This is a genomic window from Wenzhouxiangella psychrophila (assembly GCF_042310375.1).
GTDB lineage: Bacteria > Pseudomonadota > Gammaproteobacteria > Xanthomonadales > Wenzhouxiangellaceae > Wenzhouxiangella.
The window spans coordinates 115,343-159,624 of record NZ_JBHJMQ010000007.1 but is presented as its reverse complement, the minus strand read 5'-3'; the positions used below and the strand labels follow the sequence as shown (position 1 = coordinate 159,624).

Sequence of the window (44,282 nt, the reverse complement as noted above, 5' to 3'; positions counted from 1 at the left end):
CGTCGCCACAGCCAGGCTAACAATCTGCCACCGGCAGTCTATGAGGCCATGCTGACTGGCGAGTCAACCGAGAGTGTCTACTGAACCGGGGGCAGTCCAGTGTTCGGTGTTCGGTGTTCGGTGTTCGGTGTTCGGTGTTCGGTGTTCGGTAAAGACTACCAGTTAACCCTTTGTTTTACTTAACACTTAGTTCAGACAGGCTCCGAAGGCGGCGGCAGCGGTTCCGCGCCGCGGCCATCGCGCAGCCGTAGCGCGTTCCGGTAACACTGCGCCGCCGCTTCGAGTTTGCCGGCACGATCGAGGACGCGGCCGAGCGCGGCGTAGGCACGGCTGTTGGGGCGCTCGCGGACCACTCTCTCGAGACAATCACGGGCCAGATCATACTGGCGATCCTCGAGGTAGAGCAGCCCGAGTGTCTGTTGCAGGCCGATATGGTCGGGATGTGATTCGAGCCACTTCTCGCACTGCTTGATGCGGTGGGTCAGCTCACCTTCGTCGGAAGACGCATACAATGCCAGCAATTCGTCGTCCGGCTCTGCTGCAAGATGGCGCTCGAGCAAGCCCGAAGCCCGGGCAGTCCGGCCCAGGTCAGCCGCCCTCCCGGCGTAAGCCGCTACCAGATCCTTGCGCCCACGCAGTTTCCGCGGCATTTCTTTCCAGCTGGATTCGAGATCGTCGATATCGCCGCTGGCGTCCAGTTCACGCCGGGCCGCGAGCGCGGTCAGCTCCGTGGCACGGTCGCGATCGACCACGCCGGCACGACGCAGGGCGGGGGTCAGCAACCGCAGGTCTCGCCACCGACCCAGATCCTGGTAATTCTCCAGCAGCAGACGCAATACGCCGCCATGCCGGGGTTTCTTGAGGTGCAGCTGTTCGAGCAGGGCGGTGGCTTCCTCACCGCGCCCTTCGGCCGCCAGCAGTCGGGCTCGTGCCAGGCCGGTCACGAAATGACGGCGTCCGAAGCGGCTGTCGGCATGCTCGAGCCAACGGTCGCGCCCGGGGTTGTCACCGCGCCCCTGGGCCGCGCGAGCCGCGGCCAGGTAGCCGGCCGTGGAGTCACGATATCGCAGGGACTTCTGCAGGGCGCGCTCGGCCGCCGGCCAGTCGCCCTCGGTCAGTGCCAGGAAGCCCTTCTCGAGTTGCCGTCGCGAGCGACGCTCACGCGCTTTCCGAATGACGCGGGACGGAAGGCGAAACAGCCCGGTGACCAAAGACAGCGCAATCCACACCAGCAGAACCGCACCAACCAGTACGAGTGCCGACATCTCGATGCGCCAGTTACCGATATCGAGCTGTACATGGCCTGGATTCTCTGCCAGGAGCGGCGCAAGAAAAGCCGTCGCGACCAGCGCAGCTGCCGCCAGAACAATAATCAGTAAACGCTTCACGACGCGGCCATTCGGCGTTCGGCTTCGGTCAGGGCCTCGCCCAGGTCAGGCAACGAGGGATCCTCGACCGAGGCGGCCTCGGAGATGGTTTCGAGCGCGCGCGACACCGCTTCGGTGCCGGTATCGAAATGTGCGCGAATGAGCTCGCCGGCGATTTCGAGTTGCCCGGCCAGTTCATCCACATTGCGACGCGCGGCGGCAGCCTGCGCAGCCGCCAGGTGAAGGCGCAGGCGCTCTCTCACGCTCTCAACGGCTGCCGGTGTCAACGGCGCCGCCTCCCGCGGCGTCACGCGGACCAGGCTGCCAAGGGAATCGCCCAGACTCGACCACCACCCGCCTTCAGTGTCCTCTGCTGCTTCCTCGGGACGATCCTTGTCGGCAGGTTCGCCCGATCCGGCCAGCAGCCACTGAGCAGAGTCGATCTCGAGCGCGGAAAGCCGGCCGGCCAGTGCCGACCAGTCGGTGGAATCGACCGAACGCAGTGCTTCGAGCTCTCTCGCCACAAGCTGGCGAAGCCGCTCGACGCGAGTGTCATCAATGGTTTCAAGGCGAGACTGCGCCTGTCGGTAGGCCGCAACTGCAGCGACCGGGTCGGCCGCGAGGTCGGCGCGCGACTGCCCGAGGCGCAACAGGCCGGAAACCTCGATCAACCCGAGACGGAAACGGGCATCGGCTAGCACATCATCGACGCGACCGGCACGGTCGGAACCCGTCTGTTCGACCTGCGCTTTCAGGTCCGACACCGCTTCATCGAGTCGCTGCGACAGGGAATTCAGCTCTTCCCGGAGATCGGCATTGGAATCGGCCAGCGATCGAATCCGGCGGCGGAGCGCGTCGGGATCGAAATCGCCGGCATCGGCTTGATTGGCCAGTTGCTCGAGACGAGCATCGAGGGAATCGAAACGTTCACCCAGTTGATCGATTCGCCCGGCCTGCGATTCGATCGCGCCGGCCTGCTCGTCGACCCTGGAGACTAGTTCAGCGGGCTCGTCGCCTGTATGCGCCACCCACCACTGCCAGCCCGACAAACCGCCGGCAACCAGTGCCAGCAGCAATGCCAGCCAGGCAACGACAGCGCTTCCGCGCCCTGCACGAGCTCGCTTCGAAGATTCCGCGTCATCCTGTGCTTCGACGGTCGCGCGATGCTCCTTCGACTCGTCTGGCGTCGAGGAACCAGGCTCGGAATCGGGTGATACTGGGTGGCCTTCGTTCTGCTCATTCATCGGATATTCGGGAAACGCAGCCCGCTTGCGAATACCAGTCGAGATTAACGCAAATCGCCGGGATGATGTTGAAACCGGCCCGATCGCTCCAGCCTGGCCATCATCGCGTCATCGGAGGCGCCACCAGCGGCAACGCAGTGCCGAAAACCGAGTTTTTCAGCGTGCTCGGCCACGCGCTGGGAGGGCACGACCAGCAATGCCTGGAAGACCCGCTTCCTGGCCGCATCGGGCAACCGATCGACCAGACCGGCAACGGCTTCAAGGCTGGCACCCAGGGTGACCAACGACTTGGTGGCGCAGATTCTTTCGGAAGCATCCGGCGGCAACTCGCAGGGCACACGACGATAGACATGAATTCGCTCGACAGCGGCACCACGCCGCTCGAGAACCTCACCCATCAGGCTGCGGCCACCGGCCGCTGCCAGTATCAGAATTTCGAGTCCCTCCACGTCGCGCAATTCCGGCATGCCCAGTACCGCCTCGCTGGTTCCATGACGCTCCGGGAATATCACGTTGTCCAGACCCAACTCGCGGGCGATCGAAGCCGTTCCCTGCCCCGGCACGATGATCAGCGAACGATTGAGAGCCGCCGCGCCCACAAGGCTGACCGCCTGCCGAACGGCTTCGTGGCTGGTGAGAATGACGCGATCGGCCGGCAGTGCCGTGGCCAGGTCGTCGGCGACGGTGGCTGGCCTCTCCGGTGGCTGGAGCCGAAAGGGAGCGCACTCGTAAGGTTCCAGGCCCAATTCGGCTACCCGCTCGGCCAGTTGTTGCGCGGCCGGTCTGGTTCGAGTGATCAGTACCAGTGTTTTTTCAGACATGACATGGACCTGTTGTCAGGAACTGAAAAAACGAAAGCCTGCCGACGGGGCAGGCTTTCGGGAGAAGATTCCGGGCGTCTAGCGCAACTTGCCAAAGTGCTGGGGGCTTGCGTGTTGGCGTTGGCAGTAGGGGGACGCACCTCAGCAAATCGAACCGTGGGTGACGCCCGGAAAACAAATCGTCACAACCCTTTTTGTCCTACTTGGAAATTACTCTGACATACTTGGTTACGGATGTCCATACCCCAGTGCCGCCGACTCGAGGGCAAATCTCAAAGTTGTGACAGAATTCTCATTCCACCCTGCTCGAGCAGGGAACGTGCCGCCTTGCGGCCCAGACTCTCCGCACTGCTGATGTCACCCGACACCGAAGCGTCGAGCACCTCGCTGCCGTCGGGATTTGCCAGCCGGGCGTCGAGTCTGATGCGGCCTTGCTCGAGTCGAGCGAAAGCCGCCAGGGGCATGCGGCAGTCCCCCCCGAGCTCGGCTACCACGGCACGTTCGGCGCGCATCGTCGTCACCGTTTCCGGGCAATTGAGTGGCTGCAGAAGCTCGTGTGTGGCCCCCTCCCCGGCCCGGCACTGGACGACGATGACGCCCTGCCCGGCCGAGGGCAGGAAAGACGGCGGCTCGAGCGGCAGCGTGTATTCCCGATCGATCTGGAGGCGCTGGAGACCGGCGGCAGCGAGAATCAGCGCGTCGACCTCCCCTGAATCCAGCTTCGCCAGACGGGTCTGGACATTGCCACGCACGGTCACGACTTCCAGGTGAGGACATCGCGCCAAGAGCTGGCTCTGCCGACGCAGGCTGGCGGTTCCGACCCTGGAGCCGGCTGGCAGGTCTTCCGGGCGCGAACCATCCCGGGTGATCCACCAGTCGCGCCAATCGCCGCGCGGCAGGAACGCCGCCAGATCGAAGTCACGCGAAGGCTCGGCCGGCACGTCCTTGAGGGAATGCACGGCGATATCGGCTTCCCCATCGAGGATGGCCCGCTCGAGTTCCTTGAGAAAAAGCCCCTTGCCGCCGATTTCCGCGAGAGAGCGATCAAGCACCTCGTCGCCGCGCGTACTCAAGGGCACGAGGCTCACCTCCAGATCAGGGAATTTCTCGCGCAGCCGCTCGGCAACATGTTCGGTTTGCCAAAGCGCCAGTTTCGACTTGCGCGTCGCGATCCTGAGCATCTTCATTGATATTCTCCGGGTTTACTGCCCTCCAGCACCTGGCGCACCAGCGCCAGATTGCGCCGGCTGACCGGCGGCTGGCAATCACTACCTTCCAGCTCCACGCGCTCCTGCCCTTGTTCATCGCGGAACAGGCCGCGCAAGTAGCGACGCGCCACGAGGGCCTTTCGATGAATGCGAACGAACAATCGATCGAAACGCTGCTCGAGCGTGACCAGCGAATCCTCGACCAGTGCCTCGCCCTTGTCGAAATGCACGACCGTGTACTTGTCCTCCGCAACCAGGGCGCGAATGTCGACGACGGGGATCAGCAGCAGGCGATCACCCAGGCGCGTGCGCAGCGTGGCCCCGGAATCGATGGGCCGGCTTCGGGCGCGCCCCAGCGCCCGGCCCAGCCGGTCGGCCCGCACCGGCTTGACCAGGTAGTCGACGGCGGCAAGTTCGAAAGCGTCGACGGCATACTGCTCGAAAGCCGTGACGAAGATCACGGCCGGACGCGGTTCCAGACTGCGCAACTCACGGGCCACCTCGAGGCCGTCCAGCCCGGGCATTTCAACATCCAGCAAAACGACATCAGGTAGCAATTCCCGGCAGCGCGCGACCACCTGGTCGGCCTGCATGACGACAGCGCAGACCTCGACGCCGGGCAGCTCGCCGATGAGGCGAGCCAGGCGATCCGCGGCCGGCCGCTCGTCGTCGACGATGAGCGCGCGCATGTCGCTCACGAAAGTCTCTGCTCCAGCCAGCGATCGATGGCGTCGATTTCCTCGGGACAAACGGCATGCGGCATGCGCCAGGTCTGCCAGGTCACTTCGAAGCCGGCCGAGCGCAACCGTTGTGCGCTTGCCTCGCCCAGATCCACGGGCACGATGGGATCGTGGTCGCCATGCCCCATGAACAAGGGCATCCGGCGTGCCTCTTCGCCGGCCCAGGTCTCGAGGCTGTCGGCCTCGAGCAGGTAGGTGGAAAGCCCGATCAGCCCGCCCAGGGGCTCGGCCCTGGCCAGCCCGCAGCGCAGCGCGACCGCGCCGCCCTGTGAAAACCCGGCGAGAACGATGTTGCGCGGCTTGATTCCGGCGGCAACCTGCTCGTCGAGCAACGCGTCGACCATCCTGACCGAACGACGAATACCGTCGGCGTCCTGGTTCCGGTCGATTTCGGCGCCGAGAATGTCATACCAGGCACGCATGGCCATGCCCGCATTGATGGTGACCGGCCGCACCGGCGCATGCGGAAAAATGAAGCGCACCGGGCGCCGGGAGGCGCTTGTGAGCTGCGGTACAATCGGTTCGAAGTCGTGCCCGTCGGCACCCAACCCATGCAGCCAGACGACCGCATGTTCCGGGTTCTTGCCGGTATCGAGCGCCACGCGTTCAAGTTTCAGATCACTGGAGTCATTCATGCGTGCAAGTTTAACCGTCCTCGTGACCATCCTGTTGGCCGTTGTGGTTCTCGCGAGCACGGGTTGCGGACTCAAGGGCGATCTGTACCTGCCCGAGGACGAAACCGCCACGGCGCCTCCACAGGCTGCCGAAGACGGGGAAGACGTCGAAAAGTCCGACTCGCCGGGAGCTTGAAAAAATGCCTGAACCGGTTTCCGGCAGCCTGGCCTTCCACAAGCTCCAGGCCCTGGGCAATGACTTCATGCTGATCGACGCCCGGAAGCGGTCGATGAGGCTACCGGACGGGCTCGTGCAGCAATGGGCCGATCGCCATCACGGCGTCGGCTTCGACCAGCTTTTGATCCTGCACCGAAGCGAGCAGACCGACCACCACTGTCGGGTCGAAATCCGCAACGGCGACGGCAGCGAGGCCGAACAATGCGGCAACGGCATGCGGGCCGTCGCGCTGTGGTTGGCCCGCCACGACCGGCTGGAGGGCAAAATCCGCCTGCAAACCGCGGCAGGCTCCGTGGAGGCGCACTACCATGGCGACGACGAAATCAGCGCCACGCTCGGGGTACCCGATTTCACGCCCGCAACCGTTGGCCTGTCAGGTATCGAACGCTTTCCATGGCAGTTTGCCCTCGACAGCGAAGACCTGAGCATCTACGGCGCCTCCATCGGCAACCCGCACCTGCTGGTGATCGAGGACAAGCCACCCGATAGCGAGCGCCTGGAACTCGTCGGCCGGGCACTTGGTCAGCATCGCGCCCTGGCCCACGGCGCCAACGTGGGAATCGCGGTGATCGAATCGTCCCAGCGCGTCCGCTTGCGCGTTTTCGAACGTGGCGCCGGAGCCACTCGAGCATGCGGCAGCGGCGCCAGTGCCGCCGCCGCGATACTCTTGAACCTCGACCTTGTCGAAAACCCGGTCGAAGTGGTGCAGCCGGGCGGAACCCTTGTGGTAAATTGGCCGGGTACGGGCCAGAGGATCGTCACCGTGGGGCCCGCCCACCACGTGTTTGAAGGAGTCATTCCATGTCCGACGCAAGCAAGCTGAACGAGAACGATGTCATCGAGTGGCTGGCGTCCAATGCCGACTTTTTCGAACGCCACCCGGAAATGCTGGAGACTCTCGACCTGCCGCATGAAACCGGCGCAAGCTCGCTGATCGAGGTCCAGGTCACACGGCTCAGGCGGGAAAACCATCAGTTGCGCGCCCAACTCGAGACCCTGGCCGGCATTGCCGGTGAGAACGAGCGCCTGATGCAGCGCCTGCACCAGCTCACCCTGGAGGTGATGACCTCCCGCTCGACCGGGGAGTTCATCGAACGACTGATCGAACGCCTTGCCAGCGATTTCGACGCGCTCAGTGTCCGTCTGCATCTGATCGAAGACAACGGTGGCCTGGCGGATGTGGCCACCGTTACCCGGCACGAGTCAGGCGCACCCGACTGGTTCGAAAAGCTCCTGGACGAGGGAGACATCCAGTTCGGTCGATTCACGCGCGCCAAACTGGAAACACTTTTCCCCAGCCAGCACGAGGACATCGGTTCGGCGGCCCTGGTTCCGATCAAGGGGGTCGGTCTGCTCGCCATCGGCTCCAAATCACCCGAACGCTTCCACCCCAACATGGGTACGCTGTTTCTCGAGCTGCTGGGCACGACCATCCGTCACCGCCTCGACCGGGACCGCGGTAGCGAACGCAAGCGCGCCTGAGCGCCTTATATGAAGGTCCAGGCGGCCATTTCCGCCTTCCTGGCCCACGCTGCTGACGAGGCGGGGCTCAGCCCCGCGACCATCGACGCCTACCGCCGCGATCTCGAATGCCTCCACGCCTGGTGCCGCGAGCACGACATCGGCGAGATCGAAGCCCTCGGGCCGGCTGACGTGCGAAGTTTTGCGGCCAGCGAGCACCGGCGGGGCCTGAGTCCGCGAAGTATCCAGAGACGCCTTTCGGGCCTGAGGCGCTTCTTTCGCTATCTCCGACGCGAACGCATTATCGGGGGCGACCCCGGCCAGGGCGTGCGGGCACCAAAAGTCCGTCGCAAGCTGCCGGAAGTGCTCGATATCGACCAGGTCCTGGCATTGCTCGATATTCCCGAAGAAGACGAACTCGCCTTGCGTGACCGAGCCGTGCTGGAGCTTTTCTACGCTTCGGGCTTGCGCGTGAGCGAACTCGCCGGCCTGACCTGGGATCAGCTCGACCTCGAGGACGGCCTGGTGCGCGTGCTCGGCAAGGGGCGGCGCGAACGCATCGTGCCGGTCGGGCGCCACGCGGTAAGCGCGCTGAAGCAATGGCGTCGCATTCACGCCAGCACCGCCGGCGTCGACCAGTCGCGCGTCTTTACCAGCCTGAAAGGACGGCCGCTGGGCGTGCGCGCCATCCAGAAACGAGTGGCCTACTGGTCGCAGCGGCAGGGACTCGACCAGAACGTGCACCCCCATCAACTCAGGCACAGCTTCGCTTCGCATATTCTCGAATCCTCCGGCGACCTGCGCGCCGTCCAGGAACTGCTCGGCCACGCCAACCTCACCACCACCCAGATCTACACCCATCTCGATTTCCAGCACCTGGCGAAGGTGTACGACGAGACGCATCCGAGAGCCAAAAAACAGCGGAACAACTCGGGGAACCAATCCGACGATTAAATTCGAAATTCGAATATCGAAATACGAAACAAGCACGAAATCCGAAAAACCAAAACGGGTGCCGTTTCGAATTTGGTGCTTCATATTTGTTTCGGATTTGGTGCTTCGGATTTCGGATTTGAGAGGCCTCGCGTGGCTTCATTGCCTTCCACCGGCTTAATCCCCATGTTGTTTCCTCACCCATTGGCAGCGAGTCGAAGCATGGAACAGTATCGCGGCACCACCATTATCTCGGTCCGGCTGGGCGACCGGGTGGTGATTGCCGGTGACGGGCAGGTCACGCTCGGCAACACCGTCATGAAGTCCAATGCGCGCAAGGTCAGGCGGCTCTACAAGGGCCAGGTCCTGGCCGGATTTGCCGGCGCGACGGCCGATGCCTTCACCCTGTTCGAGCGCTTCGAGAGCAAGCTGGAAATGCATTCCGGCCATCTCACCCGCGCTGCCGTGGAACTGGCCAAGGACTGGCGCACCGACCGCCTGCTGCGCCGCCTCGAGGCCCTGCTGGCTGTCGCCGACCACGAGGCCTCGCTGATCATCTCCGGTAACGGCGACGTGATCGAGCCGGAGGAAGGCCTGATCGCGATTGGCTCAGGGGGGCCCTTCGCCCAGTCGGCCGCGCGTGCGCTGCTGCGCCATACCGATCTCGACGCCGAGACGGTTTGTCGGGAGGCCTTGACCATTGCCGGTGAGGTCTGCATCTACACCAACCATAATTTCACTGTCGAAACGCTCGATACGAACAAGGCCGAATAAACCATGACCCAGATGACGCCTCGTGAAATCGTCCAGGAACTGGACCGGCACATCATCGGCCAGGGCGACGCCAAGCGCGCCGTCGCAATCGCCCTGAGAAACCGCTGGCGCCGTATGCAGGTCGATGAAAAACTGCAGCCGGAGATTACGCCAAAGAACATCCTTATGATCGGCCCGACGGGCGTCGGCAAGACCGAGATCGCCCGCCGCCTGGCGACCCTGGCGAAGGCGCCGTTCATCAAGGTCGAAGCGACCAAGTTCACCGAGGTGGGCTATGTCGGCAAGGACGTGGAATCGATCGTCCGCGACCTCACGGAGGTCGCCTACAAGCTGGCACGCGACGAGGCCATGTCCAAGGTGCGCTCGCGCGCCGAGGACGCAGCGGTCGAGCGCGTACTCGACATCATGCTCCCGCGACAGAAGGATTCGGGTTTTTCCAACGCCCCTGAAGAAACCACCGAAACCTCTTCCGAAACGCGGCGCAAGATGATGCGCAAGCTGCTTGACGGCGACTTCAACGAGCGCGAGATCGAGATCGATCTCGACATGAACCTGGGCGTGGAGATCATGGCCCCGCCCGGCATGGAGGAAATGACCAACCAACTCCAGCAGATGTTTTCCAACATGTCGGGGCAGCGCAAGCAAAAGCGCCGCATGAAAGTCAAGGATGCCATTCCCGTATTGGTCGAGGAAGAAGCCGCCCGCATGATCAACGAGGAAGAGGTCAAGCAGCAGGCCCTCAACACCGCCGAGCAGCACGGCATCGTCTTCATCGACGAAATCGACAAAGTGGCGCGTCGGGCCGAGGGCGGCGGCTCCGGTGAAGTCTCGCGCGAGGGCGTGCAGCGCGACCTGCTGCCGCTGGTCGAGGGCGCTACCGTCAACACGCGCTACGGCCCGGTCAGTACCGACCACATGTTGTTCATCGCCTCGGGCGCATTCCATGTTTCGAAGCCGTCCGACCTCGTGCCCGAACTACAGGGCCGCCTGCCCATCCGCGTCGAGCTGCGGGCCCTGTCGGTCGACGATTTCAAGCGCATCCTGACCGAACCGGATGCCTGCCTGACCGAGCAGTACGTGGCGCTGCTGGCCACCGAAGGCGTCGAACTGGAATTCACCGACGACGCCATCACACGCCTGGCGGAAATCAGTTTTTCGGTCAACGAGTCGACCGAGAACATCGGCGCGCGGCGCCTGCACACGGTTCTGGAGCGCCTGCTCGAAGACATTTCCTACTCGGCACCCGACCGCAGCAGCGAAAAGGTCGTTATCGACGGCGACTATGTCGACCGATCCCTCAAGGACCTGGCAGGAAACGAGGACCTAAGCCGTTATATCCTGTAGGCAACCACTGAGAACTACTGCGCGTGCGTTCTCAGCGGCTGCCTACCCTATAAGCCGGCGTTGGCTACGGGTCGTTTTGAACATTCAAATTTCGGTCATTGGGATTTGTTTGTAATTTGGTGCTTCGAATTTGGAAATTTGAGCACCTGATTCAGCGTTTGGAAATCGAGAGCACCGGCGCTTCGCATCGCCCAACCCAAAACTTACTGGACTCTTCGCGGTCGGATCACACACTGGCCGGGACAATACGAAATATATGACCGAGACTTCCACCACAGCCATTTCGCTCAGGGACGTGACCGTCCGCCTGGGCGGGCGAACGATTCTCGAGGATCTCGACCTCGAGATCCCCGCCGGCCGTGTAACTGCCGTCATGGGCCCGAGCGGCGCGGGCAAGACGACCGTGCTGCGGCTGGCCACCGGCCAGCTCAAGCCCGATCGCGGCGAGGTATGGATCGGCGACGAACGCGTCGACCGCCTTGGCGGCAAGGCGCTAGGGCGACTGCGCCGAGACATCGGCGTGCTGCTGCAAAACGGTGCGCTGTTTACCGATCTGACCAGTTTCGATAATGTAGCGCTGCCCCTGCGAGAACATAGCAAGCTGTCCGAACCCCTGATCCGGCGCCTGGTGCTGATGAAACTCGAGATGGTGGGGCTCCGCGGTGCCGCGGACCTCTATCCCGCGGAACTTTCCGGCGGCATGAAGCGGCGGGTGGCCACCGCCCGCGCCATGGCGCTGGACCCGAAGATTGTTTTCTACGACGAACCCTTCGCCGGGCTCGACCCGATTTCGCTGGGCGTTTCGCTACGTCTCATCCGCGACATCAACGGTGCGCTCGGCACCACCAGCGTGGTTATTACCCACGACGTGCGCGAGGTCGCAAAGCTGGCCGACCATGCCTGCATCATTGCCGACCACCGCATCGTTGCAACCGGCACGCCGGACGAACTGGCCGCCAGCAAGGACCCGCTGGTGCGGCAATTCATGCAGGGCGAACCGGACGGTCCGGTACCGTTTCATTATCCCGCCCGGGGGCTGGAGGATGAAATACTGGCGCAGGGAGGCATGCCGTGAGCGAGGCCGCATCCCGAACGGCACTGACCGCCCCGGTGCGCGAGGCGGGACGGGCGGTTCTGTTCCTGCTGACCGTATTCTCGCGGATGCGCTTCGGCCGCCGGCAGTTCGGAGAAATCCTGCGCCAGGTTTACTTCGCCGGTGTGCGCTCACTGGTCATCATCGTCATCTCCGGTTTTTTTGTCGGCTTGGTGCTGACACTGCAGACCTACGACACGCTCACGCGTTTCGGCGCCGCCGACGCGGTCTCGACTGTGCTGGCACTGTCGCTGTTTCGCGAGCTGGGACCGGTTCTCGCCGCTCTGCTCTTCGCCGGCCGCGCCGGCACCTCGATCACGGCCGAAATCGGCCTGATGCGAGCCACCGAACAGCTCGACGCGCTCGACCTGATGGCCATCGACCCGATGGAACGCATCGTCCAGCCGCGACTGATCGCCGGACTGATCGCGCTGCCGGCACTCGTGCTTATCTTCAACGTCACCGCTATCGTCGGCGGCGTGTTCTTCGCCGTCTTTCTGATGGGCAGCGACCCCATCACCTTCTGGTCCAACATGCAGTCGTCGGTGGAGCTGGTACGCGACTTCGGGGGTGGGCTGCTCAAGGCGGTGTTCTTCGGGTTCGTCGCAGCCTGGCTGGCCGTTTGGTTCGGCTGGTCGGCTAAACCCACCAGCGAAGGTGTGGCCCTGGCCACCACGCAGACGGTTATCGCCACCGCCATCGCGGTATTGATCCTGGACTTCATCCTGTCGGCATTCATGCTTTAAGGAACACGAAAGCGTCATGAAATCTTCTCATCAGATCGAACTGACCGCAGGCATATTCCTGCTTCTCGCCATCGCCGCGCTGGTCTTCCTGGCGTTGCATGCTACCGACCGGGGCGTGGTCTCGGGCGAGAGTTATGAGCTGACCGCCAATTTCTCGAACGTGGGCGGGCTGAAGCCGCGCGCCACGGTGAGCATGGGCGGCGTGACCATCGGCATGGTCGAATCAATCGATCTCGATCCGGAAACCTTCGAAGCCGAGGTCACGCTATCGATCAGCAGCGAATACGACAACCTGCCCGACGACACTTCGGCCTCGATTCTCACCAGCGGCATTCTGGGCGATCAGTACGTGGGTCTCGAAGCCGGCGGATCGCCGGAGGCGCTCGCCGACGGTGATCGCATCCTGATTACGAGCTCGGCCATGGTGCTCGAGCAACTCATCAGTCGCTACATGTTCAACAGCGAGGGGGAAGGAGAAGAATGATGCGTGTTGTATTACTGACATTCCTGCTGCTGGCCGCCGGCCAGTCCATTGCCACCGACGATCCGGTCTCCGTTATCGAGGAGAGCACCGACGAAGTGGCGCAACTGATCGACGACAGGCGTGACACCTACAGCGAGGACCCCGAGGCGCTCAGGGACGATATCAAGTCCATCTTGCTGCCCACGATCGACGAAGTCTACTCGGCGCGGCTGGTGCTCGGCCGTCACGGCCGCGGCAAGGAGCGCGAACAGATCGAGGCCTTCGCCAACGCGCTGGCCAACCAGTTGCTGAACCGCTACGCCACCGCACTGCTCGAATACGATCTGAAAGATCGGGTCGAAATCCTGCCGCTGGCCGGCGACAACACGGAACGCCAGAGCCGGGTACGCACCCGGGTCAGGCTCGATAACGGCGAACGAGCACCGGTCGACTACGTCATGCGTAAAACCGAGGAAGGCTGGCAGGTCTTCGACGTCATTGTCGAAGGCATTTCCTACGTGTCGACCTTTCGGTCCCAGATCGACCGCGAAATTCGCCAGTCCAGCTTCGAGGAAATGCTCGATCGCCTGGAAAGCGGCGAGTACAAGGTCAGCGTCGATGACTGACGGCACGGATACGCTCAAGCTCGAGGGCGTACTTTCCATTCGGGAAGTCGCCGAGCTCGAGCACCGCCACCGCAGCCGATTCGACGGGCAGACCCCGCCGGCCACCGTCAGTCTCGCGGATGTCGAAAGCGGCGACTCCAGCGCGCTGGCCCTGCTGCTGGAATGGCAGTCCCGCGCACAGCGGGCGGGCCGGCGGATACAGTTCGACAATCCGCCCGAAAGCCTGCGCGTCATTGCACGATTGACCGGCGTGGCGCCGCTGCTTGGCTGGTCGGAGCAAGACCCCAACGCGAATTCCGGGGAGGACAGATCATGAAGAGAGGTCTTAGCGCCCTTCTGGCCGCGATATTGCTCGCCGGATGCGCCACCACCACGTCACCTCAACCGGAGGAAAGCCATCAGTCCGATCCCTGGGAGCCATACAACCGCAACATGTTCCGTTTCAACAGGGCGATCGACCGGGCAGTCATTCGGCCATTGGCCGTGGGCTATGGCAAGATCACGCCGGCGCCGGTTCGACGAGGCGTCAGTAACTTCTTTACCAACATCCGCTCCCCCGTCGACCAGGTGAACCTGGTGCTACAGGGCCGGCCGGGGGATGCCGGCACCGAGTTCGCGCGCTTCGTGTTCAATTTGACGCTCGGCATCGGCGGACTGTTCGACGTCGCCTCCAACGGTGACATCGAGGATTTCGACGAGGACTTCGGCCAGACCTTCGCGGTCTGGGGCTGGGAAAACAGCCGCTTCTTCGTCCTGCCCCTGTTGGGCCCCTCGACCGTTCGCGACGGCCTAGGCCGAATACCGGACGGCTACGCCGACGTTGCCTGGCGCTGGACCCTGGACGAGACCACCCGTGGGCTCATCGGCCTGCAAATCATCCAGGGGCGCCACGCGATGCTGCCGCTCGATGAAGACATGCAGTCGGCCTACGACCCCTACAGCTTTATGCGCGACGGCTGGCTCCAGCGGCGCAATCACGCCATTACCAACGGTGAAGACGAACTGCCCGACTACGAGTCGTTCATCGACGACGACTGGGAGCAACAGTAGGGAGGCTTTCTACGTTAGCCGTACAGGGAGAGTAGGTAGCCGAGGCGGTCGCGGACCCAGCGGCTGACCGGTGTCAGCTCGACACCCAGGCGATGCTGCAACGCGTCGGTGTCGACCAGCGGCCCCTCCTCGAGGCTTGCATAGCCCTCGTACAACCCCGCCAGCAGATGCCCGACGTGGCCGCTGCCGGCGAGATGGCTCATGGAATCGGCGAAACCATCGATAGTCTGCGGCGAAAAATGCACCTCGCGTCCGTAGACCTCGGCCAGCAGCCGACACAAGTCCGGCCCCGTCAGCGCCTCCGGACTGGCGACATCGATCGCTTCACCAGCGACATCGGCACGCAGGCAGGCCACGACAATGCGGCCCTGGTCTTCGGTCGAAGTCCAGTTCAGCCGCTGCGCGGCATCGAGTGGTGGGTAGGTCAGTCGTCCGTACTCACGAATCTCGCGGGTGATGTGGGGCCAGACGAGATTGGCCAGGTACAGCGTTGGCCGCAGGACAACCGCGGGGACGCCCGACGAGAGAACCCGTTCCGACAGGCGGCGCAGGCTGTCGACGAAAACGCCCGGTGGCATGTCGTCCCCGCAGTAGCCTCCCGTCGTGAATACGACGCGCCCGACATTCGCCCTTCGGGCCGCTGCCAGGACGTTGTCGACCACGAGATCGGCGTCCGGCTCGTCGGGCATGACGGGCAGGTGAAAAAAGATCGCATCCATGCCTTCTGCCGCACGCTGAACCTCCTCGGCATCGAGCAAGTCCGCGCGAACCATCTCCACCCGGCCCGGGAGCTTTTCCTCGGCCTCGTCGAGATCCCTCGTCGCAGCACGAACCGACAAGCCGGCCTCGAGCGCGGCTTCCAGAACGGGGTGCCCCTGGGTGCCGGTAGCACCGAATACCAACAATCGCGTCAATTTCATGCCTTGCCACTCCTCGGGTTGCTGACCTGCAGCATACCAAGCGCTGAGAGCCGACTGATACAATGCCGTCAGATTCACTGAAGAACCAGCATGTCGATTCTCACATACGCCCGCATCGGGTTGATCTATCTCGCCATAGTTGCATTCCTGGTCGCCTGCGAGTCCGATCAGGATCAGGGCCCCGGCCCGGTCCGCGAAGCCGTTGACCGCACAGCCCCGCTAGACAATCCGATCGAATCGGCTTTCGGCACGCCTTTCGGAGTGCCTCCCTTCCACGAGATCAGGTCGGAACATTTCCGGCCGGCTCTGGAAACGGCCGTCGAACGGACCGACGCGCGCCTGACCGAAATCGCAGGCAGCGATGCCGAACCCGACTTCGACAACACCATCCGGGCATTGGAAGAAGCCGGCCGCGGCGTAGCCCGCATCGCCCGGCTCTGGTACGGAATGACAGCCGTCGGCAGCAGTGCAGCCATCGAGGCCGACGACGAAAACCTCACCCGGCTTCTGAGTGAACACGAGCAGCGTGTTCTTCACGATCGCGCCCTGTTTGAGCGAATCGAGCAGGTTCGCAACAGCGAAGAAGCGGAACGGCTCGACCCGGAACAACGCCGACTAATCGAGGAAACCTGGAATCGATTCAAAAGGGCCGGCGCGCACCTGGATGAAGCGGAAAGAGAGAAACTGACCGAACTCAATCGCCGAATCGCGGATCTGGACCGTCGTTACGCCCGGACCCGGCAATCCGCCACTCATCGCCACGAACTGATCATCGAGGACGAAAGCCGGTTGGACGAACTGCCGGAGTCACTCGTCGTCCTGGCAGGACAGTCTGCTCGGGACCGGGGGCACACCCAGAGCTGGGCGTTTACGCTGCATGCACACAGTTTCTACCCCTTCATGCGCCACTTCAGCGGCCGTGAGGAGCGCGAACAGCTCTACCGCGCCTGGATGACTCGTTATCGCGACGCCACCCGCCGCGACGAGGACCTGGGTCGTTTGATCGAGCGGCTGGCCGACATCCGCGCCGAGCGGGCCAAGCTGCTCGGTTTCGACAACCACATCGACTACCTGCTCGATGACGCCACCCTGTCGAATCGCGAGGCCCTGGAGGAACTGCTCGACCGGCTGAGCACCGCGGCACTGCAGAAGGCCGGGCAGGAACGCGAGGCACTTGCCGAACTGGCGGCCGAAGACGGCGTCGGCGGCGAGCTCAAGCCCTGGGACTGGTGGTACTACCGCGAACGCCTGATCGAATCAGCCGTCGACCTGGAACATTCTTCCGTGCGGCAATCGTTCGAAATCTCTCAGGTTCGCGACGGCCTGTTCACCCTGGCCAATCGACTCTGGGGTCTTACTTTCCACCGTCGAAGCGAACTACCGACCTGGCATCACGATGTTTCCGCCTTCGAGGTGCGCGATCAGAGCGGATCGAGCCTAGGCATCGTCTATCTCGATCCGATCCATCGCAGCGGCAAACAGGGCGGCGGCTGGACCTCGCATTACCGCGTTCAACGCCGAGAGAACGGCGAGCGCATCAGCCCGGTCACGGCCATCGTGGCGAACGTGACGCCGCCGGCAGCCAACATGCCCGCGCTGCTGTCTACCGAACAGGTTCGGACCCTGTTTCACGAGTTCGGGCACGCGCTGCACAGCCTGCTCTCTGATGTGGAGCACGCTGCCCTGGCCGGCACCAATGTACCGCCGGATTTCGTCGAGTTTCCCGCCCTGCTGCTGGAACGATGGGCGCTGGAACCGGAAATGCTCAGGGGCTACGCACGACACCACGAAACCGGCGATCTCATCGATGACCGGGCCATCGAAGCCCTGCAGCAACGGGCGAAGCTGACCTCGGGGCTGGAGACGCTGGAACTGCTTGCAGCCATCGAACTCGACCTGGCGTTGCACGGCGCCGATGCTGGTGAAGTGCCTGATCTGGAGACTGCAGAGAGGCAGGTGCGGGAGAAACTGGACTTGCCCGAATTCATTTCCCCCCGCCACCATGGCGGCGGGCTGGCCAGCCTGTTTGCCAGCCAACGGCGCGGGGGCAACTTTCGCACATTGTGGTCGGAACTTCTGGCCGCCGACGCCTTCGCCGCCTTCCAGCAATCCGGCCTGACCAATCGTGAGCTGGCCGACAAGCTGCGCGAGGAGATCCTTGCGCGTGGTAATTCGCGCGATCCCATGGAGTCATGGGATGCCTTTCGCGGCCGCCCGCCGCAGGTTCGATTCCTGCTGGCCGCGCGCGGTCTCGTGGAGAGCGATCAAGCGGACTGAGTGAGCGGCAAGCCGAAGGTCGTCGGCACGACGACTCAATCAAGCTCGACGATCACCGCCCCCCCGGATTCCCAGCGCGGGTCGGAGGCGGCCTGGAGTTCGCCGGTATCCCGGTCCCACATGACCGCGTGCATGTTGCCCCAGGTCCGGTTGCGTACCGTGACCTCGTGCCCTTTCTCCTCGAGCATCTCGATCTCGGCTTCGCTCAGCGCGTCGGGTTCGATCGAAATCTCGTCGGGCAGGTACTGGTGATGGAAGCGTGGCAGCGAGACCCAGCTTTCCGGACCGTTACCCTCGATGAAGTCGAGGATACCCAGCATCACCATGGTGATGATGCGCGATCCGCCCGGTGTGCCCAGCACGGCCGTGCGATCGTCACCGATGACCATGGTCGGGCTCATGGATGAGAGCATGCGCTTGTGCGGCTCGATGGCGTTGGCGGAAAATCCGATCAGGCCATAGGCGTTGGGTTCACCGGGCTTGGCCGAGAAATCGTCCATCTCGTTGTTGACCAGAACGCCCGTTCCCGGCGGGGCGTAGGCGGCACCAAAGGGCAGATTCACCGTCAGCGTGGCCGAAACCATGTTGCCCTCGCCGTCGATCAGTGAAAAATGGGTGGTATCCGTGCTTTCGCTGCCCAGACGGTCGGGATCGGCAGCGAGCATCGACGAGGGTGTGGCACGGTCCATGCGCAGCGTGGTACGCAATCCGGCTGCGTAGTCCTCGCTCAACAGCATCTCGGCGGGGATGTCGACGAAGTCGGGATCGCCCAGGTAGAGCGCGCGATCGCGGTAGGCCCGGCGCATTGCCTCGGCCAGCAAGTGCACCCGGTCGGCCCGGTCCATGCCTGCCAGGTCAAAGGGTTCGACGATCTCGAGCATCTGCCCGATGGCGATGCCGCCCGACGAAGGCGGTGCGGCGGTAACCAGCTCGTAGCCGCGATAGCTCGTGCGCACTGGTTCGCGTTCAACCACTTCGTAGCCGGCAAAATCCTCCAGGGTCCAGATCCCGCCGGCGGCCCGCACGCCCTCGACCAGTCTGTTCGCGACTTCGCCGCGATAGAAGCCGTCCGGCCCCTTTTCCGCCAGGGCACGCAGCGTATCGGCGAGATCGGGGTTACGGATCGTGTCGCCGATCGCGGGCACGTCACCGTCGGGCATGAAAATGGCCGCAGTCTCCGGCCAGCGCATCATGACATGTGCCCGGAAATTCAGCAGGGCCTGGTACTTGGCATCCACCGGAAAACCCTCATCCGCCAGGCGAATGGCGGGCGCCAGCAGCTCGGATAGCGGCAACGTCCCGTATTCATCGGCGATATGCGCCCAGGCGGCGGGCGCACCGGGAATGCCACCGGCCAGCGCGCCGTTGATGGCGCGATCGCGATCGACTTCTCCTTCTTCGTCCAGGTACATGTCTTCGGAGGCCGCGGCCGGCGCCGTCTCGCGCCCGTCGACCATCACCGAGTGATCGTCGGCCGCACGGTGCAGCAACCAGAACCCACCGCCGCCGGCGCCGGAGGATTCGGGCTCCACCACCGCGAGCGCGGCCGATACGGCAACGGCTGCATCGAAGGCATTACCGCCCTTGTCCAGAATTTCCGTACCCGCCCCGGTGGCCAGCTCATGCGAGCTGGAGATCGCTGCCTTTCCGGGCCCGTTGCCGCCCATCGCGGCAACGGATACCACCGTGAGCGAGAAGAAAACGAGTGCAATCGACTTAAGGTTCATTATTCGTTCCGGTTTGATTGGCGAACCACGGAAGACACGGAAAGCACGGAATGAAAAATAGAACTAACAGCTTGTTCAGATATTGTCGGCAAGTCTGCCGAACTGCCTCGACTGTTCGACTTTCTCAACCTTTCAAGTTCCGTGTATTCCGTGTCTTCCGTGGTTCCAAATTTCATGCTCGATGCCACTCAAGAGTACCGATCGCGCAAAGCCTCGGAGACCCGCGGATGGACGAAACGGCCGACATCCCCCTGCAGGCGGGCAATTTCCTTGACAAGGGAAGAAGAGATGAAGCTGTACTGTTCTGCGGGCGTCAGGAAGACCGTTTCGACATCCTCGATCAGATGCCGGTTCATGGACGCGAGCTGGAACTCGTATTCGAAATCGGACACCGCCCGCAGGCCGCGCAGGATCACACCGGCGTTACGTTCCTCGACAAAATGCGCCAGCAGATTGTTGAAGCCGACAACCTCGACATTGTCCAGCCCTTCCTCGTCGAGCACCTGACGCGCCAGACTGATCCGATCGTCCAGGCCGAACGAGGGCTTCTTGTGCGGACTTTCGGCAATGGCCACGATGATGCGGCGATACATTCGCGAGGCTCGCGCCACCAGATCGGTATGACCGTGGGTCATCGGATCGAAGGTGCCGGGATAAACGGCGAGACCGTAGTCGGGCTGGCTCATCAAATCTTCTCGAGCTGGGCGGACGCGCATTATAACGCCGCGTCGCCCCGCCACCGGAGCAGGGTCATCCGCACCTCGCCCAGGGTCTTGCAGCGCAGGAGTTCAAAGCGTTCGCCGACATCGAGCTCCGGATCCCGGGCATCCTGCTCCAAGTAGACGCTGGCATTGCTCGCCAGGCGCCCGTGGCTGGCCAGTGTCTCAAGCACCCTGCCCTGCAAGCCGTCGGCGAACGGCGGATCGATGAAAACCAGTTCATACTGGCGTTGATCGTCAACCAGCCAGCGCAACGCGTCGGCCTGTACGACCTCCACGCGCTCACCGCCGGGCCACTCCGCCGCAACTGCTCGCAGCGCGTCAACCAGGCGGCGGTCGTGCTCGACAAATACCGCCGAGTCCGCCCCCCTGGACAATGCCTCGAGCCCCAAAGCCCCGGTACCTGCGAACAGGTCGAGACAATGCGAGCCCGGAACGGCCGCCTGCAGCCAGTTGAACAGCGTCTCCCGCACCCGGTCGCCGGTCGGGCGCAAGCCGGGGCGGTCGGGCACCACCAGCTTCCGACCACGCCACTGGCCTCCGATAATTCGAATCTTCCCGCTCATGACGGTGATAGCATACCCAGTCCGCCCGGCGCCTGGCGGGCAATTCGAACCCTCAACGCTGAACTTTCATGTTTTCAATCTTCAAACGCAAGAAATCGGGCAAGGGTGTCGAAACCACCCAGGTCCGCCCGGTCGAGCAATCGGGCGTCGACCCGCTCGAGCAACGGCTGGAGCGCACCCGCTCGAGCCTGGGCAGCCTGTTCGGGCTGATCGGATCGGCCGAGCGAATCGACGAGGACCTGATCGAGGAAATCGAGACCACCCTGCTGACCGCGGACGTCGGCGTGGCCGCGACCACGCGCATCGTCGAACGCCTGCGCGACGGCGTCCGGCAGGGCGTCATCAACGAGCCGGCCCAGGTACTGCCGGCCGTCCAGGCCGAGCTCTACGACCTGATCGAACCATGCGAGAACTTCCTGGCGGTCGATGAGGACAAGAAACCTTTCGTGATCCTGATGGTGGGCGTCAACGGTGTCGGCAAGACCACCACGATCGGCAAGCTGGCCCGGCGCTACCTCGACGAGGGCAAACGGGTGATGCTGGCCGCCGGCGACACCTTCCGCGCCGCTGCGGTGGAGCAGTTGCAGGCCTGGGGTGAGCGCAACGACGTACCGGTCGTCGCGCAGGCTTCGGGCGCCGATACGGCTGCGGTGATTTACGACGCGCTGCACTCGGCGAAGTCGCGCGGGGTGGACGTCCTGATCGCTGACACCGCCGGACGTCTGCACACGCAGGCCAATTTGATGGCCGAGCTGTCGAAAATCATACGCGTGATGAAGAAAATCGATCCGGAAGCGCCGCACGAAACCATGCTGGTCGTCGACGCCGGTACAGGACAGAACGCGCTCGCCCAGGCGCGCCAGTTCAACGAAGCGGCCGAATTGACGGGCATTACCGTCACCAAGCTCGATGGCACCGCCCGCGGCGGCGTGCTTTTCGCCATCGCCGAAGAAATGAAGATTCCCATCCGCTTCATCGGCGTGGGCGAGACCGCCGCCGACCTGCGCCCCTTCGATGCCGGTACCTTTGTCCACGCCATTCTGCCGGTTGAATCCTGAAGAATGCCGATAATAGGTTCATCACCGGCAGTCAACCACAGTGTGCTTCCTTTCCGGCGCTTCGTGAATGGTAAATCGTTAATCGTAAATGGCGCCACTGGAATCCATTCACGATTCACGATTCACGATTTACGAAAGGTCTGATCAAGACCGCGATGACAGACGAGCCCCCGGAATCCGATTTCGCCACCAGACTACTGAACTGGTGGCACTCCCATGGCCGTCACGAACTCCCTTGGCAGCGAAACCGAACGCCCTACCGCGTCTGGATCGCCGAAATCATGCTGCAGCAAACGCAGGTGGCTACGGTCATCCCCTACTTCGAACGTTTCATGGCGACTTTCCCGGATCTCGAGTCGCTCGCTCAAGCCGATATCGACGACGTTCTGGCGCACTGGTCGGGCCTGGGCTACTACGCCCGGGCCCGTAATCTTCATCTAGCTGCCAGGCGCTGCCTGGCTGAGCATGACGGCAAGCTTCCAAACGACCCCGTAGCGCTTGAGGCCCTGCCCGGAATCGGAAAATCCACCGCAAACGCCATCTGCGCCCAGGCTTTCGACCGGCGCGCACCTATTCTGGACGGTAACGTCAAGCGCGTGCTGGCAAGACATGCCGGCATCGAGGGCTGGCCGGGGCGGACCGCCGTGCTGCGGCGGCTGTGGACCGAGGCCGACGCCCGAACGCCGACCGGCCGGGCCCGCGACTACACGCAGGCGATCATGGACCTCGGTGCAACCGTATGCACGCCGCGCGGCCCCGACTGCCAACGCTGTCCGATCGCCCACGATTGCCGTGCACGTCTCGAAGACCGAACGGAGCAACTGCCCACGCCGAAGCCCCGGAAAACGAAACCGTGCCGCAGCACCACCATCCTGATCGTCGAGAACCCCAGGGGCCAGATTCTGCTCCAGCGTCGGCCGCCGGCCGGCATTTGGGGCGGCCTGTGGTCCCCGCCAGAACCCGGGGACATGGATACCCTGCCCAGCGGCGACGAACTCGATCCACCGAATGCCATCCGTCACCAGTTCACGCACTTCATCCTCGATATCAGATTCGAGCGCATTCGAGTGGACGAAGATGCTTTCGTCGCCGATGGCGAGAACTGGTGCTGGATGCCGCCCTCCCGGGCGCTGGAGCACGGACTGCCCCAGCCGATCAGGCGCGCCATCGAAGAGCTGGACCGAGCCTCAACGGGAAACGAAGACGCCGTATCATGAGCCTTGTTTCGAAAAGGACCATTCCCGATGAGCGAACGGACCGTGCACTGCCAATTTCTCGACCGCGAAGCCGAGGGCCTGCCGCGGCCGCCGCTGCCCGGAGCACTGGGCCAGCGCATCTATGAAAACATCTCCAGAGAGGCCTGGCAGAAGTGGCTCAACCACCAGACCATGCTGATCAACGAAAAACGCCTCAGCCCGATCGATCCCGAACACCGTCAGTATCTCGAGGAACAGGCCGAGGCGTTTCTCTTCGGCGGCGAAGTCGATGAAGCCGAAGGTTACGTGCCGCCCGAAGGCTGAGCCTCGGTCTCAACGCGGATCTCGCCCTGCCTATCGGGCACGGACTCGCCCCCGGCCTCCAGTTCGGCCTTGACCGCTTCGTAGTCGAGCCGGCGGATCGAGCGGATCTGGCAGGTCCGGCCGCCGACGACGACGTCGTCGTACTCGCTGAGCACGTTGCGACGGCTGGTGTGGAGGCGCAGCGTCACGGCGCTGTCGAGATCGAGATCACAGGCGCCGATCAATTCAACCAGGTAATGACGGGAGCGATTCACCTCGAACACCACCGAATGGTATCCAACCGACCACCAATTGCGAATACTGGTGTAGCGCACCCAGCTTTCGGCCGCCCCGGCATGACGCTCATAAACGGCGATTTCCTCGAACCGGTCTCGCTGATCGCCGGAGGAAGCGCAAGCGCCAAGGGCCGCGGTTATCAGGATAATCATGAACTTGCGCATGGATATTGCCCCAATTTGGTCTGCATCAGTATTGACGCCACAGTAGGGAAAAAGTGCCAGCGGATTACAATTACGGTTGACTTCGGCGGTCGAAAACGGTTTAATGTGCGGCTTCCCGGCCATGGGTCGGGCGCAGCCAGAAACGGCAAGGCCAGGTAGCTCAGTCGGTAGAGCAGGGGATTGAAAATCCCCGTGTCGGCGGTTCGATTCCGTCCCTGGCCACCATCCTTCCAGATTCACCGCATCAGCTTTCGCCAAGCGCTTTCCAGCGAACCGCCTCTCCGGCTTCGCCGGGCGGTTAGATGGCTGATCCTGCGGATCAGCGAGCTCCGCTGACGCTCCGGTTCCGTCCCTGGCCACCATCCTTCCAAATTCGCCGCATCAGCTTTCGCCAAGCGCTTTCCAGCGAACCGCCTCTCCGGCTTCGCCGGGCGGTTAGATGGCTGATCCTGCGGATCAGCGAGCTCCGCTGACGCTCCGGTTCCGTCCCTGGCCACCATCCTTCCAGATTCACCGCATCAGCTTTCGCCAAGCGCTTTCCAGCGAACCGCCTCTCCGGCTTCGCCGGGCGGTTAGATGGCTGATCCTGCGGATCAGCGAGCTCCGCTGACGCTCCGGTTCCGTCCCTGGCCACCATCCTTCCAGATTCACCGCATCAGCTTTCGCCAAGCGCTTTCCAGCGAACCGCCTTTCGCGCTCTGCCCTATCACTTCCGACTGGCACTTTTCTGCGCCCAGTCTGGCGGAATCACATCGCTTGCTGTACCCTTCCGCCCCCATGAGTGAACTAATCGCGGAGCTGATTTACGCCATTTCCATCCCGCTTTGGCTGCTAGTCTGGAAAGCCGCCGATGGCTATTCCATGCTCAAGACAACCCGCCTTCTTTGGCTGCCGTTCGTGCTTTGCCTGACGTTTCTCGTGGGCAACCTGCTGATGGTGCTGCTGTTTGGCGCGCAGATGGGCGAAGCCCACTACGAAGAGACTCGCTTCGTATTCATCGGCGAACGCGCCATGATTGCGGTCCAGGCGACCGCCTCGGTGCTGATCGTGGCCACGCTGGTGTACGGCCTGACCATCCGCAAAGTGCCGATGGATTTCATTCGTTTCATGGTGTACTCGTTCGTTGCCCTGCTCGGGCTTATGGCGCCGGTGCTGTGGATCCCGGAAGGCTCGGCCAGCGGCCTTTTCCTGCTGCGCCACTTCCAGACCGTGGCGCTGACCTACGGACTCTTCCTGTGCGTGGGCGGGATCGTGGTTCTGCTACGCGATTTAATGGAGCACGGTGAGGCGCACGTCAGCTTTGATGCACCTACCGGCTTCGGCCCGCGCACTGGCGTAACCGCCGCCGCTAGTCCGGATTCATCTCCCGATTCCAGCGAACAGAAGCACGAAGTTCCGGACTGATCAACTTCCGTTCCGGCACCGCAGCATTCCCTGCTCGATCAGCGGCCCGGGGTCGTCCTTGACGCGCTGCATGAATTCGCTGCCATCCGATATCACCAGCGCTTCTCCGGGAGAGAGTTGTACCCAGCAGTTCCGCCCGTCGGCCTTGGCCCGGTAGACAGCGACATCGGCCAGCTGAACGACCTGCTCCCAATCCACTGCGTCTATGGGCTTTCCGAAAGGGTAGCAGGCTATACCGACCGAGCAGGTCAGTGACAGCTCGCGGCCTTCATCGTCGACGGCAAAGCGGGTGGAACGAACACTGTGAATCAGTCGCTCGGCAATCTGGTGTGCTTGCTCCGCCCCGGCCTCACAGGCCACGACGAGAAACTCCTCACCACCCCACCGAATCATGTAATCACTCTCACGTAATTGGCTATCGAGCGCACCGCTGAACTCCAGCAGAATGCGGTCGCCGGCATCGTGACCGTACTGGTCGTTGATCTGCTTGAAATGGTCAAGGTCGACCATCAGGAAAGCCACATCGGCATTGGCAGGAGCCTGGTCGTGATGAGCGCGGCGGCTACGCGCTATGTCATCGCCTATGCGGTCGAACAGATAACGACGATTGGGCAGACCCGTCAGCTGGTCGCTACGCGCCATGCGCTGGAGGCGGCGATTCGCCTCACTCAATTCTGCAGTGCGACTCTTGACCAGATGCTGCAGGCGCCGGCGTGTGGCTTCTATCTGTCGCAGGCGAAGATGAATGACGACCCAGACCAATAAACCGAGGGTCAGGCCGCACAGCAGGATGAACCAACTCGTGGCCCAGAAAGGCGCGGCGACTGAAAAAGAAAAGTGGGCCGGGCGTTCGCTCCAGACCCCATCAGGGTTCCGGGCAAGGACTTCAAAGCGGTAGTCGCCGTGACCCAGGTTGGCCAGCGTAACCTGGTTGTCGTCGGTCGGCTCCGACCACTGACCTCCGCCACCAATCAGGCGATAGCGAAAACGAACGGCCCGTTCATCCTGGAAGCTCAGGCCGGCATAACGAATGGAAAGGCTGCCCGACCGGTAAGGAATACGCTTCCCGTGCTCTACGGATTCGCGTCCGAGGCTGACCGATTCGATGAAAACCGGAGGAGCCAGCAGGTTATGGTACTCACGCTCGGAATCGTAGCGCATCAGGCCGTCAGCCGAAGCGAACCAAAGCATGCCGTCACCACTCTGAAAGGCACCGGTTGCACCACCCTCGAGATGCAGCAAGCCGTCGCGCTCCGAGTAATTGACGAACTCGCCGTCCTCCAGACGTGACAGGCCGCGGTTGGTGTAGGCCCACAGACGTTCCTGATCGTCCTCGAGCACTTGCCAGACGGAATCATCGGCCAGGCCATCGCCGGTCGTGAATTGCTCGATGCGGCCATCGGGCCAGACCCGGAAGATACCGTCGCCATTGCTCCCGACCCACATCGAGCCATCCGCTGACGGACATAAATCCCAGAGCATCTCATCGGTCAGACCATCGACAGCCTGATAGGAACTCAGCGAACCATCAGGTTCGAGAATCAGCAGCCCGTCCCGAAGGGTCGCAAACCACAGTCGCCCGGCCGCGTCCTGGCGTATACGAAGAGCAAAAGCGTGCGCCAGGGTCTCATTCGCCGGGGTCTCCAGTTCACCGTTTTCAAGCCAGCGGACACCGCGAGTGCTACCGATCCACAGGCGGTCATCACGATCGATCAGCAGAGAATGAACTTCCTCATCCGGCAACCCACCGTCGATATTGATGATGTCAGTCACTCCCTGCGCCCGATGCCAGCGCGCCACTCCCTGCGCCGTCGCGATCCAGGCCGCGTCGGGCCCGGAAAAGGCGATGTGATAGATCTGGTTGTCGGGCAGGCCATCGGAACGAAGGATGTTTTTCGACTGATCGAAACGCCAGCGTCCCTCATGCTTCTCGACAATCTGGAGGCCTTCACGCGTGCCCAGCCAAAGTCGCCCACGATCATCCTGATTGATGGTTCTTACGAAAGAGGCCAGTACTCCGTTTTCAGTCGTGAATCCCTCGAATGGACCGGGCAGCACCTTGATAAGCCCCTGGTCGGTACCAATCCAGACAAGGCCCTCCCGGTCCCGCTCCAGCGATAACGTTCGGTTGTTGGACAGCCCTTCGCGTGTAGTCAGGCGTTCCGGACCGTCGACACCATCGCGAATCACGCCTTCCGGCGTGGCTGCCCAGAGCGTGCCGTCGGCATCAAACATGATGTCGTTGATTCTTGTGCCGGCAGGAATCGGTAGAACATACTCCGAGAACACACCGCCTGCGGCATCGCGGTGCCAGAGGCTCCCCTCGCTACCGATCCAGAGTTCGCCGTCGTGGAATTCGAGCGCCTGGACGGCCGGCGTGTCACCCGGCATGGGATGCGCTTCGATACCGGCCGTTCCCTGGCTGAACAACCCCGACTGCGCAGCGATCCACAAGCGCCCTGCCCCATCGAGCGCCAAAGCATGTACATTCGCACCCTCACCGGACTTCGGCCAATACTCGACCGGCTCAAGGACATTCTCTTTCAGTATGAACAGCCCTTCGTCGGCCGCCACCCAGATATCACGACCCTTGATCTGCAGATCGTTGACCATCAGGTGGCTGATGCCGAGCGGGTTGAAACAGCGGAAGCGATCTGTCTGACGCTGGCAAAGGCCGTGAGCGGTACCGATCCAAACGATGCCGGCGGCATCGGAGTCGACTACAGTAATGTAGTTGGTGGAAAGCCCGGACTCGGTGCCGAATACGTCGAATCGGTGGCCGTTATAGCGTGCCAGGCCACCGTATGTCCCGATCCAGAGGTATCCGCGCTGATCCTGGTGAACGCTGCTGATCTGAATCTGAGGGATCCCGTCACGGGTATCGTAGTGACGAACATTGAGCTGCCCCGACCATGCAAATACGGGCAGCAGAAAAAGAATGGCGAAGAGCAAATACGCATAACGGCATAGCGACCAATGGCCCAACTGCGAAGCCCGCCCCTTGCCGGCAGTCGCCACGATCCCCCGATCATGCCTTTGATCGCACCTTGGCATTGTCGTTTTACTCCCACCCCTTGGGACAATATCGCTATCATCCGGTAAGGCAAGGAGCCTTACAAGTCCGCTGGCAAGCATTTTTGAGAGAGCAGTCACGAAGCGAGAGAACAAGCCTGATGCAATCGACCACATCTACCGAGGCTGGTGTACCGACGACGGTCGGTGCGGCGCTGGGCACTGCGGCAACTCTTCTCGGTCAGCGCCTGGAGGCCGAGTTGCTGCTGGCGCACGCGGTCGGTCGCGAACGAGCATGGCTGTATGCTCATGCCGACGAACCCATCGCAGCCGACCAGTGGCGTATCTGCCGGGACCTGTTTCGGCAGCGCCTGGAAGGCTGGCCGGTGGCCTATCTGCTGGAAAGGCGCGAGTTCTACGGTCGCCCGTTCCAGATCGGCGAGGGGGTACTGATCCCCCGCCCGGAGACCGAATTGCTGATCGATATCGCCTTGAACCTGCCCTTGCCGGAATCGGCTCGGGCCGTTGACGTCGGCACCGGCTCGGGCTGCGTTGCCCTTACGCTGGCGGCCGAACGTCCCGACTGGCAAATCACGGCGACCGACATCTCGGCCGAGGCGCTGGCGATTGCCGCTAGAAATCGAGATCAGCTGGGTCTCGACCCCGTCGAACTGATCTGCGGCGATCTCTTCGAGCCGGTCGAGGAGCGTCTCTTCGAACTCATCGTCTCCAACCCGCCCTACGTTGCCGAGGAAGATCCTCACCTGGAGCTCGGCGACGTTCGATTCGAGCCGCGTCGGGCGCTGGCCGCCGGTCCGGACGGCCTGTATATCATCCGCCGGCTCGTGCCCGAGTCATGGGGTCGTCTTCAAGGAGGCGGCTGGTTGCTGATCGAACACGGTTATGACCAGGCCGAAGCGGTGCGCTTACTGCTCGAGCGGACGGGATTTGCAGCGGTTCAGTCGCACCGGGATCTCGCCGGTATCGAGCGCGCGACTGCCGGCATGAAACCTGGGTAAAACCCCTTATGGGGCCGCGACACCGCAGCGGTTATGCTGGCCCCATGAATTCACAAGCGGGCATTTTCGAATGAACTCCAGACTCGTCTTGCGAGTGGCCGTGGCGACTGCCTTTCTCGCCGCCATCGTGGCCTTTTTCGCGCTCGATCTCCAGCAGCACCTGAATCTCGACACACTGCGTCAACAGCGCGATTCCCTGCTCGCCTGGACGCAGGACCATCTCCTGCTGGCCCTGGGAATCTACATGGCGATATACATCGTCATGGCCGCCCTGTCCGTCCCCGGCGCGGCCGTCCTCACGCTTGCCGGCGGCGCCCTGTTTGGCGTGGTCACGGGCACTATCGCGGTATCGTTCGCCAGCACCATCGGCGCCACACTGGTATTCCTGGCGGCGCGCTTCTTGTTCAAGGACGCCATCCAGAAACGATTCAGCAAGCGGCTTGCCAAGATCAACGAAGGGATCGAGAAAGACGGCGCGTTCTATCTGCTGGCCCTCAGGCTGGTACCCGTGTTTCCCTTTTGGGTCATCAACCTGGTCATGGCACTCACGCCGATCCGGACATGGACCTACTACTGGGTCAGCCAGCTCGGCATGCTTCCAGCCACAGTCGTCTACGTCAACGCCGGTACCCAGCTCGCACAGGTCGACTCGGTTGGCGATGTGCTCTCGCCAGGCCTGATCGGCGCATTCGTGTTGCTGGGACTGCTGCCGCTGATCCTGCGGCTGGTTCTGCGGTTCCTCCAGGCGCGCAAGGTCTACGCCGGCTATCGCAAGCCGAAGCACTACGACTACAACCTGATCGTTATCGGTGCCGGTTCGGCCGGCCTCGTCTCGGCCTACATCGGCGCGGCAGTGAAGGCCAAAGTGGCGCTGATCGAGAAGAACCGCATGGGCGGGGATTGCCTCAACACCGGCTGCGTTCCCTCCAAGGCCCTGATCCGAACCGCGCGCGGCATGGCCGAGGCGCGCGACAGCCAACGCTATGGCATTCGTCGCATGCAGGCCGAACTCGACTTCGGCGAGGTGATGGCGCGCGTCAGCGAGGTAATCCGCAAAATCGAGCCACACGACTCCCCGGAGCGCTACCGGGCCATGGGTGTGGACGTGATCGAAGCCGAGGCGAAGCTGGTCTCACCCTGGGAAGTCGAGGCCGGCGGCAAGCGCATCAGCGCGAAATCGATCGTGCTGGCAACCGGCGCCGAGCCGCTGGTGCCGCCGATTGATGGTCTCGACCAATTCGACTACCTCACCAGCGACACCCTCTGGGACCTCGATCAGCTGCCCGAACGCCTGGTGGTACTCGGCGGCGGCCCGATCGGCTCGGAGCTGACCCAGGCATTCGCCCGCCTGGGCTCGAAAGTCACGGTCGTGGAAATGGCCGATCGCCTGCTGCCGCGCGAAGATGCCGAGGCCGGTGAACTGCTGGCCGAACACCTTGATCACGACGGCGTGACCGTCGCCACCAGCCACAAGGCGCTGCGCGTCGAGGCCGATGAAAATGGCCGCAAACGTCTGGTCTGCGAACACGATGGCGAGGAGGTCGCCTTCGGATTCTCCCACCTGCTGATCGCCCTCGGACGAAAGACGCGCACGGCCGGCTACGGACTCGAGGATATCGGCGTTCGACTGAACGACGGCGGACGCATCGATGTCGACGGCTTCCAGCGCACCAACTTCCCCAACATCTATGTCTGCGGCGATGCCGCCGGGCCCTACCAGTTCACGCACGTGGCCGCGCACCAGGCCTGGTCGGCGGCGGTCAACGCTTTGATCAGTCCGCTCTGGTCGTTCAGCACCGATTACCGCGTGATTCCCTGGGTCACCTTCACCGACCCGGAAGTCGCCCGCGTGGGATTGAGCGAAGACGAGGCCCGCGAGCAGGATATCGATTTCGAGGTCACCACCTATGGCCTCGACGACCTCGACCGGGCCATCGCCGACAGCGCCGACTACGGCCACGTCAAGGTACTGACCGAACCGGGCAAGGATCGCATCCTGGGTGCGACCATCGTCGGTGCCCATGCGGGCGAGATGTTGCCGGAGTTCGTGCTCGCCATGAAACACGGCCTGGGCCTGAACAAGCTGCTCGGCACCATCCACGTCTACCCGACCTTCTCGGAGGCCAACAAGTTCGCTGCCGGGGAATGGAAGAAGGCGCATCAGCCCGAAACCGCTTTGCGCTGGGCCGAGCGCTTTTTCGCATGGCGCCGTGGACACTGACGCAGGGCGGTCATTCGCGATTGGAAAGGAGTACACTGAGCTGACAGGAAGGGCCGGCGGCCGTCGCAGTGACGGTGCTGGCCTTTCGTGCATTCAGAAGCCTCAGGACAGGAATCATGACGAGCAGACCTCCCATCACCATCTCTTCGATGGATCTACACCGACTCGAGCAACTGCTCGACGACCTGCCGGCCAACGCCTTCCCCGGCATGGCGGAACTCGAGGCCGAACTGGCCCGGGGCAAGTTGGCCGAACCGACCGAAATGCCGGCCGACGCCGTGACCATGAACTCGACGGTGGGCTTCTCGGTCGACGATCATGAATACACCAAGACTCTGGTCTACCCGGCCAAGCTGACCGATTCAGAGCAGCAGATTTCGGTGATGGCGCCGGTTGGCAGCGCCTTGCTCGGCATGCAGGAGGGCAAGGGCATCGACTGGCCGCGTCCCGGCGGCGGCACCATGCATGTGCGAGTCGACAAGATTGTCTACCAGCCCGAGCGCGAGGGCGAACTGCACCGCTGAAGCCAATGTCCGGTTCGCTGCTAAGCATCGTCGTGCCGGTCGGACCGGGGGACCGCCTCGCCCCCGGCCTGTACCGCGCGCTCGACGGGCGCCCGGCCGATTGTGCGCTGATTGTCAGCGCCGTCGCCGAACCGGCGCATGCGTTGCCTCGCGATGCCGTGACGCTGCTTGGCCCGGCCGGCCGTGGCCGGCAGCTCAACGCGGGTGCCGAAGCGGCTGACGCCAGCTGGCTGTGGTTCCTGCACGCCGACAGCCTGCCCGAGCCCGACGCCATCGAGCGAACGCTCGCCTTCATTCGCAGCGAGCCCGACGCGATCGGCTACGGCTGGTTGCAGTTCCAGCCCGACGGCCCGGCGCTCACGCGGCTCAACGCCGTCGGCGCCAACCTGCGCTCGCGCCTGTTCGGCTTGCCCTACGGTGACCAGGGGTTGTGCATCAGATCAGAATCGTGGCGGTGCCTGGGCGGATTCCGGGAAGACATCGAACGCGGCGAGGACCTGGACTTCATCGTGAGGGCGCGCGCCGCAGGCATGTCGGTCCGACCCATGGGGCTGCGTGTAGCCACCAGCGCGCGGCGTTACGCCGAACGCGGCTGGCTGCGTACCAGCTGGCAGCACCAGGTCGCCGCCTGCCGGCTGATTCGGAACGCGCGCGCCAGGATCGGGGCCGGATCTTCATGACCGCGATCGCGATCTTCGTCAAGACGCCGGGCCTGTCGCCGGTCAAGACCCGCCTGGCCAGGACACTGGGCACGGAGCAGGCCGAGGCGCTTTATCTGGAGTGTGCCGCCACGGTCGCGGAAGTCGTAGGCCAGGCGAGCCCGAACGTCTACTGGGCGATCGCCGAGCCCGAGCGGCAGGCTGCCGCCCACTGGCCGGGTTTGGCCCATATCGCACAGGGCCCGGGCGGCCTTGGCGAGCGAATGCAGCGGGTGCTGGCGGCGCTGGTTGAGCGACACGGCAGCGGCCTGCTTCTGGGCGCCGACGCCCCGCAGATCGACGCTGCTCTGCTCCGACGCGCGTGTAGTTGGCTGTCCTGCGATCCACCGCTAAACGCATGCGGCCCCGCGCGCGACGGCGGTTTCTGGACTTTCGGCGCCAACCACGTTCCGCCCCTGGAACGATGGACACGCGTTCCTTACAGCCGGCCTGATACGCTGCAAAGATTCCGGGAATCCATCGGAGACGAGACCGAATGGCTGGAACTGCCCATGCTCAGCGACCTTGACACGGCCGAGGACATGGCTCGAGTCGCCGCAGAGCTAAAACGCCTGCACCGGCCTTTACCGTCGCAATTGGCTCTGCTGGAATTGCTCGAAGGACGACAGTCCGCGGTCCGTGTTCTGTAATCTGTAATCTGTGGTCTGTTGTCTGTGGTCCGTAGGCCATCGCCATCGCCATCGCCATCGCCATCGCCATCGCCATCGCCATCGCCATCGCCATCGCCATCGCCATCGCCATCGCCATCGCCATCGCCTGAATCCTGAATCCTGAATCCTGAATCCTGAATCCTGAATCCTGAATCCTGAATCCTGAATCCTGAATCCTGAATCCTGAATCCTGAATCCTGAATCCTGAAACCTGAAACCTGAATCCTGACTCCTGAAACCTGACTACTGACCACCGACCACCGGCATGCCAAACGAACCCATCATCCGAGTCACCATCTTTCTGGCCACCCTGGCCCTGCTGCTGATCATCCAGCGCCTGTGGCCGGCTCGCGGCGATGGACGCTGGTCGATGCGGCAACTAACCAATGCCCTGCTGGTCGTGATTGACACCCTGGTGCTGCGCCTGGCCTTTCCCGTGCTGGCCGTGGCCTTCGCCATGCACATGCACGGCGGCGGGCTCTACGGCTGGCTGGCCTGGCCCACCTGGCTCGAATTTCTCACCGCCGTTGTGGTCCTGGATGTCGCGATCTACTGGCAGCACCGCCTCCTGCACATCGTTCCGGTTCTATGGCGCATGCACCGCGTCCATCACGCCGACACCGGTTTCGACGTCACGACCGGGGTTCGCTTCCACCCGTTCGAGACGACCCTGTCGATGGGGATCAAGCTGGGGCTGGTGTGGCTGCTGGCCCCGCACCCGGCCGCCGTGCTGGTTTTCGAGATTCTGCTCTCGGCCGGATCGCTGTTCACTCACGCGGATTTCCGCTTTCCGCCGGCGCTCGACCGACGCCTGCGCTGGCTGATCGTCACCCCGTCCATGCACCGCATTCACCATTCGACCTGGCGGCCCGAAACCGACAGCAACTACGGCTTCCACCTGTCGATCTGGGACCGCCTGTTCGGCAGCTACACGCCGGCGCCCCGCGAGGACGAGCGCAGCATGCCCATCGGGCTCGATCGCTTTCGCTCGAAACGGGAACAGACCCTTTTGCAACTGCTGATCAATCCATTTCGCTCGCGTACCGACACGGACAGACAAACGGAGAAAGACGATGCGTGACGCCTGGCCGCTGCTGCAAAAGACCGACTTTCCGGCCATCGCCCGAGAACGCCTGGACACGCTGCAGATGAACCTGGGCTATCTGTGCAATCTCGCCTGCCTCCACTGCCACGTCAATGCCGGGCCCAATCGAAAGGAACTCATGGACCGGGCCACGATGGCCTCGGCGCTGGCGGTAGCCGATCGTTTCGGCGCGAAGACCCTCGATCTGACCGGCGGCTCGCCGGAGATGAACACGCACTTTCGCTGGCTGGTCGAGCAAGCGAAAGATAGGGGGCTGCACGTCATCGACCGGCTCAACCCCACGATCATGAACGAGCCCGGCTACGACTGGGTCGGGCCTTTCCTCGCCGAACACGACATCGAGGTCGTTGCCTCCCTGCCCTGCTACTCGAAAGACAACGTCGATGCCCAGCGCGGCAACGGCGTGTTCGAGTCCTCGATATCGGCCCTGCAGCAACTCAACGAACTCGGCTACGGCAAGCCAAAGACCGGCCGCACCCTGAACCTGGTCTACAACCCGCTCGGCGCCTCCCTGCCGCCGCCGCAGGAAGCCCTGGAGGGTGACTACAAGCAACTGCTCGCCGACGAGTTCGGCATCGAGTTCAACCAGCTGTTCACGATCACCAACATGCCGATCAAGCGCTTCGGCGCCATCCTGCTCAGCAAGGGCGAGTTCGGCGACTACATGACCCTGCTCAAGAACGCTTACAAGCGCGAGAACCTGAACGGCGTAATGTGCCGCAACCTGCTCAGCGTCGACTACCGCGGCTACCTCTACGACTGCGATTTCAACCAGATGCTCGGGCTACCGCTCGAGGGCAAATCGCAAGCCACCCACCTCGACGACCTGCTCCAGCACGGCGACCTGCCGCGCCGCATCGGCATCGCCGACCACTGCTACGGCTGCACCGCCGGCCAGGGTTCAAGCTGCGGGGGAGCGCTCGGCACCTGAATGTTTCGAGCATTCGAATTTCGAACATTCAATTTTGTTTGCTATTTGGTGCTTCGGATTTGAGATTTCGAACACCTACGCCAAAAAAGAAACGGGCGCCAGAGGCGCCCGCTTTTCGTCCTTACTCCATCCCCGATCAATCTCGAGGCTGTTTCGGGCCGCCGCCTTCGTAGGCGCCCGGTTCGTCCTCACGCGTGAGGTCGTCAGTTGGCTGGTCGAGTGCTGCCATTCTCTTGAGGAAAGGCGTCGCGATCAGGAAGCCGATGGTCACCACACCGCAGAAGATAACAACATTGCGATAGAGTTCGGGGAACTCGGAGACGCGATCACCGCTGAACGAACCGGCCAGCAGTCCCGCCAACAGGTTGCCCAGTGCCGCACCGAAGAACCACATGCCCATCATCTGGCTGTAGTACTGGCGCGGCGCCAGCTTGGAGGTGGCCGACAGGCCGATCGGGCTGACGCACAGCTCGCCGGTAGTATGGAACAGGTAAGTCAGCAACAACCAGGTCGGCAGTACCTGGTCGCCGTCCTGGATCAGCGAGGCGGCAATCCACATGAAACCGAAACCAAGGCCAAGCTGTGCGAAACCGAGCGCGAACTTCATCGGAATCGACGGATCGAGATTGCGCCGGCCCAGGTTGATCCAAAGCGCCGAGAAGAAGGGCGCGAAGATCAGGATGTAGACCGGGTTGAGCGACTGGAAGGCTTCGGCTGGTATCAGGATGCCCAGCATCTCTCGCGCCGTGTAGCGCTCGGCGAACAGGTTGAGCGAAGAGCCGGCCTGCTCGAAGCCGGCCCAGAACAACGCTGCCCCTATAAACAGTGCCACCAGCACGATGGTACGCCGTCGCTCCAGCCCGGTCAGATCCTTGTCGAGCAGTACGCGGGCAAAGAACAGCACGGCGACGCCGACAATGACGAAGACGCTGTACTCCGCCAGCATTTGAGCGTTCACTTCGACCGCCCCACCCAGGGCCAGGAAGGCGACGAGGAACAAAAGTGCCGTACCCGCGTAAATCGCCCAGGCCATGTACTTCGTCTGCGCCTGCTTGTGGGCCGGCGTGGGATGTGGCTCCTTGCCGAATTCACCCAGGTGCTTCTGGGTGATGCGGTAGACAATCAGGCCGGCAATCATGCCCACCGCGGCGGCGGCGAAACCCCAGTGCCAGCCCATGTTGATGCGAAGCAGGCCGCAGATGAACGGGCCGAGCGCGGCGCCAACGTTGATACCCATGTAGTAGATCACGTAGCCGGCATCGCGGCGAGCCCCACCTTCCGGATATAACTCGCCCACGCAGCTGGAAATATTGGGTTTGAGCAGGCCGGTACCGACCACGATCAGGATCAGGCCAAGAAAGAACCCGTAGGACTCTTCCATGACGCCGAAGCCCGGCAGGGACAACACGATATGGCCGGCGGCGATGATGATGCCGCCATACCAGATGGCGTTCTGCTGACCGAAGATGCGGTCGGCCAGCCAGCCGCCCGGCAGCGCGGCCAGGTAGACACCGGCGGTATAGAGGCCGTAGATGGCCGCAGCCGTCGGATCGTCCATTCCCAGGCCGCCTTCAAGCACGGCGGCGGTCATGAACAGCACCAGCAGGGCACGCATGCCGTAGTAGCTGAAGCGCTCCCACAGCTCGGTGAAGAACAGTGTTCCGAGACCGGCCGGATGGCCGAAGAACTGGCGCTGACCCGGCACGGCCGGGCTCCCCTCGTTATTCTGGGACATCAATTGAATCCTCTTTTATAGGTCTGATTGGGCTCTGCTTGACCCGGGGAGTTGACCAGAAATCCCCGGGGGAATCAAGGCGCGGTCCCTTGCCGACCGCGCCGGGCCGGCTTACATATTGCGGCGATATTCGCCGCCGACTTCATACAGGGCGTGCGAAATCTCGCCCAGCGAGCAGCACTTGACCGCCTCCATCAGTGCCTCGAAAGTGTTGCCCCGCTCGCGCGCGACGGCCTGAAGCTTATTCAGTGCCTCTTGCGAGCGCGACTCGTTGCGCCGATTGAAGGCGTGGACATTGCGCACCTGCTGCTGTTTTTCCTCAGCTGTAGAGCGCGCCAGCTCGATCTCGCCACCTTCCTGTTCACCACCCTCGGTCGGCAGGAATGTGTTGACGCCGACCAGCGGCAGCGAACCGTCGTGCTTCTTGTGCTCGTAGTAGAGCGACTCTTCCTGGATCTTGCCGCGCTGGTACATGGTGTCCATCGCACCCAGCACGCCGCCACGCTCGGAGATGCGCTCGAACTCGCCGTAGACGGCGTCCTCGACCAGGTCGGTGAGCTGGTCGATGATGTAGCTGCCCTGGAAAGGGTTTTCGTTGTAGTTGAGACCCAGTTCCTTGTTGATGATCATCTGGATGGCCACCGCTCTTCGCACCGACTCCTCGGTCGGCGTGGTGATCGCCTCGTCGTAGGCGTTGGTATGCAGGCTGTTGCAGTTGTCGAAAATGGCATAGAGTGCCTGCAGGGTGGTCCGGATGTCGTTGAACTGGATCTCCTGGGCATGCAGCGAGCGGCCCGAGGTCTGGATGTGGTACTTGAGCATCTGCGAACGCTTGTTGGCACCGTAGCGCTCGCGCATGGCCCGCGCCCAGATACGCCGCGCCACACGACCGATAACCGAATACTCGGGGTCCATGCCGTTGGAGAAGAAGAACGACAGGTTCGGGGCGAACTCATTGATGTCCATACCCCGCGCCAGGTAATACTCGACGATGGTGAATCCGTTCGACAGAGTGAAGGCGAGCTGGCTGATCGGGTTCGCCCCGGCCTCGGCGATGTGATAACCAGAGATGGAAACCGAGTAGAAGTTCCTGACACCCTTGTCGATGAAGTACTGCTGGATGTCGCCCATCATGTGCAGGGCGAACTCGGTCGAAAAGATGCAGGTGTTCTGGGCCTGGTCCTCCTTGAGGATGTCGGCCTGGACGGTGCCACGCACGACCTTGAGTGTTTCGGCCTTGATCTTTTCGTAGGTCTCTGCGTCGACCAGTTGGTCGCCGGTCACGCCGAGCGTGCCCAGCCCCAGGCCGTCATTGCTCTTCGGCAACTCACCGGTATATTCCGGTGCATCGTCGCCGAGCAGTTCGGCTCGCTTCTTCTGCGCGGTGTCCCACTGGCCGTTTTCCTTGAGGTGTTTTTCGACCTGCTGGTCGACGGCAGTGTTCATGAACATGGCCATGATCATCGGCGCCGGGCCGTTGATGGTCATCGACACCGAGGTAGCCGGGTCGGCCAGATCGAAACCAGAGTAGAGTTTCTTCATGTCGTCGAGCGTGGCGATCGACACGCCCGAATTGCCCACCTTGCCGTAGATGTCGGGCCGCTCGGCCGGATCCTCGCCGTAGAGGGTCACCGAGTCGAAGGCGGTCGACAGGCGCTTGGCCGGCTGGCCCTCCGAGACATAGTGAAAACGACGGTTGGTCCGCTCGGGTGTGCCCTCACCGGCGAACATCCGGATCGGATCTTCGTTGGTACGCCGGTAGGGGTAGACACCGCCGGTATAAGGATAGTGCCCGGGCAGGTGCTCCTTCATCAGGAACACCAGCTGATCGCCCCAGTCGGAGGTCTGGGGCGGGGCGATCTTGGGAATCTGCAGCTTCGACAGCGACTCGCGGTAATTCGAGCCGCTGATCTTCTTGCCGCGTACTTCGTAACTGAATTCGTCAGCCTCGACAGCGGCTTTCAGATCCGGCCATTGCCGCAGCAACTCACGCCCCTCCTCGGGGAGAGCCTTAACGGCCTCGGCATAACGTTGAAGCAGCGTAGAGGCAAGGCGGGCATCATCAGACTCGGTACCCCCGGATTTCAGGTCGGCATCGGGGAGTTTCAACGGCGCCGGAAGGTCAATGACTTCAAGTTCCCGCAGGACTTCGTAATAGTGCTGGGCGCGGCGGGCCTCCTCGGCCCACTGCAGGATCTTTTCATTGAGCGTCCTGCCCTGCTCGGCAATCTCGGCCAGGTAGCGAACCCGCCTGCCGTCGATCAGGACGGAAGGCTTCGGCTCCTTCTCGGCCAGCTCCACGTCGGGCCTGAAGTCGCACCGCTCGGTTCCGAATGACTGCTTCGGTTCGTCTCCCTCCGTATCACCGCTTTGCCGCAAGAGGCGGCAGAGGTTCATGAACATCCAGGTCACGCCAGGATCGTTGAACTGGCTGGCAATGGTCGGGTAGACCGGCACGTCCTCGTCGGCCAGGTCGAAGGCCAGGCGATTGCGCTTCCACTGCTTGCGCACGTCCCTGAGCGCGTCCTGCGAACCCTGGCGATCGAATTTGTTGAGAGCCACCAGTTCGGCGAAGTCCAGCATGTCGATTTTCTCGAGCTGGCTGGCCGCGCCGAAATCGGATGTCATGACATACGCCGGAAAATCCACCAGGTCGACGACCTCGGAATCCGACTGGCCGATGCCAGCCGTTTCCAGAATCACCAGATCGAAGTCGCTGGTGCGCAGTAGGGCCAGCGCATCGGCCACCACTTCCGATGTTGCCAGGTGCTGCCGGCGCGTGGCCATGGAGCGCATGAACACGCGCTCGGAGCGAAGCGAATTCATGCGAATACGATCGCCCAGCAGTGCCCCGCCCGTTCGCCGGCGCGTGGGGTCGACGGCCAGCACCGCGATGCGCATCTCGGGGAAGTACTGCAAAAACCGATTGAGCAGCTCATCCGTGACCGAGGACTTGCCGGCCCCGCCGGTGCCGGTCAGACCGACGACCGGAACGCCGTTGGCTGATTCCGCGGCCTTGCGCAGTTGCGCCAGCTCGTGCTCGGAAATGCTTCCGTTCTCGATGGCCGAAAGCTTGCCGGCGACGGCGGCGTCGCCTTCCTGTGACTGCTGGCTCCCGTCTTCCGACCTTCGCCGCGCGCGTCCCTGGCGGGTGCGCTCCACCAGGTCGGCGATCATCTCCTTGAGCCCCATCTTCATCCCGTCCTCGGGGTGATAGATGCGGGTCACGCCGTACTCCTCGAGTTCGCGGATCTCATCGGGCGTAATCGTGCCGCCGCCGCCGCCGAAGACCTTGATATGACCGGCTCCAAGCTCGTCAAGCATGTCGACCATGTACTTGAAGTATTCCAGGTGCCCGCCCTGGTAGGAGCTCACGGCGATGGCATCGGCGTCCTCGCAGATGGCCGAACGCACGACCTCGGCCACCGCCCGGTTGTGCCCCAGGTGGACGACCTCGCAACCCTCGGCCTGGATCAGGCGACGCATCAGGTTGATGGCGGCATCATGACCGTCGAACAGGCTGGCGGCCGTGACCACTCGCAGCGGAAGGTCGGCGTCTGTACTGGGCGTGCTCGAAAGCGATTCGGCAGTCTGGCTCATGGCGTGAATTCACGATTGAACGGGAACTGCCCATTGTAGCCCGTCGACGCGCGACGGGCCAAAGGGTGGAGGTCAGGGCGATTTCTGCGGGTGCCTGTGGCGCGAGAATCAAAAATCCTTTTGCGAAAGAGCCCCCTTTTGGGCAATAATTACCCGCTATGGCTACCGCTACTACACTTCAGAACAGCCAGTCCCCGCGGTTCGAGATGCCCTCGCCGCAGGATATGGCGCAGCATGCCGAGCATGCGGCCGGCTTTCTCAAGCTGATGGCCAACCCGCACCGCCTGATGATCCTTTGCCATCTGCTCGATTCGGAACTCTCGGTCAGCGAGCTCAACAGCCACCTGCCCCTGAGCCAGTCGGCCTTATCGCAGCACCTGGCGGTACTGCGCAACGCCGGTCTGGTCCGAACCCGACGGGACCAGCAGGTGATCTACTACTCCCTGGCCAGCGGCGAGGTCAGGGCCGTAATGGCCACGCTCTACGAGCAGTTCTGTCGTCCGGCCTGACGACGCTGAAGCAAACGCACCAGCGCCCAGCTGATCGACACCGAGGCCGCCGCCCAGGCGCCGTACCGCAACCACTGATCCAGCGGCTGATTCGCGATCACCGGCGCCCCACCCCACAACTTCAGCGCCACCGAAGCGCTCAGCAGGGAAAAGGTGACGACCAGGGCAATGTAGTAAGCCTGGCGACGTCGCAGCCACAGCAGACCGAAGGCAATCAGGTGGATGCCGAAAACCGGCAACAGGGCCCATCCAATCCATTCGCTCATTTCCGGCGCTGGCCGCCTTCAAGCGGTTGCTGTTGCACGCCGGCTAAAGCGATGGCCAGGGCAATGAACAAGGGCACCAGCCGCTCGACGGCATTGCCGGGCGCCTGCGGAAAGAAGCTGATCGTAACCGTCATGACAAAGCCGACCAGCATGGCCGCCAGGCGGTAACCCGGCCGGACGTGCCCGGCGAACAGCATGACCACCAATAGCGGCCCGAAGGCGTTACCCAGAGCCTGCCAGGCAAACAGCACGCGATCGAAGATCGAGGCCGGAAACCAAAGAGCCAACGCCACGGCCGCAATCCCCAGGACGACGATGACGATGCGGTCCACGGAAAGCGAAACCCGGCCGCGCCTCAGGTCGTGGCTGACCGCGGAGCCGGCCACGAGAAGCTGGCTGTCGGAGGTCGACATGATCGCGGCCAGAACCCCGCCGGCCACCAGGCCACCGAGGACGGGCGGCAACAGGTCCACGGCCACCTCCAGCAGGACGGACTCGCCGTCGGCCAGTTCAGGCATCAGCACACGACCGGACCAGCCCAATACCACCATGCCGACATAGATCACCGCTGCCCAGGCCAGCGCGATATTGCGAGCGAAGCGAATTTCGCCAGGCGAGCGCAGGGCCATGAAACGATTGACGACGTGCGGCTGGCCGGGATAGCCGAGCCCGATACCGAACAGGCCCGCTACGAAAACCATCGAGAGCAACAGTCCCGGCTGGTCGACCAGTCTTGTCAGGGACGGGTCCTGCAATGCCTGCAAACCGGTTTGAAGGCCGACGGGGCCACCGACGGCCACCAGCGCCACGACGGGCAGGACCAGCGCAACGAAAAACATCATCAAACCCTGCAGGGCGTCGGTCACGCTTGCGGCCCAGAAGCCGCCGAGAAACACGTAAGCGATCACAATGGCCGCACCCGAGACGATGGCCACGGCCGTGTCGACCGTCAGGGCGGTACTTATGGCCGTACCCGCCGCCTGGAACTGGGACGCGACGTAAAAAGTGAAGCAGAAAAGGATAATAGCCGCACCGAAAGCGCGAATACGGCGCTCGTCGGCCGGGCCCGCGCCGTGCCCGAGGAACTCGACCAGGGTCAAAGCGCCGTTGTCGTGGCTGGCCGGCTGCAGCTTCGGCGCAATGAAGACCCAGTTGATGAAAAAGCCCGACCAGACGGCCGGCACCAGCCACAGTGCCTGCAGCCCCCAGGCATAGGCCGCGCCGCTGACCCCGAGTAGCGTCCAGGCCGAGGAGGAACTGGCCGAGGCGCTGAGCGCGGCGATGACCGGGCCCATGCGACGCCCGGCAAGGTGGAAATCGGCCGTATCGCCCACCCTGCGCTGCGCCCACACGCCGATGGTCAAAAGCAAGACAAGGTAGACAAAGAGCGTGGCCGCGACCATTGAGATTCCATTCGCTGGATCAGACGCCGGTCAATGTAGCAGAAAAGGTCGCCCCGCCCACCGGCGGGAACGACCATGGCTTTCTGTGGGCTCAGAGCTTGTAGGTAAACCGGACGTAGAGGTCGCGATCCTCCTGCAGATCGGATGAGCCGACACGCCGCTCGATTTCCTCGCGGATGCGGAAGCGGACATCGACGCGCAATTGCTGGGTGAAATGGTGCTGGTAACGGATCTCGTAGAGATCGTTGTTGTTGCGAAAATCATTCGAGATCAGCCAGCCGGATTCTACGTGACCATAGACCACCCCGAGGTTGTGGCCGGGGCGAATGTCGAACAGATTGGCGCTGAGCTGATAGCCATCGCCACCCACGTCGTCATCGGGTGTGCCGACCAGCATTACGCTTTCGCGCGGTGTTTCAAAGGCATGACCATACTCGCCCGCAAGCACGAAACGTGTTCCTGCTTCGCCCACGGGCCATTCGGCCGCCGCCTTGGCCGTCATCGTCAGGTAGTCATCCCTTCGCGGGTCGGCCACGCCGTGGGTGGCCAGCGCATCGGGAATCCAGTTCAGCGTGAGCATGCGCATGGAAACCGGCCCCCAGGATTCAGTCGAGCGCAGTCCGAGATAAGCGCCAAGGCGGCTGCCGCTGTCGGAAAAATCGATCGGACCGCGGAAGGTATTGCCCGTCCCCCGACGATGGTTCAGCTGGGCGATGACATGGCTCTCCCAGCCACCGCCGAGCTTGCTGATCCAGTGCACCCCGTCGGTCCAGCCGATACCGACATTGGACGAATCATTGCGGTCCAGGCTCTTGTCGGGCACGACCGGAAGCTTGAACCCGGTCTGGAAGCGGCCGACGCGAACCTGGTGACGTTGCGCATCATCGGCCCACTGGAAGAAGAACTCGTCGAGGTGGATCTCTCCGGGTTGCGTACCCGTGCCCGATGCGCGGTAGCGATCAAATTCCAGCGAGTAGTCGTTGCCATCGGTCGTGACCCAGGTCGCCACGCGCCCCCGGAAGCGCCAATTGTCGGAGATTTCGCGCTGGGCGAACAGTCGAAAGCGGCCGCGCACGCTCTCGTCGCTGCTATCGCTACCGTCTCGGGCGTCGCGTTCACTAGCGTAGAAACCGGCGCGCAGATCACCGCCGAATTCCCAGCGGTCATCCTGGGCATGCACGGCGCAGGTGGAGGCGATCGCCAACAGCGCCAGGCATGATTGAAAGACGCCGCTC

42 protein-coding genes and 1 tRNA gene (1 of these 43 cut by a window edge) are annotated in these 44,282 nt (G+C 63.0%); 26 read left to right on the top strand and 17 right to left on the bottom strand.

The genetic code is table 11. The features are described 5' to 3' along the window. Nucleotides 1-191: 191 nt before the first annotated feature. The 6 genes from ACDC66_RS10815 to ACDC66_RS10790 form a co-directional block, all read right to left on the bottom strand. The gene (locus ACDC66_RS10815) at nt 192-1,388 is read right to left on the bottom strand and encodes a heme biosynthesis HemY N-terminal domain-containing protein (protein ID WP_376696732.1); all 1,197 of its coding nucleotides are present in this window, start codon (nt 1,386-1,388) and stop codon (nt 192-194) included. Further along, nucleotides 1,385-2,611, bottom strand: a complete 1,227-nt coding sequence (locus tag ACDC66_RS10810; RefSeq protein ID WP_376696731.1) for a uroporphyrinogen-III C-methyltransferase — start codon at nt 2,609-2,611, stop codon at nt 1,385-1,387. Before ACDC66_RS10810 ends, ACDC66_RS10815 begins: the two co-directional genes overlap by 4 nt. Before the next feature lie 44 nt (nt 2,612-2,655). Continuing rightward, nucleotides 2,656-3,432 carry a uroporphyrinogen-III synthase gene (locus tag ACDC66_RS10805; RefSeq protein ID WP_376696730.1) on the bottom strand — a complete coding sequence of 259 codons (777 nt, stop codon included), beginning with the start codon at nt 3,430-3,432 and terminating at the stop codon, nt 2,656-2,658. Between the two features lie 272 nt (nt 3,433-3,704). Further along, on the bottom strand, nt 3,705-4,619 hold the full coding sequence (gene hemC, locus ACDC66_RS10800; protein ID WP_376696729.1) for a hydroxymethylbilane synthase: 915 nt from the start codon (nt 4,617-4,619) through the stop codon (nt 3,705-3,707). After that, entirely contained in the window at nt 4,616-5,329 is a 714-nt protein-coding gene (locus tag ACDC66_RS10795; protein WP_376696733.1) for a LytR/AlgR family response regulator transcription factor, read from the bottom strand. Before ACDC66_RS10795 ends, hemC begins: the two co-directional genes overlap by 4 nt. Nucleotides 5,330-5,334: 5 nt before the next feature. Further along, entirely contained in the window at nt 5,335-6,015 is a 681-nt protein-coding gene (locus ACDC66_RS10790) for an alpha/beta hydrolase (RefSeq protein WP_376696728.1), read from the bottom strand. Between ACDC66_RS10790 and lptM the strand changes: the two genes are divergently transcribed. The 12 genes from lptM (at nt 6,014) to ACDC66_RS10730 (ending at nt 14,722) form a co-directional block, all read left to right on the top strand. Further along, nucleotides 6,014-6,190 carry an LPS translocon maturation chaperone LptM gene (lptM, locus tag ACDC66_RS10785; RefSeq protein WP_376696727.1) on the top strand — a complete coding sequence of 59 codons (177 nt, stop codon included), beginning with the start codon at nt 6,014-6,016 and terminating at the stop codon, nt 6,188-6,190. The genes ACDC66_RS10790 and lptM overlap by 2 nt on opposite strands. Before the next feature lie 4 nt (nt 6,191-6,194). Beyond that, nucleotides 6,195-7,055: a diaminopimelate epimerase gene (gene dapF, locus ACDC66_RS10780; protein WP_376696726.1), complete on the top strand. Its 861-nt coding sequence runs from the start codon at nt 6,195-6,197 to the stop codon at nt 7,053-7,055. Next, nucleotides 7,034-7,714 (top strand): DUF484 family protein, encoded by a 681-nt coding sequence (locus ACDC66_RS10775; protein WP_376696725.1) that lies wholly within the window; start codon nt 7,034-7,036, stop codon nt 7,712-7,714. The genes dapF and ACDC66_RS10775 overlap by 22 nt, the downstream gene beginning before the upstream one ends. Nucleotides 7,715-7,723: 9 nt before the next feature. Beyond that, nucleotides 7,724-8,647, top strand: a complete 924-nt coding sequence (gene xerC, locus ACDC66_RS10770) for a tyrosine recombinase XerC (protein ID WP_376696724.1) — start codon at nt 7,724-7,726, stop codon at nt 8,645-8,647. Nucleotides 8,648-8,848: 201 nt separating this feature from the next. Continuing rightward, nucleotides 8,849-9,400: an ATP-dependent protease subunit HslV gene (gene hslV, locus ACDC66_RS10765; RefSeq protein ID WP_376696723.1), complete on the top strand. Its 552-nt coding sequence runs from the start codon at nt 8,849-8,851 to the stop codon at nt 9,398-9,400. 3 nt (nt 9,401-9,403) lie between these two features. Next, nucleotides 9,404-10,744 carry an ATP-dependent protease ATPase subunit HslU gene (gene hslU / locus ACDC66_RS10760; RefSeq protein WP_376696722.1) on the top strand — a complete coding sequence of 447 codons (1,341 nt, stop codon included), beginning with the start codon at nt 9,404-9,406 and terminating at the stop codon, nt 10,742-10,744. A gap of 256 nt (nt 10,745-11,000) precedes the next feature. Further along, the gene (locus ACDC66_RS10755) at nt 11,001-11,819 is read left to right on the top strand and encodes an ABC transporter ATP-binding protein (RefSeq protein ID WP_376696721.1); all 819 of its coding nucleotides are present in this window, start codon (nt 11,001-11,003) and stop codon (nt 11,817-11,819) included. Continuing rightward, nucleotides 11,816-12,583, top strand: a complete 768-nt coding sequence (locus ACDC66_RS10750; RefSeq protein WP_376696720.1) for an MlaE family lipid ABC transporter permease subunit — start codon at nt 11,816-11,818, stop codon at nt 12,581-12,583. Before ACDC66_RS10755 ends, ACDC66_RS10750 begins: the two co-directional genes overlap by 4 nt. Before the next feature lie 16 nt (nt 12,584-12,599). Then, nucleotides 12,600-13,067, top strand: a complete 468-nt coding sequence (gene mlaD, locus ACDC66_RS10745) for an outer membrane lipid asymmetry maintenance protein MlaD (RefSeq protein ID WP_376696719.1) — start codon at nt 12,600-12,602, stop codon at nt 13,065-13,067. Next, complete coding sequence (locus tag ACDC66_RS10740) at nt 13,064-13,672, top strand: MlaC/ttg2D family ABC transporter substrate-binding protein (protein ID WP_376696718.1); 609 nt, start codon at nt 13,064-13,066, stop codon at nt 13,670-13,672. The genes mlaD and ACDC66_RS10740 overlap by 4 nt, the downstream gene beginning before the upstream one ends. Continuing rightward, a complete protein-coding gene (locus tag ACDC66_RS10735; RefSeq protein WP_376696717.1) occupies nt 13,665-13,988 on the top strand; it encodes an STAS domain-containing protein in 324 nt (107 codons plus the stop codon). Before ACDC66_RS10740 ends, ACDC66_RS10735 begins: the two co-directional genes overlap by 8 nt. Further along, nucleotides 13,985-14,722, top strand: a complete 738-nt coding sequence (locus ACDC66_RS10730) for an MlaA family lipoprotein (RefSeq protein WP_376696716.1) — start codon at nt 13,985-13,987, stop codon at nt 14,720-14,722. The genes ACDC66_RS10735 and ACDC66_RS10730 overlap by 4 nt, the downstream gene beginning before the upstream one ends. Nucleotides 14,723-14,736: 14 nt before the next feature. Here ACDC66_RS10730 and ACDC66_RS10725 read toward each other — a convergent pair whose 3' ends face one another. Further along, a complete protein-coding gene (locus ACDC66_RS10725; protein ID WP_376696715.1) occupies nt 14,737-15,642 on the bottom strand; it encodes an SDR family oxidoreductase in 906 nt (301 codons plus the stop codon). 90 nt (nt 15,643-15,732) lie between these two features. Here ACDC66_RS10725 and ACDC66_RS10720 point away from each other — a divergent pair, with 90 nt between their 5' ends. Then, nucleotides 15,733-17,919 (top strand): M3 family metallopeptidase, encoded by a 2,187-nt coding sequence (locus tag ACDC66_RS10720; RefSeq protein ID WP_376696714.1) that lies wholly within the window; start codon nt 15,733-15,735, stop codon nt 17,917-17,919. Between the two features lie 35 nt (nt 17,920-17,954). On the opposite strand, the gene ggt is transcribed toward ACDC66_RS10720, so the two are convergent. The 3 genes from ggt to rsmD all read right to left on the bottom strand — a co-directional run bounded on the left by ggt (nt 17,955) and on the right by rsmD (nt 20,931). After that, nucleotides 17,955-19,646, bottom strand: a complete 1,692-nt coding sequence (gene ggt, locus ACDC66_RS10715) for a gamma-glutamyltransferase (RefSeq protein ID WP_376696713.1) — start codon at nt 19,644-19,646, stop codon at nt 17,955-17,957. A 188-nt stretch (nt 19,647-19,834) separates the two neighbouring features. Continuing rightward, nucleotides 19,835-20,332, bottom strand: coding sequence for a pantetheine-phosphate adenylyltransferase (gene coaD, locus ACDC66_RS10710; RefSeq protein ID WP_376696712.1), 498 nt, complete (start codon nt 20,330-20,332; stop codon nt 19,835-19,837). 29 nt (nt 20,333-20,361) lie between these two features. Continuing rightward, complete coding sequence (gene rsmD / locus ACDC66_RS10705; protein ID WP_376696711.1) at nt 20,362-20,931, bottom strand: 16S rRNA (guanine(966)-N(2))-methyltransferase RsmD; 570 nt, start codon at nt 20,929-20,931, stop codon at nt 20,362-20,364. Between the two features lie 68 nt (nt 20,932-20,999). On the opposite strand from rsmD, the gene ftsY reads away from it, so the two are divergent. The 3 genes from ftsY to ACDC66_RS10690 all read left to right on the top strand — a co-directional run bounded on the left by ftsY (nt 21,000) and on the right by ACDC66_RS10690 (nt 23,509). Then, complete coding sequence (gene ftsY, locus ACDC66_RS10700; protein ID WP_376696710.1) at nt 21,000-21,989, top strand: signal recognition particle-docking protein FtsY; 990 nt, start codon at nt 21,000-21,002, stop codon at nt 21,987-21,989. Between the two features lie 155 nt (nt 21,990-22,144). Further along, nucleotides 22,145-23,206 carry an A/G-specific adenine glycosylase gene (mutY, locus tag ACDC66_RS10695; RefSeq protein WP_376696709.1) on the top strand — a complete coding sequence of 354 codons (1,062 nt, stop codon included), beginning with the start codon at nt 22,145-22,147 and terminating at the stop codon, nt 23,204-23,206. Nucleotides 23,207-23,233: 27 nt separating this feature from the next. Further along, a complete protein-coding gene (locus tag ACDC66_RS10690) occupies nt 23,234-23,509 on the top strand; it encodes an oxidative damage protection protein (RefSeq protein ID WP_376696708.1) in 276 nt (91 codons plus the stop codon). Here the strand turns inward: ACDC66_RS10690 and ACDC66_RS10685 are convergent. Continuing rightward, nucleotides 23,488-23,949 carry a DUF6491 family protein gene (locus ACDC66_RS10685; RefSeq protein WP_376696707.1) on the bottom strand — a complete coding sequence of 154 codons (462 nt, stop codon included), beginning with the start codon at nt 23,947-23,949 and terminating at the stop codon, nt 23,488-23,490. The two genes, ACDC66_RS10690 and ACDC66_RS10685, sit on opposite strands and share 22 nt — an antisense overlap. Before the next feature lie 149 nt (nt 23,950-24,098). Here ACDC66_RS10685 and ACDC66_RS10680 point away from each other — a divergent pair. Then, nucleotides 24,099-24,174 (top strand) — tRNA-Phe (locus ACDC66_RS10680). A gap of 552 nt (nt 24,175-24,726) precedes the next feature. Further along, nucleotides 24,727-25,353, top strand: coding sequence for a hypothetical protein (locus tag ACDC66_RS10675; RefSeq protein ID WP_376696706.1), 627 nt, complete (start codon nt 24,727-24,729; stop codon nt 25,351-25,353). Here ACDC66_RS10675 and ACDC66_RS10670 read toward each other — a convergent pair whose 3' ends face one another. Beyond that, nucleotides 25,354-28,371 carry a ligand-binding sensor domain-containing protein gene (locus ACDC66_RS10670; protein ID WP_376696705.1) on the bottom strand — a complete coding sequence of 1,006 codons (3,018 nt, stop codon included), beginning with the start codon at nt 28,369-28,371 and terminating at the stop codon, nt 25,354-25,356. A 155-nt stretch (nt 28,372-28,526) separates the two neighbouring features. Here ACDC66_RS10670 and prmC point away from each other — a divergent pair, with 155 nt between their 5' ends. The 7 genes from prmC (at nt 28,527) to arsS (ending at nt 35,534) form a co-directional block, all read left to right on the top strand. Beyond that, the gene (gene prmC, locus ACDC66_RS10665) at nt 28,527-29,384 is read left to right on the top strand and encodes a peptide chain release factor N(5)-glutamine methyltransferase (protein WP_376696704.1); all 858 of its coding nucleotides are present in this window, start codon (nt 28,527-28,529) and stop codon (nt 29,382-29,384) included. A gap of 70 nt (nt 29,385-29,454) precedes the next feature. Further along, complete coding sequence (locus ACDC66_RS10660) at nt 29,455-31,605, top strand: FAD-dependent oxidoreductase (protein WP_376696703.1); 2,151 nt, start codon at nt 29,455-29,457, stop codon at nt 31,603-31,605. A 116-nt stretch (nt 31,606-31,721) separates the two neighbouring features. Further along, nucleotides 31,722-32,129 (top strand): nucleoside diphosphate kinase regulator, encoded by a 408-nt coding sequence (gene rnk / locus ACDC66_RS10655; protein WP_376696702.1) that lies wholly within the window; start codon nt 31,722-31,724, stop codon nt 32,127-32,129. 5 nt (nt 32,130-32,134) lie between these two features. After that, nucleotides 32,135-32,809 (top strand): glycosyltransferase, encoded by a 675-nt coding sequence (locus ACDC66_RS10650; RefSeq protein ID WP_376696701.1) that lies wholly within the window; start codon nt 32,135-32,137, stop codon nt 32,807-32,809. Then, on the top strand, nt 32,806-33,477 hold the full coding sequence (locus ACDC66_RS10645) for a TIGR04282 family arsenosugar biosynthesis glycosyltransferase (protein ID WP_376696700.1): 672 nt from the start codon (nt 32,806-32,808) through the stop codon (nt 33,475-33,477). The genes ACDC66_RS10650 and ACDC66_RS10645 overlap by 4 nt, the downstream gene beginning before the upstream one ends. A 286-nt stretch (nt 33,478-33,763) precedes the next feature. Then, nucleotides 33,764-34,579: a sterol desaturase family protein gene (locus ACDC66_RS10640; RefSeq protein WP_376696699.1), complete on the top strand. Its 816-nt coding sequence runs from the start codon at nt 33,764-33,766 to the stop codon at nt 34,577-34,579. Further along, nucleotides 34,572-35,534 (top strand): arsenosugar biosynthesis radical SAM (seleno)protein ArsS, encoded by a 963-nt coding sequence (gene arsS / locus ACDC66_RS10635; RefSeq protein ID WP_376696698.1) that lies wholly within the window; start codon nt 34,572-34,574, stop codon nt 35,532-35,534. Before ACDC66_RS10640 ends, arsS begins: the two co-directional genes overlap by 8 nt. Before the next feature lie 136 nt (nt 35,535-35,670). Here the strand turns inward: arsS and ACDC66_RS10630 are convergent, their stop codons facing one another. Next, nucleotides 35,671-37,269 carry a peptide MFS transporter gene (locus ACDC66_RS10630; RefSeq protein ID WP_376696697.1) on the bottom strand — a complete coding sequence of 533 codons (1,599 nt, stop codon included), beginning with the start codon at nt 37,267-37,269 and terminating at the stop codon, nt 35,671-35,673. 111 nt (nt 37,270-37,380) lie between these two features. Further along, nucleotides 37,381-40,869, bottom strand: coding sequence for a methylmalonyl-CoA mutase family protein (locus ACDC66_RS10625; RefSeq protein ID WP_376696696.1), 3,489 nt, complete (start codon nt 40,867-40,869; stop codon nt 37,381-37,383). Nucleotides 40,870-41,027: 158 nt separating this feature from the next. Between ACDC66_RS10625 and ACDC66_RS10620 the strand changes: the two genes are divergently transcribed. Further along, nucleotides 41,028-41,378 carry an ArsR/SmtB family transcription factor gene (locus tag ACDC66_RS10620; RefSeq protein ID WP_376696695.1) on the top strand — a complete coding sequence of 117 codons (351 nt, stop codon included), beginning with the start codon at nt 41,028-41,030 and terminating at the stop codon, nt 41,376-41,378. On the opposite strand, the gene ACDC66_RS10615 is transcribed toward ACDC66_RS10620, so the two are convergent. The 3 genes from ACDC66_RS10615 to ACDC66_RS10605 form a co-directional block, all read right to left on the bottom strand. Further along, nucleotides 41,351-41,644 carry a hypothetical protein gene (locus ACDC66_RS10615; protein ID WP_376696694.1) on the bottom strand — a complete coding sequence of 98 codons (294 nt, stop codon included), beginning with the start codon at nt 41,642-41,644 and terminating at the stop codon, nt 41,351-41,353. The genes ACDC66_RS10620 and ACDC66_RS10615 overlap by 28 nt on opposite strands. Continuing rightward, entirely contained in the window at nt 41,641-43,047 is a 1,407-nt protein-coding gene (locus tag ACDC66_RS10610) for a sodium/proline symporter (RefSeq protein ID WP_376696693.1), read from the bottom strand. Before ACDC66_RS10610 ends, ACDC66_RS10615 begins: the two co-directional genes overlap by 4 nt. A 91-nt stretch (nt 43,048-43,138) precedes the next feature. Then, nucleotides 43,139-44,282, bottom strand: partial view of a hypothetical protein gene (locus ACDC66_RS10605; RefSeq protein WP_376696692.1) — the 3' portion only. 41 nt of this gene lie beyond the right edge of the window; the window shows 1,144 of its 1,185 coding nt (coding positions 42-1,185); its start codon lies off the right edge, out of view; its stop codon occupies nt 43,139-43,141.

What these genes read in the sequence shown, in the direction of transcription:
- mlaD (WP_376696719.1), top strand. Translation starts at nt 12,600, where the DNA reads ATGAAATCTTCTCATCAGATCGAACTGACCGCAGGCATATTCCTGCTT.
- ACDC66_RS10740 (WP_376696718.1), top strand. Translation starts at nt 13,064, where the DNA reads ATGATGCGTGTTGTATTACTGACATTCCTGCTGCTGGCCGCCGGCCAG.
- prmC (WP_376696704.1), top strand. Translation starts at nt 28,527, where the DNA reads ATGCAATCGACCACATCTACCGAGGCTGGTGTACCGACGACGGTCGGT.
- coaD (WP_376696712.1), bottom strand. Translation starts at nt 20,332, where the DNA reads ATGAGCCAGCCCGACTACGGTCTCGCCGTTTATCCCGGCACCTTCGAT.
- ACDC66_RS10610 (WP_376696693.1), bottom strand. Translation starts at nt 43,047, where the DNA reads ATGGTCGCGGCCACGCTCTTTGTCTACCTTGTCTTGCTTTTGACCATC.
- ftsY (WP_376696710.1), top strand. Translation starts at nt 21,000, where the DNA reads ATGTTTTCAATCTTCAAACGCAAGAAATCGGGCAAGGGTGTCGAAACC.
- rnk (WP_376696702.1), top strand. Translation starts at nt 31,722, where the DNA reads ATGACGAGCAGACCTCCCATCACCATCTCTTCGATGGATCTACACCGA.
- ACDC66_RS10685 (WP_376696707.1), bottom strand. Translation starts at nt 23,949, where the DNA reads ATGCGCAAGTTCATGATTATCCTGATAACCGCGGCCCTTGGCGCTTGC.
- ACDC66_RS10620 (WP_376696695.1), top strand. Translation starts at nt 41,028, where the DNA reads ATGGCTACCGCTACTACACTTCAGAACAGCCAGTCCCCGCGGTTCGAG.
- hemC (WP_376696729.1), bottom strand. Translation starts at nt 4,619, where the DNA reads ATGAAGATGCTCAGGATCGCGACGCGCAAGTCGAAACTGGCGCTTTGG.
- rsmD (WP_376696711.1), bottom strand. Translation starts at nt 20,931, where the DNA reads ATGAGCGGGAAGATTCGAATTATCGGAGGCCAGTGGCGTGGTCGGAAG.
- lptM (WP_376696727.1), top strand. Translation starts at nt 6,014, where the DNA reads ATGCGTGCAAGTTTAACCGTCCTCGTGACCATCCTGTTGGCCGTTGTG.
- ACDC66_RS10675 (WP_376696706.1), top strand. Translation starts at nt 24,727, where the DNA reads ATGAGTGAACTAATCGCGGAGCTGATTTACGCCATTTCCATCCCGCTT.
- ACDC66_RS10725 (WP_376696715.1), bottom strand. Translation starts at nt 15,642, where the DNA reads ATGAAATTGACGCGATTGTTGGTATTCGGTGCTACCGGCACCCAGGGG.
- ACDC66_RS10615 (WP_376696694.1), bottom strand. Translation starts at nt 41,644, where the DNA reads ATGAGCGAATGGATTGGATGGGCCCTGTTGCCGGTTTTCGGCATCCAC.
- ACDC66_RS10805 (WP_376696730.1), bottom strand. Translation starts at nt 3,432, where the DNA reads ATGTCTGAAAAAACACTGGTACTGATCACTCGAACCAGACCGGCCGCG.
- ACDC66_RS10775 (WP_376696725.1), top strand. Translation starts at nt 7,034, where the DNA reads ATGTCCGACGCAAGCAAGCTGAACGAGAACGATGTCATCGAGTGGCTG.
- ACDC66_RS10720 (WP_376696714.1), top strand. Translation starts at nt 15,733, where the DNA reads ATGTCGATTCTCACATACGCCCGCATCGGGTTGATCTATCTCGCCATA.
- ggt (WP_376696713.1), bottom strand. Translation starts at nt 19,646, where the DNA reads ATGAACCTTAAGTCGATTGCACTCGTTTTCTTCTCGCTCACGGTGGTA.
- hslU (WP_376696722.1), top strand. Translation starts at nt 9,404, where the DNA reads ATGACCCAGATGACGCCTCGTGAAATCGTCCAGGAACTGGACCGGCAC.
- ACDC66_RS10640 (WP_376696699.1), top strand. Translation starts at nt 33,764, where the DNA reads ATGCCAAACGAACCCATCATCCGAGTCACCATCTTTCTGGCCACCCTG.
- ACDC66_RS10660 (WP_376696703.1), top strand. Translation starts at nt 29,455, where the DNA reads ATGAACTCCAGACTCGTCTTGCGAGTGGCCGTGGCGACTGCCTTTCTC.
- ACDC66_RS10755 (WP_376696721.1), top strand. Translation starts at nt 11,001, where the DNA reads ATGACCGAGACTTCCACCACAGCCATTTCGCTCAGGGACGTGACCGTC.
- arsS (WP_376696698.1), top strand. Translation starts at nt 34,572, where the DNA reads ATGCGTGACGCCTGGCCGCTGCTGCAAAAGACCGACTTTCCGGCCATC.
- ACDC66_RS10735 (WP_376696717.1), top strand. Translation starts at nt 13,665, where the DNA reads ATGACTGACGGCACGGATACGCTCAAGCTCGAGGGCGTACTTTCCATT.
- mutY (WP_376696709.1), top strand. Translation starts at nt 22,145, where the DNA reads ATGACAGACGAGCCCCCGGAATCCGATTTCGCCACCAGACTACTGAAC.
- dapF (WP_376696726.1), top strand. Translation starts at nt 6,195, where the DNA reads ATGCCTGAACCGGTTTCCGGCAGCCTGGCCTTCCACAAGCTCCAGGCC.
- ACDC66_RS10645 (WP_376696700.1), top strand. Translation starts at nt 32,806, where the DNA reads ATGACCGCGATCGCGATCTTCGTCAAGACGCCGGGCCTGTCGCCGGTC.
- ACDC66_RS10650 (WP_376696701.1), top strand. Translation starts at nt 32,135, where the DNA reads ATGTCCGGTTCGCTGCTAAGCATCGTCGTGCCGGTCGGACCGGGGGAC.
- ACDC66_RS10730 (WP_376696716.1), top strand. Translation starts at nt 13,985, where the DNA reads ATGAAGAGAGGTCTTAGCGCCCTTCTGGCCGCGATATTGCTCGCCGGA.
- ACDC66_RS10795 (WP_376696733.1), bottom strand. Translation starts at nt 5,329, where the DNA reads ATGCGCGCGCTCATCGTCGACGACGAGCGGCCGGCCGCGGATCGCCTG.
- xerC (WP_376696724.1), top strand. Translation starts at nt 7,724, where the DNA reads ATGAAGGTCCAGGCGGCCATTTCCGCCTTCCTGGCCCACGCTGCTGAC.
- ACDC66_RS10630 (WP_376696697.1), bottom strand. Translation starts at nt 37,269, where the DNA reads ATGTCCCAGAATAACGAGGGGAGCCCGGCCGTGCCGGGTCAGCGCCAG.
- ACDC66_RS10810 (WP_376696731.1), bottom strand. Translation starts at nt 2,611, where the DNA reads ATGAATGAGCAGAACGAAGGCCACCCAGTATCACCCGATTCCGAGCCT.
- ACDC66_RS10625 (WP_376696696.1), bottom strand. Translation starts at nt 40,869, where the DNA reads ATGAGCCAGACTGCCGAATCGCTTTCGAGCACGCCCAGTACAGACGCC.
- ACDC66_RS10690 (WP_376696708.1), top strand. Translation starts at nt 23,234, where the DNA reads ATGAGCGAACGGACCGTGCACTGCCAATTTCTCGACCGCGAAGCCGAG.
- ACDC66_RS10790 (WP_376696728.1), bottom strand. Translation starts at nt 6,015, where the DNA reads ATGAATGACTCCAGTGATCTGAAACTTGAACGCGTGGCGCTCGATACC.
- hslV (WP_376696723.1), top strand. Translation starts at nt 8,849, where the DNA reads ATGGAACAGTATCGCGGCACCACCATTATCTCGGTCCGGCTGGGCGAC.